The following is a 57671-nucleotide window of genomic DNA, read 5'->3' as shown; positions in this document are numbered from 1 at the left end:
TGTTGTGTAAATATAAACATTTTATAAAATGTTTCAAGAAGGGTTTTTTTTATAAAAAACTTCGTTTATAATGGAGGAAAATATCGACATAGAGCTTTTAGCTCATGTAACGGTTCAGTAGTGTTATGAAAAGAAAAGAAGGGGTGCACGCGCATCCTTTTTTCTATGCGGATATGATGAAAGGGGTGGTATGATGGAATTAACATTAAATTCGACTGTATGCTTACACACGATTCAATTTCGAAAAGAGCAAAAGAACTATATTGTAAAAGATACGATTACAGGAGAGACATATGAAATGCCGCCACTTTGGATTGATGCACTAGCAATGATGCGTGACGGTTTTTTATTGGGAGAAATTGAGGAGAAATTAAAAGAAGAATATCCAGCAGAAGAAGTAAATATGGTAGCATTTACGAGGCAACTGTTAGAGCTAGAACTTGTCGAAATGGTAGATGGAGAAGAGATAGCTTGTACAAAGAAGAAGGATAAAGATTATTTAGCGTGGATACGACCAAAGGTGGAGCAATTCTTTTTTAACTTAAATAAAAAATATAAAAGCAAAGGTCAAAAGTGATCTTTGCTTTTTTTGTAGACCATGTTTAAAAAATAACAGCGAATGCCCTTGCGAAAGCACCGTCACTATTTTTAATTTTTAAAGGTGCTGCTGAGAAAAAAATCGTTTCGCTTTAATGGCATCTAAGTTTGTTAAGTTTTCAATTAAGTAAATATTATTTCCTAACAGTATGTGATGAATCGGTGATGTTTCTGTCGTTACCTCATCAGGAGAAATAAAATCTAAACCGACAGATTTTACTTTTAATTGAACTAGTTCTTCAGCTAATTCTTCGGAAAGATAAAACGCTTCTTTCTCATAAGCTTCGGTATTCCATTTATTAGATAGATTGGAATGGAAAATGACAATATCGCCTTCTTTTATGTCGACAGTATGTAATACTTCCTTAGGTAATTTTCGCTCTTGAACATGAGTCACATCGATAAGGACAGCTTCGCCTACAAATTGATTTAGGGGTAATTGATCAATAGTGGTTGCGCCTGAAATGAAATGAGCAGGCGCATCACAATGCGTACCAACATGAACGACAGAATGAAAATTCGTAACTTGATAACCTGTTTCTTCAACGCTTGTAATGGCTTCTAGTTGGATTTTTGGTGTTCCAGGAAATTGAGACATATTATTTTCAAACGTTTGTGATAGATCAATTACTTTCATTTTACATACCTCCAATATATTTTTTTCAAATAATAAAAAGCCCATCCTTCATAATCAAGAAAGATGAGCTTTACATACTAGTTGAGTTTTATCTTCCAAAATGCAATGCATTTTGCAGGAATTAGCACCTATTCAGTTTGCATAAACTGAGGTTGCTGGGCTTCAAAGGACCGGTCCCTCTGCCTCTCTTGATAAAGGTTTATTCGGTTTTAAATTCGGAATGTTTGTGATATTTAAATTGTAATTCATTTCCTTTTTTCGTGCAATACAAATTAGGTGTTCACCCAAATAAAGCTGCTCGCATATTGTAGCTTATGTAAGTAGACTGTTGCGAAGGAGTGAGTGCAGTGACAGGGAATGTATTGAATTATTATGCCGGTGGAAATACAGCTAGAGGATTTCACAGCTTATACGAAGAGAATTTGAAGGGGCTAGACAGGTTGTTTATTTTAAAGGGTGGTCCAGGAACGGGAAAATCTTCTTTAATTAAGGCAATAGGTCGTGAATGGGTTGAAAAAGGATATGATATTGAACTTTTGCATTGTTCTTCTGATAATAAGTCAGTTGATGGGGTGATTATTCCGAAATTAAAAGTAGGAATTGTTGATGGAACATCACCGCATGTTATTGAGCCGAAAATGCCAGGAGTTATTGAAGAGTATATAAATTTAGGAGTTGCTTGGGACTCAGATAAATTAAGAAAGCAGAAGTTAGAAATTGAACGGTTTGTATTAGAAGCGGGAAAGGCTTTCAAATCTGCTTACGGATGTTTTAAAGAGGCATTAGTTATACATGATGAGTGGGAGAAAATATATATTAATAACATTGATTTTAATAAAGCAAATGAACTAACAGATCAGCTAATTCAGAAATTATTTGCAGATAAAAAGGAGAAACAATCGATTGTGAAACATCGTTTTTTAGGAGCTGCTACACCGAAAGGAGCAGTTGATTTTGTTCCTAATTTAACAGAAGGGTTACCACATCGTTATTTTATAAAAGGACGCCCGGGCTCTGGAAAATCAACAATGCTCAAAAAGTTATCGAAGGCAGCAGAAGAAAAAGGTTTTGACGTTGAAGTATATCATTGCGGATTTGACCCGAATAGTCTTGATATGGTTATCGTAAGAGAATTAGGATTTGCAATTTTTGATAGTACCGCACCACATGAATATTTTCCAAGTCGCGAAGGTGATGAGATTATAGATATGTATGCTCTTATTGTTAAACCGGGGACGGATGAGAAGTATGCTACAGAAATTCGTGACGTTTCCATTCAATATAAAGCAAAAATGAATGAGGCAATGTCTTTCTTAGCAAAAGCAAAATCAGTTCGTGATAAATTAGAACGAATTTATATTGCTGCTATGGATTTTTCAAAAGTGGATGCATATAAAGAGGAAATTCAAAAAGAGTTTGAACGAATTACTGCTACTGTAATTGAAAATAAAAAATAGATGCTTTATTGAGCTGTCAGAAATTGTCTGACAGCTGTTTTGGTATATAGTAAAATTAGTCGTATATTTGTCGAATTCCCAGGGAAATAATCAAAAAATGGAGATGGTATGAAATGAGAGAGAAAATTGAATTAGAACTAGAGCGAATTGAAAAAGAGAATGGTGTGAAAATTTTATTCGCTGTGGAATCAGGGAGTCGGGCGTGGGGGTTTCCATCGAAAGATAGTGATTATGATGTTAGGTTTGTTTATATACACCCTGTAGAATGGTATTTATCAATCCATGATAAGCGTGATGTAATCGAATATCCAATTAGTGATGATTTAGACATAAGTGGTTGGGATATTAAAAAGGCTTTGCAACTGTTTGCAAAGTCAAATCCAGCGTTACTCGAATGGATTCGATCGCCGATTTTTTATTCGGAAAACTCGAACCTTCCAGAGCAGCTTCAGCAAATGAGTGAAAAGGATTTTAATCCGAAATCAACGATATATCATTACTTACATATGGCTTCAAAAAACTATCGTGAATTTTTACAAGGTGAAAATGTAAAGTTGAAAAGTACTTTTACGTATTACGTCCTATTTTAGCTTGTAAATGGTTAGAAGAGAAAGGGACATTGCCCCCAGTAGAATTTGACCGGTTAATTATGGAACTATCAGTAGAGCCTAGTGTATTGAATGAAATTGAAAAGTTGTTAATAAAGAAAAAAGCAGGTACTGAATTGGACGTTGGATTGAAAATTGAGGTGCTAAATCAATTTTTAGAAGAACAAATTAATTATTATGAGCAATATGTGAAAGATATTGAAAAGAGATTAGGGATTGATATTGAGAGTTTGAATACATTATTTCGAAATATGTTGTTTGAAGTATATGAAAAAGAGCACAAGTGAGTTTGTGCTCTTTTTTATCCCGCATTAACGGGCAGTAAGACTCCCACCTCAAGATTCGGCTGGAGCGAAGAAGTTAGGTGGGAGGTCAACTGCCCGTAAACGCCCGATTGGTGAGGGCTGATTAAAGTTTCACTTTATTTTGTAGGAATAAAGAAAACAGATATAGCTGCGATAAGACCTGCAAAGGAGAATAAGTAAAAATTCCACGCCAAGTCATATTGCATTGTCATAATAATACCGACAAGAATAGGGCCAGCAATCGCACCAACTCGGCCAAGTCCAAGTCCCCAGCCTAAGGAGGTAGCTCGTACATGTGATGGGAAGTATTGTGTTACATAAGCATTTAATATTTGAGTAATACCGACTGATCCAATTCCAGCAAGACCAATTAAAAGATAAATGATTGTAACAGATGGTTTAATTGTTAATAGTCCAATACATATGGCTGCCATAAGATAGGAGATACTAATAACAATTTTTGCTCCTATACGATCGGCAATCGCCCCAGCAAATAATGCACCGATAGCTGCAGTAATATTTAGTATAAGTAGAAATGATAAACTAGATCCAAGAGGGTATCCTGCCTGGCGCATCATCTGTGGTAGCCAAGTATTTAAACCGTATATTAAAAACATTCCCATTATATAAGTGAGCCAAAAAAGTAGTGTTGCTTTTATGTAATCTTTTGAGAATAACGTAAGAAATCCATTTTTCTTTTGTATATTAGATGGTGTTTCAGGAATTTCATCTTTTACATGGAGTTCAATTTGAAAGCGATTAAGAATTTTATTCACTTCTTCTTGTCGATTTCGCGATAATAAAAATTGAATGGACTCAGGTAAATAACGAATAATGAAAGGAATGAGGAGTAGCGGAATCATTCCGATGCCAAACATAATTCTCCATCCGAAATCTTCTAGCATAAACATGGATAAAATAGCGCCTAACACGATACCTAAAGGATAGCCGGTAAACATAAGAGCATAAATAAAAGATTGCCGTTTTTTTGGTGAATATTCAACAGTAAGTGCTGAAGCCGTTGGGATAACACCGCCTAATCCGATTCCTCCGATGAATCGAGATAACCCAAATGATTCAGGAGAAGGAGCAATTGCAGCTAAGCCCATTGTGATAGAAAAAAGGGCTAAACAGCATATAAGTGTCCATTTTCGTCCAATTAGATCTGTAATGGTTCCAACTAGAATAGCACCAATAAACATCCCAAATAAAGCATAGCTGGCAATTGTTCCAGCGTGGGCTGGTGATAGTGCCCAGCTTTTGTCTTCTAGGAGCTTTGGCAGAACGGCGCCGTAAATACCTAAATCATATCCGTCAGCTAGAATGGCTAGCCAACAAATAAAAACAACAAGTTTTGTAATAGAACTTGAAAAGATAGTTTCTGTAGATTCTAGATGAGGTGGAGCAGAAGGTTGCATAGTATTCACCCCTTTTATTTGTAGATGAATATATTATTTTATTTAATGTTAATATTCCCCTTCTTATGTCGAAATTTATATGAAAAGGTGTCATGAAAAATAAAGAAGTTCAACAGGTTTCTTGTTGAACTTCTTTGTTTTTTTATTCGTTATCAACTCGTTTTAATGGTTGATCTGCTGGACCTTCCATAACATTCCCATCAATTGAAAAACGGGAACCGTGACAAGGGCAATCCCAAGTACAATCACCGTTATTCCATTCAACTTCACAGCCGAGGTGTGTACAAGTCGTATCGACGATATGTAATTTTCCTTCTTTATCTTTATAAGCACCTGCTCGTTTACCGTTAACATGTACAACAGATCCCTCGCCAACTTCAAGATCTTCTGGTTTACGTAATGCGGTTTCAATTTTCCCTTCAATTAAATGTTTAGCAACATCAATGTTCTGAGAGAGGAAAGTTTTTATATCCGGATTTGCATGAAAGCGTGATGGTGCAAACAGTTCTTTATATGGGCTGTGGACTTTTAGAATGGAGTCCTTCAGTAAGTGAGCTGCTGCAGTTCCAGTCGTCATTCCCCATTTACGATATCCAGTTGCAACAAATATATTTGGATTTCTTTCGTTAATATGTCCGATATAAGGGAGCTTGTCTAGAGTAATTAAATCTTGCGCTGACCATCTATAGGGAACTTCATCTACTCCAAAAGTTGCTTCAGCAAAAGAATAGAGTGCTTCATAATGAAGCATCGTATTTATTCCCTGTCCCGTTTTATGGCTCTCTCCGCCAATCAAAATCAACTTTTCTCCATTGTTTGTTATATAGCGTAAGGAGCGTTTTGGATCATCAATACTTAAATACATGCCACCTGGATAATCTGTTTTTGCTTTTATTGCAAGAGCATATGAGCGTTCTGCATACATTCGCGTAAAGAAAAAGCTATTAGCATCATAAAAAGGAAAATGTGAACAAGAGACAATATATTTACAAGTGATGCGATGGTCACCCTTTGTAATGACTTGTGGACAATCACCTTTTTCCACATCAATAGCTGTTGTTTGTTCATAAACTTTGCCGCCCATCTCCACAAACTTTTCTAAAAGTGTTTTCAAATAAAGGAGGGGATGGAATTGTGCTTGGTTTTTCATGACAAGTGCAGATTGTACTGGAATCGGAATCGATAGAGATTGAACATAGTCACAAGGTATATTTAATTTTTGATAGGCCTCATATTCTTTCGATAAATTTCTTAATCCATTATCAGTAGTTGTATATAAATACGAATCTTCATTTGAGAAATTACAGTCGATTTTATATGTTTGCACAGTCTCATTTATGAATTGTAGAGCATGATTATTTGATTCATAGTAAAGTCGGGCTTTTTCCACACCGAAATGATTTATTAATTCATCATAAATAAGATCATGTTGTGCCGTTACCTTTGCGGTTGTATGCCCAGTCGTTCCATTTAAAATAAGACCAGAATCAATTAAAACGACTTTCATTCCTTCTTTAGCGAGTAAATAGGCAGTGGTAATGCCTGTAATACCAGCTCCGATAACAGCAACTTCTGTCTTTATATTTTCGGATAAATGAGGAAAAGTAGGAAATTGAGTAGATTCAATCCAATAGGATGATGGTAACTGCGGAAATGTGTCATCTGTCATTTTGAAAACCTCCAAATTAGAACAATTTTCCTTTTAATATTTCCATATTATATGGAATTCATGTATGTTGTTTTCGTAGCGTTCTATTCTTACTAAACGAAAGAAAAAATATTTTAATATAATTATTTTATTGGGGCAGTATGAAGAAGTAGGATTTATATAAAGCTAAATTCAAGTGATTCCATTTGTTGATTACATAGAGAGTTCTTGAATAAGATAGAGTCTATGTTGTTTAAGTGGATATGTATATATACCTGATAAAGCCTTATGAAATCTATGATTTTTCTTTAGTGAAATAAAGTATAATTATAAAAATATAACCAACTTTTATTACTAGGTCATAAAAGTTGTTGACAATATAGAAATTCTATTGTTATGATTCATCATGTGGAAAGGTTGATAGAGAGTAAAAAGAGAAATGTTTTTCATTGATAATAAAAGCGAAAATTAAGTGACGATAGAGTGAGTATATTTTCCTTATGATAAATGCTTTTTGGATCACGTAGTAAAATCAATCTGGAAGCAAGAATTGATATATGCAAGTTGCGCGGGGCGCGGCATAAGAAAGGGGCAAAAGGATGAAGGAGCTTCATACGTTTGGGTGGTATGCAGCACGTGTAGCACCACATTTGCCGAAAAAAGCATTTAAACCAGTTCCTAATCGATTATTTGGTGGACTGGCTTATTTACTTGTGGCATTGGCTGGTTTAATAACGATCGGTGTATTTGAATTGAATGTGTGGGCAAATCTAGGAATTGCAATTGTTCTTGGATTATGTTTTGCTTCACTTGGATTTTTAGGACATGAAATTTTACATGGAACAGTTGTAAGAAAGGCATGGCTTCGTGATTTTTTAGGTGCGATAGCATTTATGCCATTATCAACTGGCCCAAAACTTTGGAGAAAGTGGCATAATGCAACGCATCATGTTCACACACAGCATGAAGAGAATGATCCAGATGCATGGCCGACATTTGAGAAACTGAAAAAGAGTAAGTTTTTGAGTTGGGTATATCGCATGCCTCTTCATGTACATTCATTCTTTAGTTTCCTGTCACTAACAATTCAATTTACGTTACATTCGACTCGAATGTTCTTTCATTTTATAAAAGAATTTAAGTCATCCAATCAAAAATCTGTATGGCTTCAACTTCTTTTGCCCTGGACAGTTTGGATTAGTTTATTGTTTATTATGGGACCTACAAAGTGGTTCTTTGCATACGTGATTCCGTTGTTAATTGCTAACTTTATTGTAATGGCGTATATCGCAACAAATCACCGCTTAAATCCTATTGTTCCAGTAAATGATCCTTTAGCAAACTGTTTATCAGTAACAGTACCGCGCTGGGTAGACGTTTTACATTTCAATTTCTCATACCATACAGAACATCATCTGTTTCCTGCTATGAGTTCTAAATACTATCCATTAGTAAAAGATAAAATTAAAGAAATGTGGCCGGAACGCTATCACGAAATGCCGATGACAAAAGCTTTGGCAGCACTTTGGAATACACCACGTGTGTATTATCACGGAAGTGAATTAGTTGATCCGCATAGGGAGCATTTCTATGGTTCTTTAGGAAATGGATTGGATCCTCATAATATTTCATATCGTGAGGAACATATAGAGGAAAAAGAGACTATAAAAAAAGTAAATCAATAATAGATATATCTTACGATGAAAAAGCAAGCTCTCTTAGAGCTTGCTTTTTGTTATAAAGAGACTTCTTTCTTGTTCTTTGTCTTGACCTGGACAGAGTTATTTTCTTTTCGTTGTAGTCGTTTTTCTAGAAGACTAACAAGATAAGTAAATAGAAGAACAAGTACGAGGTAATATAAACCAACAATTATGTATGTATCTAATTGTTGGAAGTTACTTGCAGCAATTGATAAACCTGATCCCCATAATTCGGACAATCCTACGTAAGCAACAAGAGAAGAATCTTTTAATCCAATAATAAATTGGTTCCCTAGAGGGGGAAGAGATAGACGAAATGCTTGTGGTAATATAATTCGGCGCATAGCTAAAGGGTAAGGCATCCCTAAAGAGCGAGCAGCTTCCAATTGTCCACGGTCAACGGACTGAATGGATCCGCGGAAAATTTCAGTAATATATGCACCGTTATGGATTGCTAAAGCAATTGCTCCTGCCCAAAAAGGAGTGAAGACAATAATCGATGTAATACCGAAATAGAGAATGGCAATTTGAACAATTAAAGGTGTACCACGAATAATGGCGATATATACATGAGCAATACTATTTAAAACCTTATTGTTAGAGATTCGAAAGAAAGCGACTAGTAATCCAATTAGTGAACCGAGTAATAGGGATGTTAATGTTAATTGTAATGTGACAATAGTAGCCTTTAAGAGTGTGGGATAGGTAGAGATAAAAATTTCAAACATATGTGTCACCTCATATTGTATGGATTTTAGTAGTGAATGAAGTGCCCCACATACAAAGTGGGGCATGATTTATGAAATCTCTAAATGGCTAACTTACTTTGTTTTTGCCTCGTCTCCAAGAATATTACGCCCAAACCATTTTTTACTGATCTTTTCATACGTACCATCTTTAATGATTTCATCTAAAGCTTTATTTACTTTCTCAACCATTTCTTTATCATCTTTACGAATAGCAATTCCCATTTCATCAAGATTTAATGGTTTTCCAGCTTCTTTTATATTTGATTTACCTTCTTTGATCATACGTAAACCGACCATTTGATCAGTGATTACTGCATCAATACGTCCAGGCTCTAAGTCCATAAGTGCAGTAATATCGCTATCATATTCTGTGATTTGATCTGTATGTTTTGCAACAAGGTCTTTAAAGGTACTAGCTTTTACAACACCAATTTTCTTACCTTTCAAATCTTCTGGAGAAGAGATAGATGTATTCTTTTTAGCCACAAAAATTTGGGCACCAGAACGATAATAAGGATTGGAGAAACTAACAGCTTTTAAGCGTTCTTCTGTAATTGCCATACTGCCCAATATAGCATCATATTTTTTCGATTGTAGACCTTGAATTAGCGTTTCCCATGGATTTGTAATAGGAGTGGGTTTCATATTCATTTTTTTCGCAAGTGCCTCACCAATTTCCACATCAAAACCGGCAAGCTTTCCGTCATTTTCTTTATAGTTAAAAGGTTTATATAAGCCACTCATCGCATAACGAAATTCTTTTTCACCATTTGAAGAAGTAGTAGCACTTTCCTTACTACAGGCTCCTAGTATGAAGGATGTACATAATGTAATACTCGCAACAATGGTTAATAGTTTTCTTTTCATAAAACCCCTCCTATATATTGATCATACGGATGGTTTTAAGTATGTTACTGAGATATTTTATTTGGACAATTAGTTGTGCACCGTATGGATGTATTTCTTTTCATTTGAAACAGAAGTTACATTATAAAACGTTGCGTAAAAATTGTTTTGCTCGTTCATGTGATGGAGCTGAAAAGAATTGTGCTGGCGGAGCGTCCTCTACAATCTTTCCGTCATCCATAAATATGACGCGATCAGCTACATCTCTTGCGAAATTCATTTCATGAGTAACAATAATCATGGTCATTCCTTCTTCAGCAAGTTCTTTCATAACTTGCAATACTTCTCCAACAAGTTCAGGGTCTAAGGCTGAGGTAGGTTCATCAAATAGCATAATTTTAGGATTCATAGCAAGAGCTCGTGCAATCGCAATTCGTTGTTTTTGACCACCGGAAAGAAGGTGGGGAGTTACATCTGCTTTATCTTGTAGGCCGACTTTTTGCAAAAGCTGATTTCCGATATCCTTTGCATTTGCTGTTTCTAATTTTTTTACATGGATAGGTGCTTCTATGATGTTTTCTAGTGAGGTCATATGAGGAAAGAGGTTAAAGTGCTGAAAAACCATACCGACATTTTCACGGACTTTGTTTAAATTTGAATGCTTCGGATCAATTTGTTCACCTTGTAAGTGAATTTCACCTTCATCGTACATTTCTAAAAAGTTAAGACAGCGAAGTAATGTACTTTTGCCGGAACCACTGGCACCGATTAAAACAACAACTTCTTTTTCTTTTACTTCTAAATCAATTCCTTTTAAAACATCAAGTGAGCCAAATGATTTTACTAGATTTCGAACTTGAATCATACAAAACCCCCAGTCAAAAATATATTTTACAAATGTTGCCCCTTATTTCTGTTATTAGTCATAAATTGTCAGAATCCTTTATTTTTTTGACGGAATTTGATATTCAAGGGAATTATGATTTTTAAAATCCCTATATCTTTCTATAACGAAAATATGGATAATAATATATAGGTAGTACTTATATTGCTTATAAGAAGGGGGAAAGAAGAGATGGGAAAAGAAAGAAAAACATTTTCTTTTGGCTTACGTACACAACTTATGCTATTCACTACAGTTTTAGCTTTAATTACATATTCAACAAGTTTAATTTTCATTTACGTTATATATGATTATTTTCAAAGTTATGTAAGTCAAACTGTTTATAATATTATCGTTATGTTGTTAGGTGTAGTATGGTCTGGAATTTTAGCGTATGGGGCAGCAATATTTTTAATTAAACCACTTCGAAAGTTGGAAGAAGCAGCAAGGAAAGCGGCTGAAGGTGATATTCGTGAAGATGTCCCATTGCCAAAGACCGATGATGAGATTAATTCTTTAAGTGTTGCATTTAATATGATGCTAGGGAACTTAAGGGGCATGGTAAAAAATATCGATACTACATTTTCGTATACAAATAATCAAGTTCAGCAAATTAGAAAACAAACAGGTGAAGCGACAAAGCAAGCACAAGGTGTGTCTGAAACTCTTGCGGAGATTTCTTCCGGTGCCGAGCAATCAGCAGCATCGATTCAAGCGATCGTTTCTACTGTTGATACAACGACTTCTATTGCAAATGAAGTAGAAGGAAAAGCAAAACAGTCTGACGAGTTGTCTTCAGAAATGGTTCAAGCTTTAGGACAAAGTACACGTGTCTTTACGTCTTTAATTCAAGGTATTCAAACATTGGCGAGAGAAAATGAAGATTCGATGGAAAATGTACAGAAATTAGAAGAGCGAATGAAACAAGTTGAACACATTGTTTCTGTTGTGAGTGAGATTGCTAGCCAGACGAATTTATTAGCATTAAATGCTTCTATTGAGGCAGCTCGTGCTGGAGAGCATGGAAGGGGCTTTGCAGTTGTAGCTGAAGAAGTACGTAAACTTGCTGATGAAAGCGATCATTCTGCAAGAAATATATCGCAGTTATTACGAAATATGCAAGAGGAAGTGCAACAAGTCGCATTGAAAATGACGGAGCAAGTGAAAACAGCTAAAGAAGAGGCAAAACGAGGAGAAGCTACTGAATTGATTTTAAAAGAAATGTCATCGAGTATTATGGAAGTTGCCGATGCAACTAAGCAAATTAGTAGCTATATGAACGAACAAGTGAGTCACATTCATCAAACAGGAGCACAGACGAAGGCTGTAGCAGCAATTGCGGAAGAAACGTCAGCTGGTTCACAAGAAGTGGCACGTGTGACATTGCAGCAGTCTAAAAATATGATAGCGATCGATCAATTATTAAAAGACTTAGAGAAGCAATCAGCGGATTTGAAACAAACGATTGAACGATTTTCAATGTAAAAGAGAAGAACAGAATGCTGTTCTTCTCTTTTTTTAGCTAGATTTAATATCAACAGTTAAAAAGTATAAACTATGAACGTTTCCGCAACATTCTTTTCTGTCCCTTTCGGATGAAAATTATAGCGAGCTATAATATTAAAAGGGGTGTCTTTTATGAAAAAAGAAAAAAGACAACGATTAATTAAACAATTTGTAAAGGAGTATGAAATAGAGAAGCAAGAAAGATTAGTAGAATTGTTAGCAAAAAAAGATGTATTAGTAACACAAGCTACAGTTTCTCGAGATATTCGTGAGTTAAACTTAACGAAGGTACCTTCTCAAGAAGGATTAATGATATATAAATTTTTCTCAGAAGAGCATTTACAAACTGATATAAAGTTAAAGAAAAAATTACGAGAGGTTGTTGTAAAAATTGATTGTGTAGATCAATTAATGGTTATTAAAACATTACCCGGTAATGCACATGTTATTGGTGCTTTGTTTGATGAGTTAGATTGGAAAGAAAAAATAGGATGTATATGTGGAAATGATACATGCCTTATAATTTCTCAGTCGAAATCAGATAGGGAGATTTTAGAAGAAAGGTTAAATTTAATTATTTAGATGCAAAATCCTGTTTTTAATAAAAATTAAAAACAGGATTTTTTTAAAAATACGGAAGTTAAATATTCAGCATATATGCGTAATATATGTATTTTTTTATTGAAAAAGCGGGATGGAATGTTATAAAAATACAAATTTATATGATTTTAAAAAAATAACTTGTTTAATATTTCACAATGATAATGTGGATGTTTTCACAAAGATGAAAGCGCGTAGCATTTATTATGTACTTGTAAGACATCAAACATATTTAAAAGGAGGTACAACAAATGAAGCATCCGATACATGTTACTTCAGAAATTGGGGAATTACAAACAGTTTTATTAAAACGACCTGGTAAAGAAGTGGAAAACTTAACGCCAGATTATTTGCAACAATTATTATTTGACGATATTCCATACTTACCAATTATTCAAAAAGAGCATGATTATTTTGCACAAACATTACGCAATCGGGGTGTTGAAGTTCTTTATTTAGAAAAACTAGCTGCTGAGGCATTAGTAGATAAAAAACTTCGAGAAGAATTTGTTGATCGTATTTTAGAAGAAGGACAGGCTGACGTAAATGTTGCACATCAAACTTTAAAAGAATATTTACTTTCCTTTTCAAATGAAGAATTAGTTCAAAAAATTATGGGTGGTGTACGGAAAAACGAAATTGAAACAAGTAAGAAGACACATTTATACGAATTAATGGAAGATCATTATCCGTTTTACTTAGACCCAATGCCTAATTTATATTTTACTCGTGATCCAGCAGCTAGCGTGGGCGATGGTTTAACGATAAATAAGATGAGAGAACCGGCGCGTAGACGTGAATCATTATTCATGGAGTACATCATTAAATATCATCCAAGATTTGCAAATCACAATGTGCCAATTTGGCTAGATCGCGATTATAAGTTTCCGATTGAAGGTGGCGATGAGCTAATTTTAAATGAAGAAACAATTGCAATTGGAGTATCTGCCCGTACGTCAGCTAAAGCAATTGAACGTTTAGCTAAAAATCTTTTTAGCCGACAAAATAAAATTAAGAAAGTGTTAGCAATAGAAATTCCAAAATGCCGAGCATTTATGCATTTAGATACAGTGTTTACAATGGTTGATTATGACAAGTTTACAATTCACCCAGCCATTCAAGGGCCAAAAGGAAATATGAATATTTATATTTTAGAAAAAGGTCCAGATGCGGAAAATCTTAAAATTACACATCGTACTTCTTTAATGGAAGCATTAAAAGAGGTATTAGGTTTAAGTGAATTAGTTCTTATTCCTTGTGGAGGAGGAGATGCAATTGCTTCCGCCCGTGAACAATGGAATGACGGTTCTAATACATTAGCAATTGCGCCAGGTGTAGTTGTTACATATGATCGCAACTATGTATCCAATACTTTATTAAGGGAGCATGGTATAGAAGTCATTGAGGTGCTAAGTTCGGAATTATCTCGTGGTCGTGGGGGTCCACGTTGCATGAGTATGCCAATTGTTCGTAAAGATATTTAGTATAAATAACGGAGAAAGTAGGGATGAAGTATGTTAATGACTAGACCAAATTTAAAAGGAAGAAGTTTTCTAGCTGAAAAAGATTTTACACAAGAAGAATTATTATATTTTCTAGATTTAGCAGCAGAATTAAAAGAGAAAAAGAAAAACGGTGTCCCACATCATTATTTAGAAGGTAAAAATGTAGCGCTATTATTTGAAAAAACCTCTACTCGTACGCGATGTGCATTTACAGTAGCATGTACGGATTTGGGGGCGAACCCTGAATATTTAGGGAAAGGTGATATTCAGCTTGGGAAAAAAGAATCCGTAGAGGATACAGCAAAAGTGTTAGGACGCATGTTTGACGGAATTGAGTTTCGTGGATTTAATCATGAAACTGTAGAATCTTTAGCACAAAATTCTGGTGTGCCGGTTTGGAATGGATTAACAGATATGTGGCATCCAACACAAACACTTGCAGATTTATTAACAATTAGAGAACATGTAGGGAAATTAGAAAATGTGAAGCTCGTTTACGTTGGGGATGGACGAAATAATGTTGCTAATAGCTTACTAGTTGGTGGAGCGATCGTTGGAATGGATGTACGTATTTGTGCACCGGAATCTTTATGGCCAGAGCAAGAAGTAATTGATTTAGCAAAAAAATATAATGAACAGGTAATGATAACAAGTAATGTGGAAGAAGCTGTTGCGAATGCAGATGTAATTTATACAGATGTATGGGTGTCTATGGGTGAGGAAGAAAAATTTGCTGAACGTGTCGAGTTATTGAAACCTTATCAAGTAAATATGAAAATGATTAAAGAAACAGGAAATGAAAATGTGATTTTCTTACATTGTTTACCCGCATTCCATGATGTTGAAACGATGTATGGTGAGGAAGTTTATGAGAAATATGGGTTGAGGGAAATGGAGGTAACTGACGAAGTATTCCGCAGTAAACATTCAAAAGTATTTGATCAGGCTGAAAATAGAATGCATACAATTAAAGCGGTTATGGCTGCTACTTTAGGAAATATGGAGTAAAGAAGAAAGGGAGTCTTTCTTTCTTCTTTCTCCTCCTTTAGACACTATCATTCACTATGGCTTTCGTATTGTTATTGCAATTAAAGAGAGGTGAGTGGAATGGATGAAGATAAGAAATTAGGGTTGTTTACATTAACGGCGCTTGTAGTGGGGTCTATGATTGGCGGTGGAGCATTTAATTTAGCAAGTGATATGGCAAAAGGTGCTGGTGCTGGAGCCATTATTATTGGTTGGGTTATAACAGGAATTGGGATGATTGCGCTTGGATTATCTTTTCAAAATCTAACTGTAAAACGGCCAGATTTAGATGGCGGTATTTTTAGCTATGCAAAAGCAGGATTTGGTAATTTCATGGGATTTAATAGTGCGTGGGGATATTGGCTATCTGCCTGGCTTGGTAATGTAGCTTACGGTACATTATTGTTTTCTTCATTAGGGTATTTCTTCCCAATCTTTGAAGGCGGTCAAAATGTAGCATCCATTATTGGTGCAAGCGTATTATTATGGTGTGTTCACATGTTAATTTTACGTGGAGTTCAATCAGCAGCACTTGTGAATTTAGTAACTACAATCGCAAAATTAGTACCTGTATTTGTATTTATTGTTATAGGAATTTTCGCGTTTCATATTGATACGTTTCTAGATGGATTTTGGGGACAAACTGGTTCTTTTTCATGGGGAGCGGTTGGCAGCCAAGTTAAAAGTACAATGCTTGTAACTTTATGGGTGTTTATTGGGGTAGAAGGGGCTGTTGTTTTATCTAGTCGAGCAAAAACTAGAAGTGATGTAGGGAAAGCAACGGTTATTGGTTTAATTGGTACACTCATCATTTACATTTTAATTACATTACTGTCTCTTGGACTTATGCAGCAAGCAGATATTGCTAATTTGAAAAATCCGTCTATGGCTTATTTATTTGAAAGTGTTGTTGGAAAATGGGGGGCTATCTTTATTAATTTAGGTTTAGTCATCTCTGTATTAGGTGCTTGGTTAGGCTGGACTTTACTCGCATCTGAAATTCCATATTTGGCGGCTAAAGACGGAGTATTTCCAAAATGGTTTGCAAAAGAAAATAAAAATAAGGCTCCAATAAATTCATTATGGATAACAAATGGCTTAATTCAAATGTTCTTATTAACATTCGTCGTTTCCGATCAGGCGTATAACTTTGCATTCTCTTTAGCATCTTCAGCTATTTTAATCCCATATGCTTTTTCAGCATTTTATCAACTGAAGCATAGCTTAAAGTCTGAAGAATTGGATCGAAATAAAAATATAATAATTGGTTTGATAGCAAGTATTTATGGTGTGTGGTTAGTTTATGCAGCTGGTTTAGAGTATTTATTATTAACAATGACCTTATATGCGCCAGGTATTTTTATTTTTTACAATGTTCAAAAGCAAAAGAGTTCGAAGCAAATATTTACTCGAGTGGAATTAGCATCATCCGTAGCAATTGGTGCTTTAGCATTCTTTGCGATTTATGGATTAATTACAGGCAGTATTACTTTATAAAGCGCTGTGAAAGCGAAATTAACTGGAGGGCTGAAATATGGCACGAAGAAAAATTGTAGTTGCACTAGGGGGAAATGCGATACAGTCTGGAAAAGCTACTGCAGGGGCACAGCAAGAAGCATTAGAAAAAACAGCGGAACAACTTGTGAAAATAATGGAAAATGATGTAGATATAGTAATTGCGCACGGAAATGGCCCGCAAGTGGGGAATATTTTATTACAGCAAAAAGCTGCAGAAACGGAAAAGACACCTGCAATGCCATTAGATACTTGTGGTGCAATGAGCCAAGGGATGATTGGATATTGGATGGAAAATGCGATTGAAAAGGCATTGAAAAAACGGAATATAAAAAAAGACGTAGCAACGGTTATAACACGCGTTGTCGTGGATGAAAAAGATGAGGCATTTAAAAATCCAACTAAACCAATTGGTCCTTTTTATACGGAAGAAGAAGCAAGAAGATTAATGGAAGAAACAAAAGCAGTGTTTAAAGAGGATGCTGGCAGAGGGTGGAGACGTGTTGTTCCATCACCGAAGCCTGTAAGTATTCATGAGCATAAAGTAATTAATTCTTTAGTTGAGGATGGAAATATAGTGATAGCTGTTGGTGGTGGTGGAATTCCAGTAATTGATTCCGAAGAAGGGTTAAAAGGAACTGAAGCGGTTATCGATAAAGATTTCGCTGCGCAGAAATTAGCTGAATTAGTAGATGCTGATACGCTCGTAATTTTAACTACAGTTGATCATGTGTATGTAAATTATAATCAACTGAATCAAAAGAAATTAGAGCATGTCACAGTGAATCAATTAGAAGAATACATTGAGGAAAAACAATTTGCTGCGGGAAGTATGCTTCCAAAAATTGAAGCTGCTATTAATTTTGTTAATACAAATCCAAAAAGAAAAACAATTATTACGTCTTTAGAAAAAGTATATGAAGCACTAGAAGAAAAAGCTGGTACTATTATTTCTAAACAGAATGTATGCATGTATGTTTAAATAATTGTGTGCGCTATTTATTAGTAAAAAAAGAATGAAGTTAGTAACTTCATTCTTTTTATTTATTAATATTTTTTGTACTCATTGTTCATAAAGTTTTCATGATGAAATCTTAACATATAAGTTAATTATGATAAAATTTAATTTGAATACGCTTTCTTGATTTTTCGCTCCAACATACAGCAAGAGAGAGGGAATTTTATGAATAGACGGAACGTAGTTAAAGACTTAAAACAATTTGAATTATTTGCTCATTTAACAGAAAAGAAATTGAAAGGTTTGGCGGAGTTTGTCTATTGGCGAACTTATAAAAAGGGTCAATTTTTATTTTTAGAAGGGGATTCAAGAGAAAGAATTTACTTCATGTTAGATGGTTTTGTAAAGTTAGAGCGGGTAAATCAAAGTGGAAATTTATTATATGATGACTATGTAAAGCGGTATTCTATTTTTCCTTATGGTGGTATGTTTACAGACAGAGGATATAACTATACGGCAGAAGCGATGACAGATGTAGAGGTATATTATATTCCGACAGTAATTTTCGAAGATATGGTGAAATCTAGTAGGACGCAATTAATGTACGTTGTTCAGCAATTATCATCAATATTAAAACTAAACGAAAATCGAGTGCAAAATATTACAATTCCTAATGCACAAGATCGAGTCATTCAAACATTAAATTATTTAATGCAAGATTTAGGAGAACAGAGTGGCGAAACGATTGTAATTTCATGCCCACTTACAACAATTGAAATATCAAAAATATCTGGGACGTCCCGAGAGACGGTTAGCGGCGTATTAAAACAATTAAAAAACGATAGTATTGTTACAATTCTGGATAAAAAAATTACAATACATAATCCAACATATTTTGAGGAGGTCTCTATGTGAAAATTGCATATTGATTTTCTAATTCACATTGTATATTAATAAGGTTCTTTATATATTTATAAGGAACTTTTTTACGTTATCCTCTATAAAATGATTGTATATTATGGTAATAATAGCTAAAATCGATAATAAAAAAGCAAAAGGAAGGGGAGAAGGAATGGTTCGAATTGAGTATGATCGATTAGTAGCTATTTGTTACAGTATAGGGGTTTTGTTATTATTAAAAATTCCAAACGATAATGAATTAATTGGGGAAAAACTATTCAATTTCTATAAGGTTCCGGTATATACATATATTTATATGGGTTATAAAGTTTCAAATATATTAATTGTTTCTTTCGTACTACATATAATCGCATTTATATTATTTGTAAAATGGCTAGTAAAAAAGAAATCTAGTACATTTAGAACAATGAATAAGATAAAAGTAGTAGGCATTAGTATTTTGATTTTAATGATGCCGTTTATTTTAAATAACATTCTCCATACATTGAATAAAACATGGTACTACGCAGGAAAAACAGGGGTAGAGGCGATAGAATATAAAAAAGAAGATAGCCAGTGTAGAATGGAGAAAAATGGAGAGGGTATCGAACAAAAATGCATTGTGACTTTAAAAAATTATCGTAATCATTCACAGGTATTAAAAGTTGTTTTATATGATAATGCAAACGAGAATTCAAAAGGTTATCCAGTACCGAAACCAGTCTATTTACAAAAACATGAGACAAAACAATTCGAATTTCAAATTCCTGTTGCTTATAATAGCGGTATTGAAAAAGATAAAGTACCAAATATTAAATTACATTCATTGCATAAAAATGATGAGAAATACAATTAATCCGTAATTGAAAGTTTATGAGTAGGAGCAATAATTTGAAAAGATATAGAAAATCAACTTGAATCATCCAACATGCTGTGAGGTAACGGCATATTGGATGGTTTTTTATTTTATCCCCTTTTTTACGTATGAAAGGGTGGGATACTTTGTTGAAAACGAAAAACATTACAAGGGTCATATGCTGTCTTCACTTTACGCAACCTTTGAAAATTAGAGCCATAATAACTAGTTTGCCAATTTTTTATGTCGATATCGGGCCAATTGACATAGTCTCCTAGTGTGTAAGGATCTAAGCTTTCCCGTAAATCTTTAACCCAGCGTATATTTCGATTTTCTTCATCGTTGCATTTCCAAGAAGTAATATATTCTTGAGCAATAATTGCCTTGCGGTGGAAATAAGCTGTTTCATTAGGTGAAATGTTTTCTACAGCACCTACGAGTGATTGGTGCCAAATACTCGCATCTTTATTTGGTGCATGAGAAAGAAAATATCGTAAGATTTGAATACCTTTAAGAGGGATAGGTTTATATACGTAGGAACCAGAACGTTTGAATTTTTCAGGAATATTGCCGCTATTAAAGAATTGAACAGCCTTTATATACGGGACTTCATCTATAAAGAGAGAAGGATTACCAGTTTCAAGAAGAGGAGATAATAGATGATAGAGTTCAGAAGGAGAGCCGACAAATTCACCTTTCACCTCGATTTTATTTCGTTGTTTAGAGAATAATTCAATTGATGAAGTGAGACGCTCATCTATATAAGGTGCCCAGTTTTGCCAAGTTTGAAATGCAGCAATAAAGTCTTTCCATTCCCATGTAAGTGAGAAAATTGATACGTTTTTAATAGGGTGGACTCGAAAGGTTAAGGAAGTAACAATTCCGAAATTTCCACCACCACCGCCACGGCATGCCCAAAATAGGTTAGGGTTTTCTTGTTCATTTGCACGAATGATTTTTGCACCAAATTTCCCGCACGCTTGTACCATTTCGACTTCTACTAATTGATCACATGTTAGTCCAAATAAGCGTGAAAGCATGCCAATGCCACCGCCGAGTGTTAGCCCCACAATTCCGACACTTGCACTTGTGCCAGCTGGTATTGTAACACCGTATTTCCAAAGTTCTTTATACACAGTGCCAAGATGTGCACCCGCTTCAATTGTTGCTGTTAATTTTCCTGTACTAACCGTAATTTGCTTCATTTCACTCACATCAATAATAAGCCCGCCATTTAAAAGAGAGAAATTTTCGTAGCTATGTCGTCCACTTCTTAAGCGAAATGGTATATGACGCTCACGTGCCCATTTTAAGGCATTACACACATCATTTTTATTTTGACAAAAAACAATAATACAAGGAAATTTTGGAATGCTTAAATTTAAATTTATTCGGGCTATGTCATACCCAGGATCAGAGGGAACGATGATACGACCAGTTAATTTTGTTTGTTTCAATTTATATCTCCTTTCTGAAATAATATGAGCTTGTATTAGTATATGAAGAGTGTATTTAACACGCATGGACGAGAAGAAGAGAAGGGTTAGATTTATCCCGTTATTTGCGAGAAGTAAGACAATCGGGCTGAAGCAAAGAAGATAGGGCTGCTCGTAAAAGCTCGATTGGTAAGGGCTAATAATCAGCGGGGAATGGACACCTCCTTAATGATTAAAGTTTCACTTTATCTTTGTGAGAAATAAATAAGGCATAAGAATAAGGAAACTACATAGAGTTCAATGAAAACAGTTGCAAACTCTCCATATTTTGTTATGATAGTGTTACGAAAACGTTTGCATAAAAAATCGAGATGCAAAAGGAGAGAGTTATTATGAAGAAAACATGGTGGAAAGAAGCAGTTGCTTATCAAATTTATCCACGTAGCTTTATGGATTCAAATGGTGATGGTATTGGAGATTTACAGGGGATTATTGCAAAGCTGGATTATTTAAAAGATTTAGGTATAGATGTAATTTGGATTTGTCCAATGTATAAATCACCTAATGACGATAATGGTTATGATATTAGTGACTATCAAGATATTATGGATGAATTTGGTACGATGGAAGATTTTGATATGCTACTAGATGAAGTTCATAAGCGTGACATGAAGCTTATTATTGATTTAGTTATTAATCATACAAGTGATGAACATCCATGGTTTATTGAATCAAGTTCTTCTAAAGACAATCCGAAGCGTGATTGGTATATTTGGCAGGATGGGAAAGACGGGGCGGAACCAAACAATTGGGAAAGTATTTTTAATGGTTCTGCATGGGAGTATGATGAAGTAACAGAACAATATTATTTACATTTATTCTCGCGTAAACAACCAGATTTGAACTGGGAGAATAAAGAAGTTCGTGAAGTGTTATACGATACAGTTAATTGGTGGCTTGATAAAGGGATTGATGGTTTCCGTGTTGATGCAATTAGTCATATTAAAAAAGAAGATGGCCTCAAGGATATGCCAAATCCAAAAGAATTAAAATATGTACCATCTTTTGATAAACATATGAATGTGGACGGTATTCAACCTTTATTAGAAGAGTTAAAAGAAAACACATTCTCTAAGTACGATATTATGACTGTTGGTGAAGCAAATGGCGTTAAGATTGAAGATGCTGAGCTTTGGGTTGGAGAAGAACAAGGTAAATTCAATATGGTATTCCAGTTTGAACATTTAAGCTTATGGGATGCAGAAAAGAAGAAAGACCTTGATGTTGTAGGATTGAAAAAAGTATTAACGAAATGGCAAAAAGGATTAGAAAATAAAGGATGGAACGCTTTATACATCGAGAATCACGATAAGCCACGTATCGTTTCAACGTGGGGAGATGATAAACAATATTGGCGTGAAAGTGCAACAGCTCTAGGAGCGATGTATTTCTTTATGCACGGTACACCGTTTATTTATCAAGGACAAGAAATTGGTATGACAAATGTTCAGTTACCAAATATTGAAGATTACGATGATGTAGCAATTAAAAATTTATATCGAGAGAAAATTGCAGAGGGCGTATCACATCAAGATATGATGGAAATTATATGGGCTTCTTGCCGCGATAATTCACGTACACCTATGCAGTGGAATGATGAAATGAATGCTGGCTTCACAACAAGTACACCTTGGTTTAGCATGAATCCAAATTACAAAGAAATTAATGTTGAAAAGCAAAAAAATGAAGAAAAGTCTATTTTCAATTTCTATAAGAAAATGATTGCCTTGAAAAAAGAGCACGATGTACTGAACTACGGTACGTACGATTTACTTTTAGAAGACGATCCACAAATTTATGCATATACACGTACGCTACAGGATGAAAAAGTCATTGTAATTAGTAATATTTCAAAAGAGGAAGCTGTGTATAATGAGAGTTTATTCGCATTAGAACGCAAACGTTTGCTTTTAAATAACTATGAAGTTGCGGAACATGAAAAAATAACTACAATCACGTTGAAACCTTATGAAACAAGGGTTTATCGCATTTCATAATGAAAAAGGATGCTCCTTGAGCATCTTTTTTTATGAAAAAAAATAAATTTCTATTGCAATGTGAAAACGCTTTTATTAAAATAGATTTATGAAAACGGTTGCGTAAAGAGAAAAAAGTAACATAAGGAATCGTTTTCATAAGAGAAACAGAAATTATAATTTAAATCATTATGTTGTTATAAATAAAGGGGAGGAAGAACAGATGAAAATTACGTCTTTTGATTTTTGGCAAAAGTTCGGGAAAGCATTATTAGTGGTTGTAGCTGTAATGCCAGCAGCTGGTTTAATGATTTCGATCGGCAAGTTAATTGGGATGTCTGCTGGGGATATTAACGCAGTTCATACAATTGCTCGAGTAATGGAAGACATCGGTTGGGCAATTATTACAAATCTACACATCTTATTTGCAGTAGCAATTGGAGGATCTTGGGCGAAGGATCGTGCAGGTGGTGCATTTGCAGCACTGTTAGCATTCGTCTTAACAAACAGAATTACAGGAGCTATCTTTGGCGTAAACGCTCAAATGTTAGCGGATTCAAAAGCGACAGTTTCTTCATCATTAGCAGGTGATTTACTTGTAAAAGATTATTTCACTTCTGTACTTGGTGCACCAGCATTAAACATGGGAGTGTTCGTAGGGATTATTACAGGTTTCTTAGGAGCTACTTTATATAACAAATACTACAATTATAATAAACTGCCACAGGCACTAGCATTCTTTAATGGAAAACGATTTGTACCATTCGTTGTAATTGTTTGGTCTACAGTCACTGCGATTGTATTATCACTTGTATGGCCATTTATCCAAAGTGGATTAAATGAATTTGGTCGCTGGATTGCAGCATCTAAAGATAGTGCACCAGTTATTGCACCGTTTGTATATGGAACGTTAGAACGTTTATTATTACCATTTGGATTACATCATATGTTAACGATTCCGATGAACTACACAGAGCTAGGTGGAACATATACGATGTTAACTGGCTCAAAGGTTGGACAAATTGTAGCGGGACAAGATCCGTTATGGCTTGCATGGATTACAGATTTAAATAACTTATTAGCAAATGGAGATACGAAAGCATATAACGATTTATTAAATAACGTTGTACCAGCTCGTTTCAAAGCTGGACAAGTTATCGGCTCAACGGCAGCGTTAATGGGGATTGCGTTTGCGATGTTCCGTAATGTTGATAAAGAAAAACGTGCAAAATATAAACCAATGTTCTTATCAGCTGCATTAGCAGTATTCTTAACAGGTGTAACAGAACCAATTGAATTCATGTTCATGTTTATTGCACCAGTATTATATGTTGTGTATGCGATTACAACAGGACTTGCATTCGCATTAGCGGATTTAATTAATTTACGTGTTCATGCATTTGGATTTATTGAGTTAATTACTCGTACACCAATGATGATCAATGCAGGTTTAACGAGAGATTTAATCAACTTTGTCATTGTTTCATTAGTGTTCTTCGGCCTTAACTTTACGTTATTCAACTTCTTAATTAAAAAATTCAATTTACCAACGCCAGGGCGTGCAGGAAACTATATTGATAATGAAGATGAGTCAACAGAAGGAACAGGAAATGTACAAGATGGTTCATTAGCAACAAAAGTTATTGATTTATTGGGCGGAAAAGATAATATTGCTGACGTAGATGCTTGTATGACACGTTTACGTGTAACAGTAAAAGATTTAGATGCCGTTGCACCAGAAGCAAAATGGAAACAAAATGGTGCTTTAGGACTTATTGTAAAAGATAAAGGTGTACAAGCAGTATATGGCCCGAAAGCTGACGTATTAAAGTCAGATATTCAAGATATGTTAGGTGCGTAATAATATGAAATTGCTAACTTTAAATTGTCACTCTTGGCAAGAAGAGAATCAAATTGAAAAAATAAAGTATCTTGCTAAAGCAATTCAAGAAGAAGATTATGATGTGATCGCATTGCAAGAAGTAAGTCAGTCTATACAAGCTGAAAATGTATGCGGTAACAAGAAAAAAGATAATTTTGGACTTTTACTGCTAGAAGAGTTAAGAGCATTAAATGTAAAAGAATACAATATTATTTGGGATTTCTCTCATATTGGATATGATGTGTACGAAGAAGGATTAGCAATTATAACAAAGCACAACATTGTAAAGGAAGATACGTTCTTTGTCTCAGAAAATAAGGATACAACGTATTGGAAAACACGCAAAATTGTAAGTACAACAATTGCTTATAATGATAAGAATATAACGTTTTATTCTTGCCATCTCGGTTGGTGGAATGATGAAGAAGAATCATTCCAAGACCAAGTTGATCGTTTAATGGAGCGTGTAAATAGCAATGAACTTTCCTTCTTAATGGGTGATTTTAATAACAATGCTCGTTTAGAAGGAGAGGGTTATGAGTATATGATGCAAAAAGGTTTATATGACACATATGAACTAGCGATAGAGAAGGATGAAGGAACAACTGTCCAAGGAGAGATTGCTGGTTGGGATGAAAATAAACAAAACTTACGAATCGACCTAATATTAAGCAATCAAAGTAAAACAGTTACTTCTTCAAAAGTCATTTTTAATGGAACAAATCGAAATGTAATTTCTGACCATTTCGGTGTAGAAGTACAATTAGATATATAATAGAAGAAACCCTCACAGATAATGAAAAGCTGGGAGGGTTTTTTGATAAATACAAGTATTCCCAAGAGAAAATACTTGTATTTTTTATGACATTTCCTATATATTTGTTATTATTGAATGTAAAACTAATTCGGTCATTTTGTATGCATACTTTTTTTACTTCGTTATATAATGAAGTAAGTGAAATATTTAATGGGAAAAATAGTATGTTTTCGTTTAATCCACGATGTAGAAAGTGATATAATTACAAAATGTATGTATCATTTTCTAAAGAAGGAAAAATATATAATTAGGTGATAACTTTTATGAAACAAATTTGGCGTATTTATAAGACAGATTTACGGAATGTAGCCAAACATTGGGCTGCAATTGTTATTGTTTTAGGGTTAATGATTTTACCATCGTTATATGCATGGTTTAACATTAAAGCTTCTTGGGATCCTTACGGAAATACGAAAGGAATCCAAATTGCAGTTTCTAACCAAGATGTTGGATCAAATTTAAGAGGGAAAGATATTAACATCGGGGAAGAAATTGTAGATTCACTTAAGAAGAACAAAAATTTCGGGTGGAAGTTTGTTGATGAAAAGCAAGCAATTTATGGAGTAGAGCGTGGAGATTATTCCGCAAGTATTACTATTCCAAAAGATTTTTCTGAAAAGATTGCAACGGTCTTGAATGAAAATCCACAGAAACCAGAACTTGATTACTATGTAAATGAAAAAGTAAATGCGATTGCACCGAAAATTACAGCTAAAGGTGCATCGGGTCTTACAGAAGAGGTTAGTAAAAACTTTGTTAAAACAGCAAACGGTGAGATTTTTAAAATCTTCAATGACCTTGGAATCGATTTAGAAACAAACTTACCAAGCATCGAAAAAGTAAAAGATCTTGTATTTAAATTAGAAGCGCAGTTCCCAGAAATGAATACACTTATGGATAAGGCGTTAGATGATGCGACTCGAGCAGAAGATGTTGTGAAAGTAGCGCAAAAAGAGCTGCCAGTTGTAGAAAGTGTTATTAATGATGGTCAAGAAGCGTTAGGGAATTTAGATAAATTCTTTGCAAACAACGATCAAACATTGCAAAATGCTCCTGGGACAATGAGAAATAATTTAACTGTAGCAAAAGATGTAATGGATAAAGCAAATGCTGTTACGAACTTTTTAATGAACCCAGGGGTAGACCTTTCTGGTATGAAGGGATTACCTGAGTTTCCAGCGCGTCCGGATCTTTCAAAGTTGAATGATGAAGGTTATAAAAATATTGCAAGAAATCTTAATCAAACAGTGAATAATGTTTTAAACTCGGCGCGTGCAGGAACATCATACGGGAAAAGTGTTGTAAACGGATTACAAAATGGCCAGTTCGATCCAGAAAAGGCAAAGCAAGATCTTAATGCGGTTTCTGAGAATCTTCAAGGTCGTACGGATAGTATTGTGTATCTTATTAATGTATTTACTGAACTTCAAAAATCAGCGACGACTGATTTTGGTCAAAGCTTCTTCCAAGGGCGAGTGGATCGCTTAACTAGTCTTAAAGGCAAAATGGAAAATGCAAACAACGGTATTAAAGATATTGTAAATGTTATTGGCACAGGACAAGAAGTAAAGAAAGATGTAACAGATGCAGCAAATCAAAAATTAGATGCAGCAAATGGATTAATTGATCAAGCTGAAAAAGATTATAATGAAACATTTGTAGCAGATTATAAAAAAGCAGTTAGCACAGTTGATCAAGCGAAAGCTGATGCAAATGAAACATACGATACTGTGAAAAATGAATATGATAAGGCAAAAAATACTTTTGAAGGTGTTATAGCAGACGTAAATAATAGAGGTGTTAATGGATTAGATAGCACAAAAGTAGCTTTAAACGATTTAAATGGTCAATTACAAGCTACTAAGAATCTAATTGGTGATGCGATTCCGGTTCTAGAAAGCACAAATAAGGTATTAGCAGATGTAAATAGTGACAAAAACCTTAATAATGGAATTGCAAAATTAAATAAAGCACAAAATACTGTTCAAAAAGGTATAGATGCAACGAATAAGGCAACTACACTAATTAACAATGGACAGAAGCCTACAAAAGAGGTTGTAGAAAGTATTAATGAAGCAACTAAAAATGCTTCAGCTCAATTAGGAGATTTCTTAGCAACGTATGATTCAGAAATTGTTCCGAACTTTAATACAGCAATTGCTCGTACAAAAGAGATGTCGAAAAATACAACTCAAATTTTAAATGATGCAGACAAAAAGCTTCCAGATGTTAAAAAATTACTAGAAGATTCATCAAAAGGCTTAGTAGATGGTCAAAAGAAAATTGCAGACATTAAAGCTGAAATGCCGGAGACTGAGAAAAAGATTAAAGAATTAGCAGATAAAATTCGTGATTTTGAATCTGAAGAGGATATAAAAGACATCATACGCTTATTAAAGAATGATGTTGAAAAGCAAAGTGACTACTTTGCAAATCCAGTAAATTTAAAAGAGAATAAATTATTTGCAATGCCGAACTACGGTTCAGCAATGTCACCATTCTATACAGTGCTTGCATTATGGGTAGGCGCATTATTAATGGTTTCATTATTAACGGTAGAAGTACACGAAGAGGGCGCGAATTATAAGAGCCATGAAGTTTACTTCGGACGTTTATTAACATTCTTAACGATAGGTCTTTCACAAGCGTTTATCGTATCAATGGGAGATATATTCTTACTCGGTACGTACGTAGTCGATAAGTTCTGGTTTGTGTTATTTAGTTTATTTATTGGGGGAGTCTTTGTTTGTATCGTATACTCACTCGTTTCTATTTTCGGAAACGTTGGGAAATCGATGGCGATCATTTTACTTGTACTGCAAGTAGCAGGATCAGGCGGAACATTCCCAATTCAAATGACACCACCGTTCTTCCAAGCGATTTATCCGTTCTTACCATTCACATATGCAATTAGTGCAATTCGTGAAACAGTTGGCGGAATGCTTTGGGATATAGTAACTAGAGATTTACTTGTGTTAAGTGTTTTCGTAGTAGTTATGATTGTTGCTGCGTTATTACTGAAAACACCAATTAACAAATCAAGTGAAAAATTCGTTGAGAATGCAAAAGGAAGTAAAATCATTCATTAATAAAAAGGTTCCTACCGATAGTGGTAGGAACCTTTTTGTTTAATCAAATTTTAATTTCTTTAATGCTTCTGCGAATGGATTGTTTAATGGTTCTTCTTCTTTGTTCTGTTGTTTCATATATTTTTGGACGTCACGTTTATCAGCTTTGCTGCCGGATTCTTTTTTACGTCTCTCTTGGAATGTAGAAAGTTTCTCACGATAGCCACATTTACATGCGAAAATTTGGCCCGCTCCTTCACCACGAAGTTCTAGTTTCTTTTTACACTGAGGACAGCGTGCGTTTGTAGTGCGGGATACATTTTTACGGTGACCACATTCGCGATCTTGGCATACAAGCATTTTACCTTTTTTACCGTTTACTTCTAACATTGGTTTACCACAGTCTGGACAAGACTTCGTTGAAATGTTGTCATGTTTATATTTTTTATCACTCGATTTAATTTCAGCAACAATTTCTTTCGTATAGTTCTTCATTTCTGAAATGAATAATTCTTTCTTTAATTTTCCTTTAGCGATAGCTTCTAACTTTTGCTCCCATTCACCAGTTAGTGTAGGAGATTTCAGTTCTTCTGGCACTAAATCAAGTAACTGACGGCCTTTTGAAGTAATATGAATATCTTTACCACGTTTTTCAAGCAAGAACGAATTGAATAACTTGTCGATAATATCAGCACGCGTTGCTACAGTACCTAATCCACCAGTTGACTTTAACGTGTCAGCAAGTTGTTTGTTTTGCGTATCCATGTATTTTGTTGGGTTTTCCATTGCTGAAAGTAATGTTGCTTCATTAAAGCGTGCAGGTGCTTTCGTTTGACCTGATGTTTGGACAATTAGTTTTATGTTTAATGTATCGCCTTTTTCGATGCGAGGTAAGATTTGTTCTTTTACATCATCGCTTGCATCATCATCTTCAAACCGATTTGCATAAACCTCTTTCCAACCAGCATGTAAAATCGTTTTTCCGCGTGCGATGAACGTTTCGTCACCAATTTTCGTGCGCAATGTTAGTTGTTCATATTCAAAGGCCGGGAATAAAACAGCTAAGAAACGTTTTACAACTAAGTCATAAATTTTACGTTCTTTATCTGTGAAAGCTGAGAAGTTTACATAGCTCTCTGTTGGAATAATTGCGTGATGATCACTTACTTTACTATCATCAACAAATGATTTATTAGATTTTACAGGTTTCTGCAATACTTTATGTGCTAAAGGACGGTATTCTCCAACTCCGCAAGCCTTCAGACGCTCTGGAAGTGTTCCGACAATATCAGATGAAATATAGCGTGAATCTGTACGAGGGTACGTTAAAACTTTATGCTGTTCATATAATTTTTGCATAATGTTTAATGTTTCTTTCGCAGAGTAACCAAATATTTTATTCGCATCACGTTGTAGTTCAGTTAAATCGTAAAGACCAGGAGCGAACGATTTCTTTTGTTTTTTATCAATGTCTACAACAGTAGCATTTTGTTTACTAATTTTGTTCACGATTGCATCAGTTTTTTCTTTATTAAAGCTACGGCTATTTCCTTTTGTATCTTGCCAAGTTAGCTTTAATCTCTCAGCTGTTTGAGCTTCGATACCATAGTAAGTTTGAGCTTTGAAATGTTTGATTTCATCTTCACGGCTTGCAATCATGGCTACAGTAGGTGTTTGAACACGACCACAATTTAGTTGGGCATTAAAGCGAGTAGTTAATGCTCGAGTCGCATTAAGTCCGATATACCAGTCAGCCTCTGAACGTGCGACAGCTGAAGCGTATAGATTGTCATATGCTTTTCCTGGTTTTAAATTTGCGAAGCCATCTTTAATTGCTTTATCGGTAACAGATGAAATCCATAGACGTTTAATCGGTTTCTGCATTTTAACTTTATCGATAATCCAGCGTGCGACCAACTCTCCCTCACGACCGGCGTCAGTAGCTATAATGATTTCATTTACATCTTTTCTAAGAAGCTGACTTTTTACAGCGTTAAACTGTTTCCCTGTTTGTTTAATAACGGTTAGTTTTAAACGCTCCGGTAGCATTGGTAAATCTTCTAAATTCCACTGTTTATATTTCACATCATAGCTTTCTGGATCAGCTAATGTAACGAGATGACCTAAAGCCCAAGTAACAATATATTTACTACCTTCAAGATAGCCGTTCCCTTTTTTATCACATTTCAGTACACGTGCGATATCACGTGCAACAGAAGGTTTTTCAGCAATTACAATACTTTTTGCCATGTTTAAAAACATCCTTTCAAATTTCCATACGTTAAATATAGCATACATCTTTGTTCTATTCAGTCTTGCTGACGGTTTGAGTTATTTGTGGTGAAATATACGTGTGAGAGTTTTACTTATATAAAGGCGAAGAATGGTTGAACCAGGAGAGTTATGATCTCTATCATTTTATAAAAGTAAAGAACTTGTTATTTTACTAGAATAAGAGTAGACTTTGAAGTAGATGAATAATAAACACATGGGAGTTTGTGGATGCAAACTGAGAGTATGACTAATCCGTCATTGACCATTTGAACCTGTTGGATAATGCCAGCGTAGGGAGAGTGTAAAAGCACATGTTCAGGCACTTTGCGTACGCGCAAAGTGCCTTTTTGTGTATCTCCCATCATTAAAGTTAGGAGATGAAAAGGATGAATATGAAAGAAATTAGTAAAGTAGTGGATTTGGTGAGAGAGTCTAATCCACTCGTGCATAATATTACAAATGTTGTTGTAACAAATTTTACAGCAAACGGTTTGTTAGCATTAGGAGCATCACCTGTAATGGCGTATGCAAAAGAAGAAGTAGCAGAAATGGCTAGCATTGCGGGAGCCCTTGTTTTAAATATGGGTACACTTCGTCCTGAAGAGGTAGAAGCGATGTTACTTGCTGGTAAATCAGCAAATACGAATGATGTACCAGTATTGTTTGATCCAGTTGGGGCAGGAGCAACTTCTTATCGAACAGAAGTCGCGAGATATATTCCAGCTGAAATCGATTTAGCTGTTATTCGCGGAAATGCAGCTGAAATAGCTAACGTTATTAATGAAAAATGGGAAATTAAAGGTGTAGATGCTGGTACTGGAAACGGTAATGTTGTAAATATTGCAAAACAGGCAGCGGATGAATTAAATACAGTTGCGGTAATTACTGGAGAAGAAGATGTTGTTACAGATGGAGAGCGAAGTATTCTTATTCGAAATGGCCATCCTATTTTAACGAAAGTTACTGGAACAGGTTGTTTACTAACTTCTGTAATAGGAGCATTTGTAGCGGTAGAAAAGGATTATGTAAAGGCAGCAGTAGCCGCATTAACATTCTATGGAGTAGCAGCAGAAATAGCGGCTTCGAAAACAGTAGAGAATGGACCAGGAAGCTTTCAAATTGAATTTTTAAATCAGTTAGCGAATACAACTTCAGATGATATTGAGAAGTATGGAAAGATTGAGGTTATACAGTAAGGAGGGGAACTAGATGTCGCGCATTACAATGGATGAAATGTCTAGGTTATTACGAGTATATTTTATTATGGGAAGTAACAATTGTACGAAGGAGCCACTACAAGTATTGAGAGATGCACTTGAAGGCGGTATAACAATTTTTCAATTTCGTGAAAAGGGGAAAGGGGCTTTAACGGGAGAGAAACGTATTGATTTTGCGAAAGAACTGCAAGCGCTTTGCAAGGAGTACGATGTACCATTCATCGTAAATGATGATGTGGAACTAGCCCTCGAGTTAGATGCAGATGGCGTGCATGTTGGACAAGATGATGAAGGAATTACATCTGTTCGTAAAAAAATGAGAGATAAAATTATTGGAGTATCTACACATACAATTGAAGAAGCACGCTGGGCGATTGAAAATGGAGCCGATTATTTAGGAGTTGGTCCAATTTTTCCGACGAGTACGAAAAAAGATACAAAAGCGGTTCAAGGAACGAAAGGTCTAAAGTATTTTAGGGAACAAGAGATTACAATACCGATCGTTGGGATTGGTGGGATTACAATTGAAAATACAGCTTCTGTTATAGAAGCGGGTGCGGATGGTGTTTCAGTTATTTCAGCGATTAGCTTAGCGGAATCTGCGTATGAAAGTACGAAGAAATTAGTTGAGGAAGTAAATAAGAGTTTGTAGAAAAAGCCCATGTAATATTTTAAATGCTATATGGAGGAATAGACTGCCAAAAAAGTTTAAACAAACGTTTGATTAAAAAAGCACAAACCTTTTTAAATAAAGGTTTGTGCTTTTTCTTTAAAACATAATTGAAATTAAGAGCATTCCAATTCCAATAGAAGTAAAGGTTGCGATCAGGCCCGGAATCATAAAGCTATGATTTAAAACATATTTACCAATTCCTGTTGTACCAGTACGGTCAAAGTTAATTGCAGCAACGATTGTCCCGTAGTTTGGAATGAAGAAATATCCATTTACTGCAGGGAACATCGCAATAAGTAATGCCGGTGGAATACCAAGTGATAGTCCAAGTGGCACTAAAGCACGAACTGTTGCTGCTTGGCTATACAGTAAAATAGATAGAATGAATAGTGCAATAGCAAATAACCATGGTGCACTTGTCACTAAGTGTTGAATTGATCCTTGAATTATATTTAAGTTTCCGTTGAAGAAAGTATCTCCCATCCAAGCAATACCAAAAATAGCAACAACTGCTGTTGCGCCTGCTTTAAAGACGTTACCAGTTACAATGCTTTCCACATTTGGTTTACAGAAAATAATAATAAGAGCAGCAATGGTTAACATGACCATTTCAATTGTGTTTGGCATGGAAAGACGAGCTAACTTTCCGTCAACCATCCATCCCGGACGAAGGGCTTCAAATGAACCAAGAAGTACGACAAGGAAAGTTCCTACTAGGAAAAGGATAACTGATAATTTAGCGCCTTTTACACCCGAAAATTCTTTTTTCTCTTCAAGTTTAGGGATCATTCCCTCTTTTAATCGCTTCAAGTATTCAGGGTCTTCATTTAATTCTTTTCCCATTTTACTAGCAACGAATGCAGCTACCATACAAGCAATAAAAGTAGAAGGGATACTGACTTTTAAAATATCTAACAAGGTGATTTTATAGTCGGCTAACATTGCTAAAAGCGCAACTGTTGCAGCCGATATTGGACTAGCTGTAATTGCCTGCTGGGAAGCGATAACGGCAATTGACATTGGTCGTTCAGGTCTAATTCCTGATTCGCGAGATACTTCGGCGATAACGGGAAGTACAGAATAAGCGACATGACCAGTTCCCGCGCATAGCGTGAATAAATAAGTAACAATAGGAGCAAAAAATGTAATACGCTTTGGATTTTTTCGTAATGCTTTCTCAGCAAGGTAGACAAGGTAATCCATTCCTCCAGCAGCTTGCAAAGCACCGGCAGCTGTAATTACTGCTAAAATCATAAGCATTACATCAATAGGAGGAGCTGTAGGTTGTAAGTGGAAGACGAAAACAAGTATTGCCATACCAACGCCACCCATTACTCCTAGACCAACTCCGCCCAGGCGTGCACCAATAAAAATGCAGATTAGTAACGTAAGAAATTGTAGCCAAAACATGATAAACTACCTCCGAAATTCGTAAGTTAAGATATGTTTGAATAATTTAATTTGAATGAAAATTAAATAAACATCCGTAATAATCCTTATTCTATATACATTTTTTATTATATAACACAAGAAATGTAACATTCACGTACTTTGTTAAATTATTTCGAAAAAATAATCCGTTAAAACTTTATATTTATATGTACAAATGGGTGGACATTTTAATTTTTATGTTGTAATCTTTGATAGAGAATAATTTAATTCTCATAGAACTCCCATATCGTTCAACTCGTTCAGCGAGAAAGGCAAACTGATGGAAACATTAGGACGCAAAACTACAGGAGCTAAGGTCGAAAGGCTACGCTAGCCAGTTACCGGACGGATAGGGTTGGTCTTGACCAATGCTCTTTTCATTGGTCTTTTTTTATTCTCGAACATAGTGAGAATCATTTTCAAACAAAATATTCGTATATTTTGTTTTTTTGTTTTTAATTTTGATAATTAAGGAAGGTGAATATTAGTGAAAAAGTATTGGCATAAGTTATCATTTCTTCAAAAGAACGTCTTATTAACTGTCTTAGTTATTTTGACGCTTGTTGGAAGTATGGGTGCATTAAGCTTCAACATGTTTCAAAATAGTATGATGTCTTTATTTGAAAGACAGTCTATTGAAACGGGAGAGATAGTGCTAAAAAAACTGGATGTAGAATTAGTTAGAGACATGACGAAAGACCCTACAGCCGAAAGAGTGAAAAAAGAAAAGTTAACAGGGCAATTAGATGAAGTGTCAAAAGAATTGAAAAGTGTTGGACAAACGTATGTTACAGGAGCAAAAGCGAATGAAAAGCGAGAGTTACAACTCGTTGGTTTGACTACAGAGTTAACAAATGCAGTCCCTGTAAAGCCGGGAGATTATTATGAACAACCCGCTCATTGGATGAATGCATACGATAAAGTGATGGATACGAAAAAGGCTCAGATGACAGAAGTATATGAAGATGAATTAGGTTCGTGGGTGACAATATTAGAGCCAATTACAGATGGAGAAAACAATATTGTTGCAATTGTTGCGGCTGACTTAGATGCTTCTATCGTTCCTAGTACAAAGAAGGATTTTGTGATACAGGGTATACTCTTTATTATTATTTCATTAGCAATGGCAACTATTACTCAATTCTTTATCGTACGTCACTCGTTAGCTCCATTAAAAGATTTACGAGAGGGATTACGTAAGATTGGTGAAGGTGATTTAAGTATTAAATTAAAAGAAAGACCAGATGATATTGGAATTATTAATGTATATTTCAATAATACGATTGATAAATTTAAAGGGATTATAGATAAAGTAAGACAGACTGCTGAGCAAGTTTCTTCTTCTTCACAAGAATTGTCGGCAAGTACAGAGGAAAACAGTATGGCAGTTCAAGAGATTGCAAGTTCTATTGAAGGTTTAAGAGTAGGAGCGCAATCTCAAGAAACTTCAGTACAACAATGCCTAGGAATTGTACATGGAATGGAAAATAAGGTAGAAGAGATAACTGGGGCTGCGAAACAAGTTGCAGTTGCTTCAGAAGGTATGGAGCAACATTCAATTGAAGGTAATGAAGTCATTGGACAAATTATTAATCAAATGAGTTTAATCCAAAATGCAGTACAAGATTTATCTTCTATCATCTATTCGTTAGAAACAAGGTCAAAAGAAATTAGTGATATTGTAACTGTAATTACAGGTATTTCAAATCAAACAAATTTATTAGCCTTAAATGCTTCTATTGAAGCTTCACGTGCTGGAGCAGCTGGAAGAGGGTTTGCAGTTGTTGCTGATGAAGTGCGCAAATTAGCAGAACAAACTGAAACGTCAGCGAAAGATATAGCGAAATTAATTAGTGAAACGCAGACTGAAACAGAAGAGGCTGTAGTTTCAATGCAGAAAGGTTCAAAAGAAGTAGAATCTGGAATTACTCTTGTTCAAAGTAGTGGTGCGTTCTTCGAGAAAATTTCAAAGTCAGCACAGTCTGTTACAGATCAAGTTAGGGCTGTTTCTAGCAACTCAGGTGATATTTTACAAAATAGCCAGAATATCGTTCAAGTCGTAAATGAATTATCACATATCGCGAATACTTATGCGAATAGCAGTAGTAATGTTGAAGAAAGTATGAAGGAGCAAGAAATATCAGTACAAGATATTGCAGAATTAGCTACATCTTTAAGTTGGCTTTCACAGGAGCTACAAGAGTTGATTGGAGAATTTAAAAGTTAATAAAAAATATAAGGTGTAGATATAATCTGCACCTTTATTTCTTTAATTAACAGTCTAATATCTAAATTTAAGGATGTTAGAAGTGAAACTTTAATCAGTGGGGGATGAACACCCCTACTGATTAAAGTTTCACTTTATTTTATGGAGAGCGAGAGGATTCAGTATGAGTATTTTCTTAAAACGTTCATATGTGGAGAGATATGAACAATTTTTGCAACAAAATTATGAACCACTTATGATACCGAAGGATTTTCAAGTAAACGAATATAAGCAGATGAAAATTAAGGATATACAAGCGATCGAACATAGTAAGTTAGATATAATAGTCGCTACTTTTGTATGGTTGCATCATGTTAGTAATGAAAAATGTATAGTGATTCCTCATTATATGGAACAGAGTAGTTATCCGTTATGTATTACGATTTCAGAGGAACTTTCTTATGAAGAGCTAAAAGTAGAAATTAATGATCAAATTGTGCAGTTAGAAAACATGGAAGAAGTACAAAAGGTATTATTACAATATGATGAGGGGAAATGGGGGAAACCTGCAGTTACAGTAGGAAAAGAGAATAGAAATAGTCAGTTGAACTTTATTGAATTAAAGAATAATTACTTTGAGGTTTCTTATAATAAAATGCAATTGGAAGAAAAAACAGCGACTCGTTATATAGAGCAAATTGAGTATGTATTACAGCAAGGAATTACAAACGAGAAGCAATGTATTGTATCTATGGATATTATTCCAGAAGAAGAGTTAGCAATATATAAAGAGATAAATCATACAGAAGTACCATATCCGAATAAGAGTATTTCCGATATGTTTTATGAAACAGTAACAAAGTTTTCAAATCGTATAGCCTTGTCTTCAGTAGAAGGAACATTAACATATGAACAACTAAATAAAAGGAGTAATCAAATCGCTCATATGTTATTACATAATGGAGTGAAGCAAGGTGATTATGTTGGTATCTTCATGAAACGAAGTATTGATACAGTAGTAAGTTTATTAGCGGTTTTAAAAGCAGGCGCTGCGTATATTCCAATCGATCCAGATTATCCTGCCAATCGGGTGCAGTATATTATTGAGGATAGCCAATCGAAATTAGTGCTAACAAAAGAAACAAAAATTCCGTATGAAGGCATTCGAGAGTTGTCTCTTTATAATATTGAAAAGTTTTCAGATGCAGATGTGAAATTGTTAATTCATCTTGATGATATTGCATATATGATCTACACATCAGGTTCTACAGGAAACCCGAAAGGAACAATGCTTGCGCACCGCGGGGTAGTTAATTTATGTACATGGATGCAAAGACATTATGGATTAACTGAAGAAGATGTTTTTGCACAGTTTCCATCATTTAGTTTCGATGCGTCTATTTGGGAGTTATTTGCTTCATTATTCTGTGGTGGAAATGTATATGTTTTATTAGATGAGCAAAGACTTTCAGTCGATGCTTTTGCAAATGCAATTTATAAAGAAAAGGCAACATCTATTTTAGGATTAGCTACAATTTTCTTACAACAAGTAGCAACATACCTTCCAGATGAAAGTAAATATAAGTTGGATTCATTAAAGAGAATTGCAGTTGGTGGAGAAATGCTTACTGCTGAAGTAGTGAAATTATGGCGACAGAGAATTGGTACTCATGTTCAATTGAATAATGCATATGGTCCGACAGAATGTACAATTACAACAACTACTTATCCAATTCCAGCGGAGTTAAATGATAAATTTGCTAGTATTCCAATTGGGAAGCCAGCGGATAATTATAAAGTTTGGATATTAAATGACAATATGAAAGTTTGTCCAATTGGTATTCCAGGAGAATTATATATAGAATCAGTAGGTATCGCGAAAGGTTACTTTAATAAGCCAGAGAAAACAGAAGAAGTGTTTATTCCACACCCCTTAAATTATGATAGTAGGATATATAAAACAGGTGATGTTGTTAAAATATTGGAAGATGGAAATATTGAATTTCTACACCGTAAAGACAATCAAGTGAAAATTAGAGGGCACCGAATTGAACTAGGTGAAATCCAAAATACAATTGCAAAATATGAAATGATAAAAGATGCCGTTGTATTTACGAAGAAAAGTGAAGAAGGTAGTCATTATTTAGTTGCTTTCTATACAACTGTTAATGAAGTTGCTATGGAAACCTTAATACACGATTTAAGAGAACAATTACCAGATTATATGGTGCCATCTAAGTTAATTTATATTAATGAACTGCCACTTACACCAAATAAAAAGGTTGATGTGAAGCGATTAGCACAACTGGAAGAAGAGTATGAGCCAGTTCGTTCACAAGAATATATCGCACCATCTACTGAAGCGGAAGAAAAAATAGCAAAAGCTTGGATTGATGTATTAGGTGTCTCAAAAGTTAGTGTCCATGACGACTTCTTTACAGTTGGTGGGCATTCATTAAAGGTATTACGAGTTTTAACTTTGCTTAAAGAGGATTTCCCGCATTTAACAATTCAAGACTTTTTCCAGGAACGCACAATATATAGGTTATCGCAAATTCAAAGGGAATTAAAAGTAGAGGAAGAAGACGTATTCCGTGAATATAAAGTAATTCATGAGCCAGCAACAATTTCACATATAAAAGAAGTGAAAAACGGTAAAGTTTCAAATATCTTTTTAACAGGAGCTACTGGTTATTTAGGTTCTCACATATTGTATGAATTACTAAAAGATACAACAGCACATATTTATTGCTTAGTAAGACCAACGCAAGATATACAACAAAGAATTGTTAATACATTAACAAATTACTTTGAAAATATAAAAAAAGAATGGCTACAACGTATAACAGCAGTACCTGGTGATCTTGGGGCAGAGAATCTTGGTATGAGTGAGGAAGAATTTAAAGTCATTCGTTCCGAGGTTGATACTGTAATTCATTGTGGTGCAGATGTAAGACATTTTGGAGATGTGGCTCAGTTTGAAAATGTGAATGTGCAAGGAACGGGTCGTATGCTAGCGTTAACTGAAGAAGGAGCGACATTCCACTTTGTTTCAACAATTGGTATTCCGATAGAATTAGCGATGGATCAATGGGATATATATGAAAAAACAGGTGATTTTAACTACGATGTGGTGTTGGAGAATGTGTATTCTAATAGTAAACTACAGGCAGAAAACCTTGTTCGTGAAGCGATAAAAGATGGTGTACGAGGAAATATTTATCGTGGGGGTAACTTAGCTTGTCATTCAAAAACAGGAAGGTTCCAACAAAATATTGAAGGAAATGCATTTTATCGTCTGATTAAAGCGATGTTACTTATTGGACAAGCTCCGAATGTAAAGTGGAAAATTGATTTTACACCAATTGATTTTGCTAGTAAATCGATTGTAACATATGTACAAGATTCACAAATAGCTGGAGAAATGTTACACATCTGTCACCCATATCAAATTGAATTTGAACATTTTATAAAGCTAATTGAGGAATGTGGATACAATCTTGAAATGGTTCCACTCTCGCAATATATAAATATGGGGCTTATATTAGCGAAGGAAGATGAAGTAATAGCAGAGCTAATTGCTTCTCAAGTTGCAGGAGATGGAGCACAGCAATCTGAAATTGTAATGGGTACTCGTAGAACGAATGAATGGATTAAGAAAAAAGAACTGGTAGTGCCAGCGATTAATAAAGAATTTATTCAGCAATTATTAGCTCATGGTGAAGAAGTTGGATATTTTCCAAAAATAATGAAATGATATGTACGCTTTTGTTTGTTCAATAAAATAAATCATGCTACAATGAAAACGAATTAAGAACCGGGGAGCCAATTGGCTGAGAGGATGTAAGTATACATCGACCCTCAACCTGATCTGGATAATGCCAGCGTAGGGAGTTACTTTAAAGTGATGTAGCATAAGTTATTATAGAATAACTTGTATACAAGGCTTTCCTACATGGTAGGAAAGCCTTTTCTTTTTTTGGAACCATATTTTGTAAGGGGGATTTGATTATGTCACAACAAGTTACAATTTCATTTTCAGTAGTACCACAAGCGAAGAACAAAGATGTGTATTCCGTTGTTGATAAAGCAATTGAAGTTGTACAACAGTCGGGAGTTCGTTATGAAGTAGGGGCAATGGAAACAACGTTGGAAGGAGAATTAGATGTACTTCTTGACGTCATTAAACGCGCACAACAAGCTTGCGTCGATGCTGGAGCAGAAGAAGTAATCACTTCTATTAAAATTCACTATCGTCCAAGTACGGGCGTAACAATTGACGAAAAAGTTTGGAAGTACCGTGATGAATATGCAAAACCAGAAGCGATCTAAAATAATCACAACAATTTGGCTTATCCTTCTCATTGCTATATGGGAAGGATCTGTTTCATTATTTAAAATTGAGCCGTGGATTTTACCCAAGCCTTCTGCAATTGTGCAAGAGTTAATTGGAATGAAAGATTTACTATTACCGAATACAGTGCAAACGTTACAGGAAGTAATAATTGGGTTGTTTTTTGCAATTTTACTTGGGACGAGTATTGCTATCATTATGGATGTCATCCCTTTATTTCGGATTTTAATGAATCCGTTGCTCGTTATTTCGCAAACAATTCCAATCGTTGTGCTCGCACCATTATTTATTATTTGGTTTGGATACGGAATGTTGCCAAAAGTAATGGTTGTTATTCTTGTTTGTTTCTTCCCAATTGCGCTTAGCATTTTAGAAGGTTTCCAAACGGTAGATAAAAATATGCTGAAACTGTTACAAACAATGAAGGCAACGAAATGGCAAGTTTACCAGAAAGTAAAGTTTCCAGCAGTACTCCCATACTTTTTCTCAGGTTTAAAAATTGCTGTTACATATAGTGTGATGGGGGCGATTATTGGGGAATGGCTTGGTGCCAGTGAAGGATTAGGAGTTATGCTTACAAGAGCAACAAAATCCTTTTTAACGGCCCGGGTATTTGGTGTTGCAGCGATTATCGTCATGGTGACATTATGTCTGTACTTTATTGTTGAATTTATGGCAAGAATAACAGCACCATGGATATACAGAAAGGGCGGCAGAAAATGAAAAAAGGTTTAAAAATTATGTTAGCTGCATTATTAGCAGTAACTGTTGCCGGATGTAATTCGGCGAAGAAAGAAGAAAGTTCAAGTAAAGATAAAAAAGTAAAAGTCGTTTTAGATTGGTTTCCAAATACGAATCATACTGGTTTATATGTAGCGCAAACGAAAGATTATTACAAAAAGCAAGGGCTTGATGTAGAAATTATCCAGCCTGGTGATAATGTAACGGCAGAGCAGATGATTGCTTCTGGGAAAGCAGACTTTGCGATAAGCGCACAAGAAAATGTAACATTAGCTCGTGTTGAAGGAATCCCAGTTGTTTCTGTTGGTGCAATTATTCAGCATAATACCTCTGCTTTTGCATCTCTAAAAAAAGATAATATGACGTCACCAAAAGATTTTGAAGGTAAACGTTACGGCGGCTGGGGGGGACCAGCAGAAGAAGCGACGTTAAAGACGATTATGGAGAAACATCAAGCTGATTTTAATAAAGTTGAAAAAATTATTCTTGGACAAACAGATTTCTTTAAATCAATTGGTCGTGATGCAGACTTTGAATGGATTTATTATGGATGGGATGGAATTGAAGCGAAGCGTCAAGGAAAAGAGTTAAATACAATTATGGTAAAAGACTTAGATCCAGCGCTTGATTTCTATAGTCCTGTTATTATTACAAGTGAAAAACATACGAAGCAAGATAAAGATTTTGTGAAAAAATTTATGACGGCAACGACAGAAGGTTATGATTTTGCAATTAAAGAACCGAAAGAAGCTGCGGATATTTTAATTAAAGCTGTTCCAGATGTGAATAAAGAATTAGTACAAGAAAGCCAAAAGTGGTTAAGTACAAAGTATCAAGATGATGCAAAAGCGTGGGGAGTACAGAAGGAAGAGATTTGGACAAATTACATGAATTTCTTATATGACAACAAAGTTATTAAAAAGAAAATCGATGTAAAAGATGCCTTTACAAATGAATTCCTTCCAAGTGAAAAATGAGTGGATTACAAATAAAAGATATTGTAAAAGCTTTCGATGGAAAGAATGTATTAGCAAATATTAGTGCTTCTATACAAGAGGGAGAGTTTGTCTCTTTTGTAGGTCCGAGTGGTTGTGGAAAAAGTACATTATTAAATATGATTGCAAGTGTTGAAGAGCCAACGAGCGGAGAAGTGTTTTATAACGAAGAGTATGTAAAAAAACAAGATGTTGTTAGTTATATGCCGCAACAAGATTTATTACTACCGTGGCGATCGGCTTTGCAAAATATCGTTCTTCCATTGGAAATTGAAGGAAAGCCTAAAAAACAAAGGCTGACAGAAGGAATGGAAGCATTAAAGCAGTTTGAGCTAGATGAATATGCGGACCATTATCCAGATGAGTTATCAGGTGGAATGCGTCAAAGAATTAGTTTCCTTCGCACATATTTATGTGAAAAGCCAATTATGCTACTTGATGAGCCTTTTGGAAAATTAGATGCATTTACAAAAATGGAAGTACATAGTTGGCTCTTAAATTCTTGGCATCAAGAAAAGCAAACAATTGTTATGGTTACACATGACTTAGATGAGGCAATTTTACTTTCTGATCGCGTATTTATTTTATCTCAAAGACCAGCATCAATAGTTGGCGAGGTACAAGTGGAATTACCTAGGCCGCGAACGATGGATATGTTAACATCTCTTGAGTTAAAGAAGGATAAGGAAGAAATTTTAAGAGTATTAGCTCCTTATATGAAAAAATAGAAAAAGCCTTTTAACAGTTTTTAGTATAATTGCTGTTAAGAGGCTTTTTTCTATTGAAGGAGAAAGATGAAATCTATAGGGGAAACAGTGGATTCATTAACATCGGATAAATTGGAAGAAGGAACAAAAGAAAAAATAGAGAATAGAATATAACAGAGTAGTTTATACTCTTAATATAACAAATGTTAAAGGAGTGAAAGGATAAAATGACTTTATCAACTGTTCTTCAAATGGTTTTAGCTTGATACGGGAGAAGTCTGCCCATTTTTAACGATTAAGCTAAATTGAAGACAGCAGGTAAAGAACCTTAATCCTTTTTTACGATAATATGTAATGGGTAAGGTGTATTCACCTTACCCATTTTTTATATGCACAATTAAATAAGGCTTTATACTGTTGTTCTCTCTATTTAGCTTATGGATCATAAGAAAAGGAGAGAAAAAAATGAGTATATTAACAGTAGAAAATGTAAGTCATTCATATGGTGAGAAAACCATTTTATATAAAGCGTGCTTTCGATTATTAAAGGGCGAACATGTTGGGCTAGTAGGGAAAAATGGAATTGGAAAATCCACATTATTACGCTTGTTAACAGGAGAACTTATACATGATGATGGAAACATTGAATGGTTTCCACATGTGAAGATTGGCTTTTTGCAACAGCATATAGATTTACAAGAAGGCATAACAATTGAAGAATACTTGCAAAGTGCGTTTTCTAACCTGTATGAGTTGGAACGTGACATGTTAAAACTTACAGAAGAGATGGCTGGAGCAGGAGAAGTAGCGAAATTGTTAGTAAGGTATGGAGAGTTACAAACTATATTGGAGAATTCTAATTTTTATCAAATTCATACAGAAATTGAGGAAGTAGCAACCGGCTTAGGCTTGTTTGAAATAGGATTGGAAAAGGATGTTTCAAAGTTAAGTGGTGGTCAGCGGACAAAGTTGTTACTTGGGAAACTCCTTTTAGAAAAAGCGGATGTTTTATTATTAGATGAGCCAACTAACTATTTAGATACAGCTCATATAGAATGGTTGCAATCGTATTTACAAATGTATGAAAAAGCTTATATTATCATTTCGCATGATGAAATATTTTTGAACAATATTACGAATGTTATTTATCATCTAGAAGAACGAAAGGTTAAGCGCTATGCGGGAGATTATGAAACCTTTTTGCAAAGTTATCAATTACAAAGGAAACAATTACAAGCGGCGTATGCGAAACAACAAAAAGAAATTGCACATTTAGAGGGTTTTATTCAAAAAAATAAAATTCGTAAAGCGAAGCAAGCGAAAAGTCGTGAAAAAGTATTAGAGAAAATGAAAAAGGTTGAAAAGGTTAATGATGTACCTCGCGCCCGTTTTGATTTTAATGTTTATACTGAGCCAGTGAGTCGTATATTACAGGTAGAGAAACTGAAAATTGGTTATGGTGAACCGTTATTTCCAGAATTGGATTTTCAAGTGAAAAAAGGGGAAAAGATTGCGATTATTGGTCATAATGGGATTGGAAAAACAACAATGTTAAAAACATTACTAGGACAAATAAAACCGTTAGGCGGCTCAGTTTCTGTTGGGGAACGAGTAAAACCCGCTTATTTTGCACAAGAGGAATTTTCCTCAGAAATAACTGCACTAGAAAGAGTATGGGCAGGGAGACCAGATATGACAAGAAAAGAAATCCGACAAGCATTAGCAAAGTGCGGATTGAAAGAAGAACATGTATTAAAACCTATCCAGTTATTAAGTGGAGGAGAACAAACAAAAGTACGATTATGCGAACTTATCGTAACTAAAAGCAATGTTTTAATTTTAGATGAACCAACTAACCATTTGGATACAGAGACTAAGACGGATTTACAGGAGGCGTTAAAACAATATAAAGGTACAGTTTTAATTGTTTCACATGAGCCCTCTTTCTATGAAGCATGGATAACGAAAATATGGAATATCGAAAAATGGAACGTTTAACAATAATCACAAAGAAAAGGCGTTAGCTTTTATGAGCTAATGCCTTTTCTTTGTGATTAACATGATTTTCGAGAACTCTCAAATGAGAATTGTAAGAAAAAGAACTCTTATGGTTATATTTATAATAATACTAGATGCCTTTCCCTAATAGGCTACTATCTTTTTTATATATATAGATAGTTTGAAATGGAATGGAAATGATTCCTATATGTAAAGGATAATGTGGTTAGTATGGGAAGACAATAGAACTTAAAGGAAATTCATGTAAAATTCAGATGAACTTCACGCTAACTTCATATTAGAAACTAAATATAATTATAATAGGTTATTATAATATAAATTGTGATTTTTCATAAAATTAAAAGTTTGAATTTAGGATAGAGCACTCAAACCTAAATTCAAACTTTAGTGAAATAATTAATGGAGGTTACGTTTAGTTTTCATTAATGGATGTATTTACAAGTTCGGCGGGATTGCCTGCTCCTGCCCCTCCGATTGTAACTGATCCACCAGGAGGAATTTCACCATTCCATCCTGCATTCGTAATTACGTAATGATTATTTATTTTACTACTAATTTTAGAATCCCAAACTTGTGTTAAATTGCCGTTATAATCAAATTCTAATTTCCAGTTTTTAATAGGGGTCGTTCCGCTATTTTTAATTATAATTGAGAAGTTGTAACCACTTCCCCAATTTGAAGTGACTGAAAAGGTAGCATTGCCATTTCCACCAGGAGGTGTTGTGTTAGCATCATCTGTTTTTATAAGAATAGAAGTAGGTTGTGATTTGTTACCAGCAGCATCTTTTGCTAATACTGAAAATGTGTATTCTGTATTAGGTTTCAAGTTTTTAATTGTAATGCTATTTGTTGTTGTACTCCATTTCTCTTCTCCGGCAGTAATTTCATATTCAGTAACGCCTACGTTATCAGTAGATGCAGTCCAGTTTAATTGAACTGAGTTTGAATTTTTATTTGTAACAGTAATATTTTTTACGTTTGTTGGTGGTTCAGTATCTTTTTGAGTAATAGGTCCACCAAGTAATTCTTTTACTAGCGTATCAAGTAATTTTGGTCCACTGCAACTATATTTTGGGCTTGTACGGCAATCACCGCTTAGTTCCCAAAACATTGCGCCACTTAAACCCTTTGTCTTTATATAGTCTGTTTTATATTTCATAGATTCATTGTCATCATAGCTAATAAAGGTTCCTGTAGTCGCATTATATAAATAAGGTACTTTCGCTACATCGTTCCATCCGCGAACAAAACCATTTTTATTCACATAATTAGATGCTAAATCACCATAATCGTACACACCTGTGTCACCGGTAGAATAATCATCCCAAGTGCCTTTAGAAGCGAGCTTTCCGTCACTACCTGGTTTACAAGGTTGGTATTGCCCATTATTTTCTTTTCCGCAACTTTTCCATCCACGTCCGTAAAAAGGTACACCTAATACGAGTTTATCCGCTGGAACCCCTTCATTTGTATAAATGTCTATCGCACCATCTACGTAAAATTTCGTATCCGCTGCGGGGTCATTTGGATCTTTGTATAGTGCAGCATTATGGTTAGAAGTAGCTTCCCACCCACCGTGGAAATCGTATGTCATAATATTAATCCAATCCAGTATTTGAGAAATCTTCTTTAGCTCTGTATGATCCGCATAACGTTGGCTTGCACCTGACGCGATTGTTAGTAAATATTGTTTACCATCTTCTGCACCAGCTTTCGTTAATGCATTTCGAACATCTTGAAGCAGAAGGGTGAAGTTTTGTTTATCTTCAGGACGATAACTACCACCAGGAATCGTTTCAACACCCGGGTATTCCCAGTCTAAATCAACGCCGTCAAATCCATATTCGCGAAGAAAAGCTACTGTAGATTCAGCGAATACTTTTCTTGTTTTTTCATCAGCGGCCATATCAGAAAAGCGGTTAGACCAAGTCCAGCCACCAACTGAAATAATTGTTTTTAAGTGAGGATACTTAGCTTTTAATCGTTTCAGTTCTCCGAAATTTCCACAGCGGGCATATTTATCACAATCTTCCCAAGTTGTACCCGATCCCGGATAAGATTTTGTGACATCAGCCCATGGTTCACCGAGTACGAGAGTGCCATTAGGGACCTCTTTATTTTGCAGTGGTACACCAGATTCTTTACAGTTCCACGTTTGTTTATTTGGATTATCGGGGTGAGTAGAAGGGTTTCCATGTTTTCCATTCCAGCAAATATCAGCGAAAGCATAGTTTAAATGAGTTAGCTTTGATGCATCAATGTCTGCAACTTGATAATTACGTCCGTAAACGCCCCATGAAGGAAAATACCCAACAATTTTTTGACCTTGCTTTGGTGAATCTGCTAATGCGAAATTTGGAGTAATAAAGTTTGTGAGAAAAAGAGGTAAGAAAAGTAGTAGGGATAGTAATAGTAGCGTGAATTTTTTTGATCTCATAGTCATTTCTCCTTTCAAAATAAAAGATATATTTAAAGGCATGCGCCAATAAACCAAAGTGAATCTAGACGTATGAAACGTCTAGATAAAGTGAAACTTTAATCAGTGGGGGGCTTCATCCCCCACTGATTATTAGTTGAACCAATCGGACTTTTATGGGCAGTTGATCCCCCACCTAACTTCTTTGCTTTCGCTAAATTTTGAGGTGGGGGTCTTACTGCCCATTAAAGCGGGATAAAAATGATCAGACATCACGAAGTCTATACAAGGGAGCTGGGGGTGATTAAATCGTAGCAAATGCAAGATTTGGTGCAAACGCTTTATTTGATTCGCAAAGATTTTCTCAATATTAAATGGCTCTAATACAGACTACACATGAAAATAAAATATTGATTAGGGAGGAAAAGGCTCCTTGTAATTAAATTTGAGAAAAAATTGTATAAAGTCAATTTGTAATAGCGTAGCAAGATGAGAAAATATCATGTAAAATAATAGTAAAAATATGTAAAGGAGCGAATGGTGTGGATGTCTTTTTGAACATTGCTGAAGAAAAAATTCGACAAGCAATACGGAATGGTGATCTCGATCATATTCCGGGGAAAGGAAAACCACTACAATTAGAAGACCTTTCAATGGTACCTACAGAACTTAGAATGAGTTATAAAATCTTGAAAAATGCAGGTATGATTCCACCAGAAATGGAACTACAAAAAGATATATTAAAAATAGAAGACTTAATTGCGTGCTGTTATGATGAAGTAGAGAGAAAAGAATTACAAGAAGAGTTAACAGCAAAAACGCTGCGTTTTCAGCAAGTAATGGAAAAGAGAAAGATTAAAGATAGTTCAGCTTTTCGTATGTATCAGGATAAAGTATTTCGTAAATTACGCTAAGAGGGATAAGATGAATACATTTGAAACGATAGAAGAATTAGCGACATATATTGAAGGACAACAATTAGTACTGCTGTTTATTAAAACGGAAAATTGTAGTGTTTGTGATGTTATGTTAAGAAAAGTAAATTGCGTATTAGAGAATTATGATTACGTAGAGAAAGTAGAAATATTACTGCAAGACATGCAAGAGATTGCAGGGCGATATGCGGTATTTACAGGGCCGACAATTTTATTATTTCATAATGGAAAAGAGATCCTTCGTGAATCGCGCTTTATTTCGCTTGAAAATATTGAGAGAGTACTTCAGTTGGTAAAAAAATAAGGGAGGTTTTTATATGGGGTTTGTTATAGCAGCATTACTATTTTGTGCTTTAATTTGGATGATTGCAGCATCAGTTAAATCAAATAATCGAAGAGTAAACCTTACTAAAAAGAGTAATACACATAGTACGTCTAACACCTCCTCACCATCATTTTTCTTTGCTGGATCTGATAGTAATAGTTCACATGATGGCGGGCATTCACATGATTGCGGAGGGTCTTTTGGCGGAGATAGTGGAGGTAGCTGTGGTGGAGGCGGCGGTGATTGATGAGAATACGCCCTATAGGGGGCGTATTTCTTTTTAAACAAACGTTTAATTAGTTGGCTTACATATGCATAAAAACAGTTAAACAAACGTTTGATTAAATATTTTTAACATGCTAGGGGAAATGAAAAGGGAACCGTATCTCTTACTAAATTAGGATTTAAATTTGGAATAATACATATGATTCGAATGTGGTTTGAAAGTACGTTTTCTTAAATAAGGAGTATAGCCTCTTGCGATAGAGGTTTTTTATTTGTTATTATTAGACTGAACGGTCGGTTTAAAGAGGTGTGAATATGAGAAGAAGCGCAGAAGAGATAAAGAAAGAAATTGCCTATAAAGCAGAAAGTTTGTTTTCACAGAAGGGCTATGCAGCTACATCTATGGAAGAGATTTGTGAAATTACAGAGAGAAGTAAAGGAAGCATTTATTATCACTTTAAAAGTAAAGAAGAATTATTTTTATTTGTAGTGAAACAGCATACGTATGATTGGCTTGAAAAATGGAATGAAAAAGAGAAGTTGTATAGTACTAGTATTGAAAAACTATATGGTCTCGCGGAATATTATGTAGAGGACATACAGCAACCCATTTCAAATGCAATAGAGGAATTCTCTATGAGCCAAGTTGTAAGTAAAGAAATTCTGGATGAACTGTTAGCTTTAACTAGAGAATCATATGTTATGGTTGAGAAATTAATTGAAGCAGGTATACAGTCTGGAGAGTTTCAAGAAGATGATACACGTGATCTTATGTATATTGTGAATGGATTATTATCGGGGCTTGGAGTACTTTACTACGAGTTAGATTATAAAGAGCTGAAACGTATTTATAAAAAGGCAATAGATGTATTGTTAAAAGGAATGGCAGCTGAATAATAGGTCAGTTGCTTTTCTTACAAAATAAATTAGACCGAACGGTCGGTTTATGAAAGGGGAATGAAAATGAACGCTTTATTTAAAAACCGAGCATTTATGCTCGTTATGGCATCTGATATTTTACAACAATTTGCAATTTGGATTAGAAATATGGCTCTTTTGTATTTCATAATGGAGCGAACGAATAATGATCCAGTTTCAGTTTCTTTGTTATCGGTTATGGAATATGCACCTATTTTTATTTTCTCGTTTATCGGTGGGGCACTAGCTGATCGCTGGAATCCGAAAAGAACGATGGTTGCTGGAGATGTATTAAGTGTACTGTCTATTGTAGGAATTGTCTTGTTGTTAAAGCTGGATTATTGGCAGGCTATATTTTTTGCAACACTCATTTCCGCGATTGTAGGTCAGTTTTCTCAGCCATCATCTTCGCGTATATTTAAACGCTATGTAAAAGAAGAACAGGTAGCAAATGCAATTGCATTTAATCAAACATTACAGTCGCTATTTATGATTTTTGGACCAGTGGTAGGATCGCTTGTGTACACACAACTTGGTTTATTTACGTCACTATATAGCTTAATTATTTTATTTTTGTTATCTGCTATTGCTCTTTCATTTTTACCAAAATGGGTGGAACAAGAGCAAGTGGTGAGAGATTCATTAAAAAATGATATAAAAGAGGGTTGGAAGTACGTTCTTCATACGAAAAATTTACGTATGATTACGATCACTTTCACCATTATGGGATTAGCAGTTGGACTAACAAATCCGTTAGAGGTGTTTCTTGTAATAGAACGGCTTGGAATGGAAAAAGAAGCCGTTCAATATTTAGCGGCAGCGGATGGAATAGGTATGCTAATCGGTGGTATTGTTGCTGCTGTTTTCGCTTCAAAAGTGAATCCGAAAAAGATGTTTGTATTCGGTATGAGCATATTAGCGATGTCATTTTTAGTAGAAGGGCTATCTACATCATTTTGGATTACTAGTTTCATGAGGTTTGGAACAGGTATTTGTTTAGCTTGTGTTAATATCGTTGTCGGTACGCTTATGATTCAGCTTGTACCAGAAAACATGATTGGAAGAGTAAATGGAACGATTTTACCACTGTTCATGGGGGCAATGTTAATTGGAACTTCACTAGCTGGAGGGTTGAAGGAGATGACCTCACTAGTTACTGTATTTTGTATAGCAATGGCACTTATTTTATTTGCGATAGGCCCGGTTTTACGTATGCAAATAAAGAAAGAAGACATTGTGAATCGATAGGAAATGACGAATTGATTAGTTTCGAAATAGCTATTGTAAGGGAGCAGAATTGCTCCCTTTTCTTGTGGCAATCTTTTGACAATGACATGTACCAACTATATACTGATGATGTAAAAACGATTTTACAGGTTAGGAGAAACGGTGTGAAAAATCAAATCTATGAATTGCGCACTGCAAATAGTATTTCACAAGGTGCATTAGCGGATAAGTGTAACGTATCAAGACAGACGATAAATGCAATTGAGAATAATAAATATGATCCAAGCTTAGCACTAGCATTCCGGTTAGCAGAAGTATTAGGAACAACTGTCGATAAACTATTTTTGTACAAGCTTTAGAGTTTTTAATTGTGGGGCGTTATCGTTAAAAATATAAGAGAAAGATCCCCTTCTTGTGTGAAGGGGATCTTTCTCTTATATTGTTTTAGTTTTCGGATTAGGTGGTGTAACGGACGTATCATTTTCGGGTACTCTAGTTAATAAGAATCCACCGATAATAAATAGGACAATAATACTAAGGACACCAGCGTTTGTTTTTCCTGTTAATTGTGTTGTGACACCAACTAATACCGGACCCATAATTGCCGCGAATTTACCAAAGATATTATAAAATCCGAAGAATTCATTTGCAGATTCTTTCGGTACTAGTTTTGCGAAATAAGAACGGCTAAGTGCTTGAATCCCGCCCTGAGAAGTAGCAACTAACATTGCTAAAATCCAGAAATCAAACGTCGTTTTTAAGAAATAAGCATATGTGCAAATAATGATATAAATGATAATGCCGACATATAGCATTTTTTTACCGGTAAATGTTTCCGATAGTTTTCCATATAATAAAGCAAATGGACAAGCGACAATTTGTGTTACAAATAAGATGATTAATAGATTGGTTGCACTAATACCGAGATCTGTTCCGTAAGCAGTAGACATAGTGATAATTGTATCTACCCCATCAATGTAGAAAAAGTAAGCTATTAGGAACATAAATACAGTTTTATATTCTTTAATATTTTTAAACGTATTAGCAAGGCGCTTGAAGCTCATTGCAATTGGTCTTGGATGACGTTCAATATAGTGTGTTTGCTCTACATTTTTTAGCATTGGTATCGTAAATAGTCCCCACCAAAGAGCTGTTATTGCAAAGGAAATTTGACTAGCAATTCCGACTGATAAGGGGATAGTTCCTTTTTGAGCAAGAATAATAAGAGCAATACAACCGATAAAAGGAATTGTGCTCCCAATGTAACCTAATGCAAAACCTCGCGTAGAAATTCGGTCCATTCTATCTCCAGAGGTAACATCTACTAGAAATGCATCATAAAAAATATTTGCTCCAGCAAAGCCAACTAATGCGAGCATATAGCATCCTAGTAATAAGTACCACTGAGATGTTGGAACAACTGCTAGCATACTTGTAAATACGATACCGAGTCCAAAGAAGAATGTGAAAAATCGTTTTTTAAATCCCTTATAATCAGCAACCGTGCCGAGAATAGGAGCGAGTATAGAAATTAAAAGTGTAGCGAACGAGTTCGCATATCCCCAATAGGCTGTTGAAGTTGCACCAGATAGTCCAGCTTCTTTTGCAGCTGCTTTAAAGTAAATTGGAAATAATGCAGTTGTAATGACGAGCGAATATACCGAGTTCGCCCAATCATATAATATCCAGCTTTTTTCTTGTCTGGACATTTTTTTCATATAATGTTCCCCCTTAAATTTGTTCTACTAACAGTGTACAAAAATAAAAATTGTAAAAAGAGAAACAGTGATGATTTTTACATAACTTTTACATATATACACAGTTCTTTACAATTGAAGTAAATCCTCTACAATTGCTCCGTCTGTTTCACCTAAGTGCAAACCGAGTAACCTAGCAATAGTGGGACCTTCATCAATCAGTCTCATATACGGGATTGTAACGCCACTTTGAATGCCTTTCCCAGCAGCCATAAAAATTGTTTCATAGTTAGGTTTTGTTGGGGAATATCCATGTGTTCCAAATGTATATTTCTTACTAGAAGTAACATCTTTTTTAGTAATTTCTTTTATGAAATCACCTGTATAATTTTCAATGAAGTAATAACCTTCCATGGCTTCTAGCATAAATAAGCAATTACCATCAGCACCACGTTCTTTTGCATCTTCATCGTGCAGAATAAATTCAATTCCATTTTGTTTATCCTGAAGAAGTCCTTCAAGAAGAAGTTGAATCTCTTTAATCGTTTCAGTATCATTTTTATCTCTTACATGTACGTAGGCAGATCCATCACAGCTTTGGCAATAAGCTTTCCAATCTAGTAACTTGCCACTTTTATTTACGGATATAAGTCCTTTTTGACGAAATAGGACATTTAATTGGATTGCTTTGTTTTCACTTAAAGCGCTATGATCGCCAAGTGCAATAATTGTACTTTCTTCGTATATCCCGCTTTCTTTTAATGCATGAATAATTTTTCCAAGGCGTTCGTCGTGTCTATGGATTGCAGCTACTGTTTCCTCGGACTCGAAGCCATGGTAATGTCTTTGCGTATCTAAATCAGTAAAATGTATAAACATAACATTAGGCTTTTTCGTCTGGATTGTATGTACGGCAGAAGCAAGGACGAAATCATCAAGCTCAGGCTGTGACAATCCATTTCGTATATGGCCGAAACGACGATTTAAATCTAATTGATATAGCGGGCTACCGCTAAATAATGAAACTAAAATTTGATTTTGCCACGCTCTATTTGGAAAAATTTCTGGTAAATTGTAATTGATATTTGCTCTTCCAGTAACAGGCCATAGAAGGGCTGCTGTCGTTAAATTTGCTTTGCGTGCTTCATCATATAAAGTTGTTCCTTTAATGGACTTTCGATACCAATGCCAATCTGGTGAATCACGTCCTGGTTGAAGTAATGTATTGCTGACAACGCCATGCTTATTAGGATAATTACCGGTTACGATTGTTGAGTGGCTTGGATATGTTACAGAAGGATAAATTGGCTCCACTTTTTTCGCAATCGCGCCCCTGTTTATTAAAGTTTGGAAATTAGGTAGTTTTTGTAATATAGGAAAATCTAAAGCTGATAAGCAGTCGAAAGATAAAATAATGACGCGATTTGTTAATGCTTTATCCATAAAGTTTCCCTCCTGATTATATAAAACCTATTTTTATATATTACTATTAATACCTGGTAATAAAAATATATTTTTGAATAAAATTTTGTTATTTATTTTCAGAAAAATTAAACATATAATAAGTATAAGGGAATGAATGGAAGGAGGGAATACTATGGATTGGCTAGATGGATTTGGTATCTTTTACATCATTGGTGGAGTCACCGTTCTCCTTGTATTTTTTATGTCATATTTACTAAAGAAACGTTTTCCAGACAAACAGTTTGATATTATATTTGCACTTAGTTTAGTACTTCTTTGTTTAGCTCTCTTTCCTGTAACAATGATCGCTATTGGTGGTTGGGAAGGAATGGGATACGGATTTATTTGTTTCTTCGTTTTAATTGGTACACTAATTGGTATGGTTGCTCATCAACTTGTAAAAATAGTTCGGAAAAGTTACGTATAAAACAGTGATAATTGAAAATAATGTATAAAAATAAGAAAATTGGCTCTTGTTTTGAAATAAAATTTATATTATGATATTCAACAAATTTATTTTGTTATAACGATGAAAAAGGAATAGTACATGTCTTACCTTTTTGCAGAGAGAGAATCCTTTTGGCTGGAAGATTCTTAAAGAGGCGATATGGAACCTACCTTTGAGTTCTGCATATGCAGCGGGAAATTCCCGTTATCAAAAAGAGAGCATACTCAATTTTTTTGTGTATGAATCAGGGTGGTAACGCCGACAAAGCTCGGTCCCTATTTGGGGACGCGGGCTTTTTCTATTTTCTAAAGGAGGAAGAATAACTATGGTAAAAGAACAAGTACAAGCCATTACGAAAATGGAAGAAGACTTTGCTCAGTGGTATACCGATATTGTAAAAAAAGCGGAGCTTGTTGATTATTCAAGTGTGAAAGGTTGTATGATTTTACGTCCATACGGTTATGCATTATGGGAAAATATGCAGAAAGTGATGGATGAAAAATTAAAAGAATCTGGTCATGAAAATGTGTACATGCCAATGTTTATTCCAGAGAGTTTATTACAAAAAGAGAAAGATCATGTTGAAGGATTTGCTCCTGAAGTAGCGTGGGTTACTCATGGCGGAGATGAGAAATTGGCGGAAAGACTTTGTATACGCCCTACATCTGAAACTCTATTCTGTGAGCATTTTTCAAAAATTGTTCAATCATATAATGATTTACCAAAGTTATATAACCAGTGGTGTTCAGTAGTTCGTTGGGAGAAGACGACGAGACCATTCCTTCGTACAACTGAATTTTTATGGCAAGAAGGTCATACGATTCATGAAACGGCAGAAGAATCTCAAATTGAAACATTAAATATTTTAAATCTATATGCTGCTTTTTGTGAAGAGTATTTAGCGATTCCGGTTATTAAAGGGCAAAAAACAGAAAAAGAAAAGTTTGCAGGAGCGAAGGCAACTTATACGATTGAAAGTTTAATGCATGATGGAAAAGCACTTCAAACAGGAACATCTCATAACTTTGGAACGAATTTCTCTGAAGCATTTGATATTAAGTTTTTAGACCGTAACGGTAAATGGCAATACGTACATCAAACATCTTGGGGTGTATCAACAAGAATGATAGGTGGACTTATTATGGTTCATAGCGATAATAACGGACTTGTAATGCCACCGAAAGTCGCTCCAGTACAAGTTGTTATCGTTCCTATTGCTCAGCACAAAGAAGGTGTGTTAGAAAAAGCAACAGAGTTGCAAGGACGTATTCAGAAGGTTGCACGTGTAAAAATAGATGCTAGCAATAAAACACCTGGCTGGAAATTTAATGAGTATGAAATGAAGGGTGTTCCAATTAGATTAGAAGTTGGTCCAAAGGATATTGAAAAGAATCAAGTTGTACTTGTAAGGCGAGATACGAAAGAAAAAGAATTTATATCAATGGATCAATTAGAAGAACGCATTCCAGCACTACTTGAGGAAATTCACCATTCTTTATTTAGCAAAGCAAAAGTATTTAGCGATGAGAATACGTATAGTGTGACGAATTTCGAAGAGATGAAAAAAGCGGCTGATGAAAAGCAAGGTTTTATTAAAGCGATGTGGTGTGGAGAACTAGCTTGTGAAGAAAAATTAAAAGAAGAAGTTGGAGTATCTTCACGTTGTATTCCGTTCGAACAAGAAAGTTTAGCTGACGAATGTATTTGCTGTAGTAAAAAAGCGAAGCAGATGGTGTATTGGGGAAAAGCGTATTAATACTTTTTCTACTAGATGACAAAAAGGACTTTGATTGCATAATAAAATGCAATCAAAGTCCTTTTTAGTTTTATCCCGCTATTTGCCAGGCAGTAAAACTCCCACTTCAAAATTCGGCTGGAGCTAAGAAGTTAGGTGGGAGCCCTGCTGCCCGTAAAAGCCCGATTGGTGAAGGCTAATAATCAGTGGGGGATGAACAAAATCCCCACTGATTAAAGTTTCATTTTATAATCTGTTTCATGTATTTTTAGATGGAAGGATGATTTTTTTATTTTGCGTTTTTACGACGAATAAATAGTAACACACCAATTAGGAATGTCGAAAGACCAATTAAAATAGATGCAGGATAATGCGTTGCAGTATTAGGCAGCTTATTGCCTTGTTTTGTTGCATTATCTTTTGCGTTACCGCTTTGAGAGCCGCTATCGCCTTTAACACGGTTGCCACCCTGAGAGCCATTACCACCTTGAGAACTACTGTCGCCTTTAACACGGTTGCCACCCTGAGAGCCACTGCCACCAGAACCACTGCCACCAGAACCATTGCTACCGGAGCCACTGCCACCAGAACCATTGCCACCAGAGCCATTGTCACCAGAACCACTGCCACCAGAACCGTTGCCACCAGAACCGTTGCCACCGGAGCCACTGCCGCCAGAACCGTTGCCACCAGAACCATTGCCACCAGAAC

At 35.1% G+C, this 57671-nt stretch carries 44 protein-coding genes, 3 pseudogenes, 4 riboswitches and 1 other annotated feature; of the genes and pseudogenes, 34 read left to right on the top strand and 13 right to left on the bottom strand.

What is annotated here, in order from left to right; all coding sequences use genetic code 11:
- The first annotated feature begins 193 nt into the window (after nucleotides 1-193).
- A complete protein-coding gene (locus MR155_RS19615; protein WP_033715352.1) occupies nucleotides 194-577 on the top strand; it encodes a hypothetical protein in 384 nt (127 codons plus the stop codon).
- A 25-nt stretch (nucleotides 578-602) separates the two neighbouring features.
- Here the strand turns inward: MR155_RS19615 and MR155_RS19610 are convergent.
- A pseudogene (locus tag MR155_RS19610) lies at nucleotides 603-1234 on the bottom strand (cyclase family protein).
- Between the two features lie 85 nt (nucleotides 1235-1319).
- Nucleotides 1320-1432: riboswitch (SAM riboswitch) on the bottom strand.
- 149 nt (nucleotides 1433-1581) lie between these two features.
- Here MR155_RS19610 and MR155_RS19605 point away from each other — a divergent pair.
- Together MR155_RS19605 and MR155_RS19600 are read left to right on the top strand one after the other, a co-directional pair.
- Nucleotides 1582-2691, top strand: coding sequence for a PRK06851 family protein (locus MR155_RS19605; protein ID WP_242310885.1), 1110 nt, complete (start codon nucleotides 1582-1584; stop codon nucleotides 2689-2691).
- Between the two features lie 113 nt (nucleotides 2692-2804).
- Nucleotides 2805-3586: pseudogene (locus MR155_RS19600) on the top strand (nucleotidyltransferase domain-containing protein).
- Between the two features lie 134 nt (nucleotides 3587-3720).
- On the opposite strand, the gene MR155_RS19595 reads toward MR155_RS19600, so the two are convergent.
- Nucleotides 3721-5022, bottom strand: coding sequence for an MFS transporter (locus MR155_RS19595; RefSeq protein ID WP_113938004.1), 1302 nt, complete (start codon nucleotides 5020-5022; stop codon nucleotides 3721-3723).
- Nucleotides 5023-5164: 142 nt separating this feature from the next.
- Entirely contained in the window at nucleotides 5165-6691 is a 1527-nt protein-coding gene (locus tag MR155_RS19590; RefSeq protein WP_219300407.1) for an FAD-dependent oxidoreductase, read from the bottom strand.
- 578 nt (nucleotides 6692-7269) lie between these two features.
- Between MR155_RS19590 and desB the strand changes: the two genes are divergently transcribed.
- Nucleotides 7270-8355: a Delta(10) desaturase DesB gene (gene desB / locus MR155_RS19585; protein WP_242310884.1), complete on the top strand. Its 1086-nt coding sequence runs from the start codon at nucleotides 7270-7272 to the stop codon at nucleotides 8353-8355.
- A 50-nt stretch (nucleotides 8356-8405) separates the two neighbouring features.
- Here desB and MR155_RS19580 read toward each other — a convergent pair whose 3' ends face one another.
- From MR155_RS19580 to MR155_RS19570, 3 genes are all read right to left on the bottom strand, one after another.
- Nucleotides 8406-9098 carry an amino acid ABC transporter permease gene (locus MR155_RS19580; RefSeq protein WP_002091265.1) on the bottom strand — a complete coding sequence of 231 codons (693 nt, stop codon included), beginning with the start codon at nucleotides 9096-9098 and terminating at the stop codon, nucleotides 8406-8408.
- 93 nt (nucleotides 9099-9191) lie between these two features.
- A complete protein-coding gene (locus MR155_RS19575; protein ID WP_002091263.1) occupies nucleotides 9192-9986 on the bottom strand; it encodes an ABC transporter substrate-binding protein in 795 nt (264 codons plus the stop codon).
- Nucleotides 9987-10107: 121 nt separating this feature from the next.
- The gene (locus tag MR155_RS19570; protein ID WP_242310883.1) at nucleotides 10108-10830 is read right to left on the bottom strand and encodes an amino acid ABC transporter ATP-binding protein; all 723 of its coding nucleotides are present in this window, start codon (nucleotides 10828-10830) and stop codon (nucleotides 10108-10110) included.
- A gap of 210 nt (nucleotides 10831-11040) precedes the next feature.
- Here MR155_RS19570 and MR155_RS19565 point away from each other — a divergent pair, with 210 nt between their 5' ends.
- From MR155_RS19565 to MR155_RS19530, 8 genes are all read left to right on the top strand, one after another.
- Complete coding sequence (locus tag MR155_RS19565; protein WP_242310882.1) at nucleotides 11041-12333, top strand: methyl-accepting chemotaxis protein; 1293 nt, start codon at nucleotides 11041-11043, stop codon at nucleotides 12331-12333.
- Nucleotides 12334-12486: 153 nt separating this feature from the next.
- Nucleotides 12487-12936, top strand: coding sequence for an arginine repressor (argR, locus tag MR155_RS19560; protein WP_033708744.1), 450 nt, complete (start codon nucleotides 12487-12489; stop codon nucleotides 12934-12936).
- Between the two features lie 269 nt (nucleotides 12937-13205).
- Nucleotides 13206-14438, top strand: a complete 1233-nt coding sequence (arcA, locus tag MR155_RS19555) for an arginine deiminase (protein WP_002029542.1) — start codon at nucleotides 13206-13208, stop codon at nucleotides 14436-14438.
- Nucleotides 14439-14468: 30 nt separating this feature from the next.
- The gene (argF, locus tag MR155_RS19550) at nucleotides 14469-15467 is read left to right on the top strand and encodes an ornithine carbamoyltransferase (protein ID WP_088038293.1); all 999 of its coding nucleotides are present in this window, start codon (nucleotides 14469-14471) and stop codon (nucleotides 15465-15467) included.
- Nucleotides 15468-15566: 99 nt separating this feature from the next.
- Nucleotides 15567-16982 carry an arginine-ornithine antiporter gene (arcD, locus tag MR155_RS19545; protein ID WP_242310881.1) on the top strand — a complete coding sequence of 472 codons (1416 nt, stop codon included), beginning with the start codon at nucleotides 15567-15569 and terminating at the stop codon, nucleotides 16980-16982.
- Nucleotides 16983-17019: 37 nt separating this feature from the next.
- Nucleotides 17020-17982, top strand: coding sequence for a carbamate kinase (gene arcC / locus MR155_RS19540; protein WP_242310880.1), 963 nt, complete (start codon nucleotides 17020-17022; stop codon nucleotides 17980-17982).
- A 201-nt stretch (nucleotides 17983-18183) separates the two neighbouring features.
- Complete coding sequence (locus MR155_RS19535; protein ID WP_088038295.1) at nucleotides 18184-18873, top strand: Crp/Fnr family transcriptional regulator; 690 nt, start codon at nucleotides 18184-18186, stop codon at nucleotides 18871-18873.
- Between the two features lie 157 nt (nucleotides 18874-19030).
- Nucleotides 19031-19714, top strand: a complete 684-nt coding sequence (locus tag MR155_RS19530; protein ID WP_242310879.1) for an ABC transporter permease — start codon at nucleotides 19031-19033, stop codon at nucleotides 19712-19714.
- A 122-nt stretch (nucleotides 19715-19836) separates the two neighbouring features.
- Here the strand turns inward: MR155_RS19530 and MR155_RS19525 are convergent, their stop codons facing one another.
- Entirely contained in the window at nucleotides 19837-21171 is a 1335-nt protein-coding gene (locus tag MR155_RS19525; protein ID WP_242310878.1) for an FAD-binding oxidoreductase, read from the bottom strand.
- Nucleotides 21172-21542: 371 nt separating this feature from the next.
- Here MR155_RS19525 and MR155_RS19520 point away from each other — a divergent pair, with 371 nt between their 5' ends.
- The 4 genes from MR155_RS19520 to MR155_RS19505 all read left to right on the top strand — a co-directional run bounded on the left by MR155_RS19520 (nucleotide 21543) and on the right by MR155_RS19505 (nucleotide 28974).
- Complete coding sequence (locus tag MR155_RS19520; protein ID WP_242310877.1) at nucleotides 21543-23207, top strand: glycoside hydrolase family 13 protein; 1665 nt, start codon at nucleotides 21543-21545, stop codon at nucleotides 23205-23207.
- A gap of 202 nt (nucleotides 23208-23409) precedes the next feature.
- Nucleotides 23410-25047 carry a PTS transporter subunit IIBC gene (locus MR155_RS19515; protein WP_242310876.1) on the top strand — a complete coding sequence of 546 codons (1638 nt, stop codon included), beginning with the start codon at nucleotides 23410-23412 and terminating at the stop codon, nucleotides 25045-25047.
- A gap of 4 nt (nucleotides 25048-25051) precedes the next feature.
- On the top strand, nucleotides 25052-25843 hold the full coding sequence (locus MR155_RS19510; protein WP_242310875.1) for an endonuclease/exonuclease/phosphatase family protein: 792 nt from the start codon (nucleotides 25052-25054) through the stop codon (nucleotides 25841-25843).
- Between the two features lie 305 nt (nucleotides 25844-26148).
- Nucleotides 26149-28974 (top strand): YhgE/Pip domain-containing protein, encoded by a 2826-nt coding sequence (locus tag MR155_RS19505; protein WP_242310874.1) that lies wholly within the window; start codon nucleotides 26149-26151, stop codon nucleotides 28972-28974.
- Between the two features lie 39 nt (nucleotides 28975-29013).
- Here the strand turns inward: MR155_RS19505 and topB are convergent, their stop codons facing one another.
- The gene (topB, locus tag MR155_RS19500; protein ID WP_242310873.1) at nucleotides 29014-31203 is read right to left on the bottom strand and encodes a DNA topoisomerase III; all 2190 of its coding nucleotides are present in this window, start codon (nucleotides 31201-31203) and stop codon (nucleotides 29014-29016) included.
- A 228-nt stretch (nucleotides 31204-31431) separates the two neighbouring features.
- Nucleotides 31432-31541, top strand: a riboswitch (TPP riboswitch).
- Nucleotides 31542-31613: 72 nt separating this feature from the next.
- Here topB and thiM point away from each other — a divergent pair.
- The gene (gene thiM, locus MR155_RS19495) at nucleotides 31614-32423 is read left to right on the top strand and encodes a hydroxyethylthiazole kinase (RefSeq protein WP_219300389.1); all 810 of its coding nucleotides are present in this window, start codon (nucleotides 31614-31616) and stop codon (nucleotides 32421-32423) included.
- A 13-nt stretch (nucleotides 32424-32436) separates the two neighbouring features.
- A complete protein-coding gene (thiE, locus tag MR155_RS19490) occupies nucleotides 32437-33096 on the top strand; it encodes a thiamine phosphate synthase (RefSeq protein ID WP_219300387.1) in 660 nt (219 codons plus the stop codon).
- Between the two features lie 117 nt (nucleotides 33097-33213).
- Here thiE and MR155_RS19485 read toward each other — a convergent pair whose 3' ends face one another.
- Nucleotides 33214-34527 (bottom strand): anaerobic C4-dicarboxylate transporter family protein, encoded by a 1314-nt coding sequence (locus MR155_RS19485; protein WP_219300385.1) that lies wholly within the window; start codon nucleotides 34525-34527, stop codon nucleotides 33214-33216.
- 282 nt (nucleotides 34528-34809) lie between these two features.
- Nucleotides 34810-34894, top strand: a riboswitch (cyclic di-GMP riboswitch).
- A 141-nt stretch (nucleotides 34895-35035) separates the two neighbouring features.
- Between MR155_RS19485 and MR155_RS19480 the strand changes: the two genes are divergently transcribed.
- The 7 genes from MR155_RS19480 (at nucleotide 35036) to MR155_RS19450 (ending at nucleotide 45549) form a co-directional block, all read left to right on the top strand.
- On the top strand, nucleotides 35036-36775 hold the full coding sequence (locus MR155_RS19480; protein ID WP_219300383.1) for a methyl-accepting chemotaxis protein: 1740 nt from the start codon (nucleotides 35036-35038) through the stop codon (nucleotides 36773-36775).
- 163 nt (nucleotides 36776-36938) lie between these two features.
- On the top strand, nucleotides 36939-40511 hold the full coding sequence (locus MR155_RS19475) for a non-ribosomal peptide synthetase family protein (protein WP_277958721.1): 3573 nt from the start codon (nucleotides 36939-36941) through the stop codon (nucleotides 40509-40511).
- Between the two features lie 51 nt (nucleotides 40512-40562).
- A riboswitch (TPP riboswitch) is annotated at nucleotides 40563-40664 on the top strand.
- 101 nt (nucleotides 40665-40765) lie between these two features.
- Nucleotides 40766-41086, top strand: coding sequence for an MTH1187 family thiamine-binding protein (locus MR155_RS19470; RefSeq protein ID WP_000082898.1), 321 nt, complete (start codon nucleotides 40766-40768; stop codon nucleotides 41084-41086).
- On the top strand, nucleotides 41058-41831 hold the full coding sequence (locus tag MR155_RS19465; RefSeq protein ID WP_002091231.1) for an ABC transporter permease: 774 nt from the start codon (nucleotides 41058-41060) through the stop codon (nucleotides 41829-41831). The genes MR155_RS19470 and MR155_RS19465 overlap by 29 nt, the downstream gene beginning before the upstream one ends.
- Nucleotides 41828-42826: an ABC transporter substrate-binding protein gene (locus MR155_RS19460; protein WP_242310872.1), complete on the top strand. Its 999-nt coding sequence runs from the start codon at nucleotides 41828-41830 to the stop codon at nucleotides 42824-42826. Before MR155_RS19465 ends, MR155_RS19460 begins: the two co-directional genes overlap by 4 nt.
- Nucleotides 42823-43572, top strand: a complete 750-nt coding sequence (locus MR155_RS19455) for an ABC transporter ATP-binding protein (RefSeq protein WP_002139487.1) — start codon at nucleotides 42823-42825, stop codon at nucleotides 43570-43572. The genes MR155_RS19460 and MR155_RS19455 overlap by 4 nt, the downstream gene beginning before the upstream one ends.
- Before the next feature lie 444 nt (nucleotides 43573-44016).
- Nucleotides 44017-45549, top strand: a complete 1533-nt coding sequence (locus tag MR155_RS19450; RefSeq protein WP_219300381.1) for an ABC-F family ATP-binding cassette domain-containing protein — start codon at nucleotides 44017-44019, stop codon at nucleotides 45547-45549.
- A gap of 433 nt (nucleotides 45550-45982) precedes the next feature.
- Here MR155_RS19450 and MR155_RS19445 read toward each other — a convergent pair whose 3' ends face one another.
- Nucleotides 45983-48007, bottom strand: a complete 2025-nt coding sequence (locus tag MR155_RS19445; RefSeq protein WP_219300379.1) for a glycosyl hydrolase family 18 protein — start codon at nucleotides 48005-48007, stop codon at nucleotides 45983-45985.
- A 521-nt stretch (nucleotides 48008-48528) separates the two neighbouring features.
- Between MR155_RS19445 and MR155_RS19440 the strand changes: the two genes are divergently transcribed.
- The 7 genes and pseudogenes from MR155_RS19440 to MR155_RS19410 all read left to right on the top strand — a co-directional run bounded on the left by MR155_RS19440 (nucleotide 48529) and on the right by MR155_RS19410 (nucleotide 51975).
- Entirely contained in the window at nucleotides 48529-48900 is a 372-nt protein-coding gene (locus tag MR155_RS19440) for a DnaJ family domain-containing protein (protein ID WP_219300377.1), read from the top strand.
- 10 nt (nucleotides 48901-48910) lie between these two features.
- Nucleotides 48911-49225, top strand: coding sequence for a thioredoxin family protein (locus MR155_RS19435; protein WP_219300375.1), 315 nt, complete (start codon nucleotides 48911-48913; stop codon nucleotides 49223-49225).
- A 13-nt stretch (nucleotides 49226-49238) separates the two neighbouring features.
- Entirely contained in the window at nucleotides 49239-49493 is a 255-nt protein-coding gene (locus tag MR155_RS19430) for a hypothetical protein (RefSeq protein ID WP_113937985.1), read from the top strand.
- 129 nt (nucleotides 49494-49622) lie between these two features.
- Nucleotides 49623-49706: pseudogene (locus tag MR155_RS19425) on the top strand (histidine kinase); the annotation flags it as partial.
- 80 nt (nucleotides 49707-49786) lie between these two features.
- Nucleotides 49787-50368 carry a TetR/AcrR family transcriptional regulator gene (locus MR155_RS19420; protein ID WP_113710405.1) on the top strand — a complete coding sequence of 194 codons (582 nt, stop codon included), beginning with the start codon at nucleotides 49787-49789 and terminating at the stop codon, nucleotides 50366-50368.
- A gap of 66 nt (nucleotides 50369-50434) precedes the next feature.
- Complete coding sequence (locus MR155_RS19415; protein WP_242310871.1) at nucleotides 50435-51637, top strand: MFS transporter; 1203 nt, start codon at nucleotides 50435-50437, stop codon at nucleotides 51635-51637.
- 86 nt (nucleotides 51638-51723) lie between these two features.
- Nucleotides 51724-51975, top strand: coding sequence for a helix-turn-helix transcriptional regulator (locus tag MR155_RS19410; protein WP_088031697.1), 252 nt, complete (start codon nucleotides 51724-51726; stop codon nucleotides 51973-51975).
- Nucleotides 51976-52050: 75 nt separating this feature from the next.
- Here the strand turns inward: MR155_RS19410 and MR155_RS19405 are convergent, their stop codons facing one another.
- On the bottom strand, nucleotides 52051-53334 hold the full coding sequence (locus MR155_RS19405) for an MFS transporter (RefSeq protein ID WP_002140249.1): 1284 nt from the start codon (nucleotides 53332-53334) through the stop codon (nucleotides 52051-52053).
- A 108-nt stretch (nucleotides 53335-53442) separates the two neighbouring features.
- Nucleotides 53443-54756, bottom strand: a complete 1314-nt coding sequence (locus MR155_RS19400) for an alkaline phosphatase family protein (RefSeq protein WP_242310870.1) — start codon at nucleotides 54754-54756, stop codon at nucleotides 53443-53445.
- 154 nt (nucleotides 54757-54910) lie between these two features.
- On the opposite strand from MR155_RS19400, the gene MR155_RS19395 reads away from it, so the two are divergent.
- Complete coding sequence (locus MR155_RS19395; RefSeq protein ID WP_113937983.1) at nucleotides 54911-55204, top strand: YesK-like family protein; 294 nt, start codon at nucleotides 54911-54913, stop codon at nucleotides 55202-55204.
- Nucleotides 55205-55297: 93 nt separating this feature from the next.
- Nucleotides 55298-55505: a binding site (T-box leader), on the top strand.
- Nucleotides 55506-55550: 45 nt separating this feature from the next.
- Nucleotides 55551-56981, top strand: coding sequence for a proline--tRNA ligase (gene proS, locus MR155_RS19390; RefSeq protein ID WP_242310869.1), 1431 nt, complete (start codon nucleotides 55551-55553; stop codon nucleotides 56979-56981).
- A 268-nt stretch (nucleotides 56982-57249) separates the two neighbouring features.
- On the opposite strand, the gene MR155_RS19385 is transcribed toward proS, so the two are convergent.
- Nucleotides 57250-57671 (bottom strand): LPXTG cell wall anchor domain-containing protein (locus MR155_RS19385; RefSeq protein WP_242310868.1); only part of this gene is annotated, 422 nt, incomplete at its 5' end.

This window comes from Bacillus cereus group sp. BfR-BA-01331, from assembly GCF_022663915.1.
GTDB classification, from domain to species: domain Bacteria; phylum Bacillota; class Bacilli; order Bacillales; family Bacillaceae_G; genus Bacillus_A; species Bacillus_A mycoides.
This window is presented reverse-complemented; position numbering and strand designations above follow the sequence as displayed.

Bases quoted from the DNA above. Each gene is read 5' to 3' on its own strand.
- MR155_RS19615 (WP_033715352.1), top strand. From the start codon at position 194: ATGGAATTAACATTAAATTCGACTGTATGCTTACACACGATTCAATTT.
- MR155_RS19595 (WP_113938004.1), bottom strand. From the start codon at position 5,022: ATGCAACCTTCTGCTCCACCTCATCTAGAATCTACAGAAACTATCTTT.
- MR155_RS19590 (WP_219300407.1), bottom strand. From the start codon at position 6,691: ATGACAGATGACACATTTCCGCAGTTACCATCATCCTATTGGATTGAA.
- desB (WP_242310884.1), top strand. From the start codon at position 7,270: ATGAAGGAGCTTCATACGTTTGGGTGGTATGCAGCACGTGTAGCACCA.
- MR155_RS19580 (WP_002091265.1), bottom strand. From the start codon at position 9,098: ATGTTTGAAATTTTTATCTCTACCTATCCCACACTCTTAAAGGCTACT.
- MR155_RS19575 (WP_002091263.1), bottom strand. From the start codon at position 9,986: ATGAAAAGAAAACTATTAACCATTGTTGCGAGTATTACATTATGTACA.
- MR155_RS19570 (WP_242310883.1), bottom strand. From the start codon at position 10,830: ATGATTCAAGTTCGAAATCTAGTAAAATCATTTGGCTCACTTGATGTT.
- MR155_RS19565 (WP_242310882.1), top strand. From the start codon at position 11,041: ATGGGAAAAGAAAGAAAAACATTTTCTTTTGGCTTACGTACACAACTT.
- argR (WP_033708744.1), top strand. From the start codon at position 12,487: ATGAAAAAAGAAAAAAGACAACGATTAATTAAACAATTTGTAAAGGAG.
- arcA (WP_002029542.1), top strand. From the start codon at position 13,206: ATGAAGCATCCGATACATGTTACTTCAGAAATTGGGGAATTACAAACA.
- argF (WP_088038293.1), top strand. From the start codon at position 14,469: ATGTTAATGACTAGACCAAATTTAAAAGGAAGAAGTTTTCTAGCTGAA.
- arcD (WP_242310881.1), top strand. From the start codon at position 15,567: ATGGATGAAGATAAGAAATTAGGGTTGTTTACATTAACGGCGCTTGTA.
- arcC (WP_242310880.1), top strand. From the start codon at position 17,020: ATGGCACGAAGAAAAATTGTAGTTGCACTAGGGGGAAATGCGATACAG.
- MR155_RS19535 (WP_088038295.1), top strand. From the start codon at position 18,184: ATGAATAGACGGAACGTAGTTAAAGACTTAAAACAATTTGAATTATTT.
- MR155_RS19530 (WP_242310879.1), top strand. From the start codon at position 19,031: ATGGTTCGAATTGAGTATGATCGATTAGTAGCTATTTGTTACAGTATA.
- MR155_RS19520 (WP_242310877.1), top strand. From the start codon at position 21,543: ATGAAGAAAACATGGTGGAAAGAAGCAGTTGCTTATCAAATTTATCCA.
- MR155_RS19515 (WP_242310876.1), top strand. From the start codon at position 23,410: ATGAAAATTACGTCTTTTGATTTTTGGCAAAAGTTCGGGAAAGCATTA.
- MR155_RS19510 (WP_242310875.1), top strand. From the start codon at position 25,052: ATGAAATTGCTAACTTTAAATTGTCACTCTTGGCAAGAAGAGAATCAA.
- MR155_RS19505 (WP_242310874.1), top strand. From the start codon at position 26,149: ATGAAACAAATTTGGCGTATTTATAAGACAGATTTACGGAATGTAGCC.
- topB (WP_242310873.1), bottom strand. From the start codon at position 31,203: ATGGCAAAAAGTATTGTAATTGCTGAAAAACCTTCTGTTGCACGTGAT.
- thiM (WP_219300389.1), top strand. From the start codon at position 31,614: ATGAATATGAAAGAAATTAGTAAAGTAGTGGATTTGGTGAGAGAGTCT.
- thiE (WP_219300387.1), top strand. From the start codon at position 32,437: ATGTCGCGCATTACAATGGATGAAATGTCTAGGTTATTACGAGTATAT.
- MR155_RS19485 (WP_219300385.1), bottom strand. From the start codon at position 34,527: ATGTTTTGGCTACAATTTCTTACGTTACTAATCTGCATTTTTATTGGT.
- MR155_RS19475 (WP_277958721.1), top strand. From the start codon at position 36,939: ATGAGTATTTTCTTAAAACGTTCATATGTGGAGAGATATGAACAATTT.
- MR155_RS19470 (WP_000082898.1), top strand. From the start codon at position 40,766: ATGTCACAACAAGTTACAATTTCATTTTCAGTAGTACCACAAGCGAAG.
- MR155_RS19465 (WP_002091231.1), top strand. From the start codon at position 41,058: ATGAATATGCAAAACCAGAAGCGATCTAAAATAATCACAACAATTTGG.
- MR155_RS19460 (WP_242310872.1), top strand. From the start codon at position 41,828: ATGAAAAAAGGTTTAAAAATTATGTTAGCTGCATTATTAGCAGTAACT.
- MR155_RS19455 (WP_002139487.1), top strand. From the start codon at position 42,823: ATGAGTGGATTACAAATAAAAGATATTGTAAAAGCTTTCGATGGAAAG.
- MR155_RS19450 (WP_219300381.1), top strand. From the start codon at position 44,017: ATGAGTATATTAACAGTAGAAAATGTAAGTCATTCATATGGTGAGAAA.
- MR155_RS19445 (WP_219300379.1), bottom strand. From the start codon at position 48,007: ATGAGATCAAAAAAATTCACGCTACTATTACTATCCCTACTACTTTTC.
- MR155_RS19435 (WP_219300375.1), top strand. From the start codon at position 48,911: ATGAATACATTTGAAACGATAGAAGAATTAGCGACATATATTGAAGGA.
- MR155_RS19430 (WP_113937985.1), top strand. From the start codon at position 49,239: ATGGGGTTTGTTATAGCAGCATTACTATTTTGTGCTTTAATTTGGATG.
- MR155_RS19420 (WP_113710405.1), top strand. From the start codon at position 49,787: ATGAGAAGAAGCGCAGAAGAGATAAAGAAAGAAATTGCCTATAAAGCA.
- MR155_RS19415 (WP_242310871.1), top strand. From the start codon at position 50,435: ATGAACGCTTTATTTAAAAACCGAGCATTTATGCTCGTTATGGCATCT.
- MR155_RS19410 (WP_088031697.1), top strand. From the start codon at position 51,724: ATGTACCAACTATATACTGATGATGTAAAAACGATTTTACAGGTTAGG.
- MR155_RS19405 (WP_002140249.1), bottom strand. From the start codon at position 53,334: ATGAAAAAAATGTCCAGACAAGAAAAAAGCTGGATATTATATGATTGG.
- MR155_RS19400 (WP_242310870.1), bottom strand. From the start codon at position 54,756: ATGGATAAAGCATTAACAAATCGCGTCATTATTTTATCTTTCGACTGC.
- MR155_RS19395 (WP_113937983.1), top strand. From the start codon at position 54,911: ATGGATTGGCTAGATGGATTTGGTATCTTTTACATCATTGGTGGAGTC.
- proS (WP_242310869.1), top strand. From the start codon at position 55,551: ATGGTAAAAGAACAAGTACAAGCCATTACGAAAATGGAAGAAGACTTT.